Annotated in this window: 55 protein-coding genes, 2 tRNA genes and 1 pseudogene (1 of these 58 only partly in view); 18 read left to right on the forward strand and 40 right to left on the reverse strand. The window is 57.7% G+C overall.

Annotation, left to right across the window (positions count from 1 at the left end; all coding sequences use genetic code 11):
- Nucleotides 1-120 precede the first annotated feature (120 nt).
- Both CMQ96_RS21135 and CMQ96_RS21140 read left to right on the forward strand, forming a co-directional pair.
- Nucleotides 121-196, forward strand: a tRNA-Val gene (locus CMQ96_RS21135).
- Between the two features lie 4 nt (nucleotides 197-200).
- A tRNA-Lys gene (locus CMQ96_RS21140) sits at nucleotides 201-276 on the forward strand.
- Nucleotides 277-365: 89 nt separating this feature from the next.
- On the opposite strand, the gene CMQ96_RS21145 is transcribed toward CMQ96_RS21140, so the two are convergent.
- The 4 genes from CMQ96_RS21145 to CMQ96_RS21160 form a co-directional block, all read right to left on the reverse strand.
- Nucleotides 366-1,250: a LysR family transcriptional regulator gene (locus CMQ96_RS21145; RefSeq protein ID WP_098067298.1), complete on the reverse strand. Its 885-nt coding sequence runs from the start codon at nucleotides 1,248-1,250 to the stop codon at nucleotides 366-368.
- Nucleotides 1,251-1,346: 96 nt separating this feature from the next.
- Entirely contained in the window at nucleotides 1,347-2,603 is a 1,257-nt protein-coding gene (locus CMQ96_RS21150; protein ID WP_004870802.1) for a nucleoside permease, read from the reverse strand.
- 60 nt (nucleotides 2,604-2,663) lie between these two features.
- Nucleotides 2,664-3,497 carry a xanthosine phosphorylase gene (gene xapA / locus CMQ96_RS21155; RefSeq protein WP_024359305.1) on the reverse strand — a complete coding sequence of 278 codons (834 nt, stop codon included), beginning with the start codon at nucleotides 3,495-3,497 and terminating at the stop codon, nucleotides 2,664-2,666.
- 122 nt (nucleotides 3,498-3,619) lie between these two features.
- Nucleotides 3,620-4,546 carry a LysR family transcriptional regulator gene (locus tag CMQ96_RS21160; RefSeq protein ID WP_024359306.1) on the reverse strand — a complete coding sequence of 309 codons (927 nt, stop codon included), beginning with the start codon at nucleotides 4,544-4,546 and terminating at the stop codon, nucleotides 3,620-3,622.
- An 89-nt stretch (nucleotides 4,547-4,635) separates the two neighbouring features.
- Here CMQ96_RS21160 and CMQ96_RS21165 point away from each other — a divergent pair, with 89 nt between their 5' ends.
- Nucleotides 4,636-5,634, forward strand: coding sequence for a bile acid:sodium symporter family protein (locus tag CMQ96_RS21165; protein ID WP_004870798.1), 999 nt, complete (start codon nucleotides 4,636-4,638; stop codon nucleotides 5,632-5,634).
- Here CMQ96_RS21165 and CMQ96_RS21170 read toward each other — a convergent pair.
- The 3 genes from CMQ96_RS21170 to zipA form a co-directional block, all read right to left on the reverse strand.
- On the reverse strand, nucleotides 5,631-5,849 hold the full coding sequence (locus CMQ96_RS21170) for a DUF3820 family protein (protein ID WP_004870796.1): 219 nt from the start codon (nucleotides 5,847-5,849) through the stop codon (nucleotides 5,631-5,633). The two genes, CMQ96_RS21165 and CMQ96_RS21170, sit on opposite strands and share 4 nt — an antisense overlap.
- Nucleotides 5,842-7,866: an NAD-dependent DNA ligase LigA gene (gene ligA / locus CMQ96_RS21175; RefSeq protein WP_098067299.1), complete on the reverse strand. Its 2,025-nt coding sequence runs from the start codon at nucleotides 7,864-7,866 to the stop codon at nucleotides 5,842-5,844. Before ligA ends, CMQ96_RS21170 begins: the two co-directional genes overlap by 8 nt.
- A gap of 74 nt (nucleotides 7,867-7,940) precedes the next feature.
- Entirely contained in the window at nucleotides 7,941-8,936 is a 996-nt protein-coding gene (zipA, locus tag CMQ96_RS21180) for a cell division protein ZipA (protein WP_176519003.1), read from the reverse strand.
- A 230-nt stretch (nucleotides 8,937-9,166) separates the two neighbouring features.
- On the opposite strand from zipA, the gene cysZ reads away from it, so the two are divergent.
- The 5 genes from cysZ (at nucleotide 9,167) to crr (ending at nucleotide 14,022) form a co-directional block, all read left to right on the forward strand.
- Nucleotides 9,167-9,928, forward strand: coding sequence for a sulfate transporter CysZ (cysZ, locus tag CMQ96_RS21185; protein ID WP_004870791.1), 762 nt, complete (start codon nucleotides 9,167-9,169; stop codon nucleotides 9,926-9,928).
- A 159-nt stretch (nucleotides 9,929-10,087) separates the two neighbouring features.
- Nucleotides 10,088-11,059 (forward strand): cysteine synthase A, encoded by a 972-nt coding sequence (cysK, locus tag CMQ96_RS21190; protein ID WP_004870789.1) that lies wholly within the window; start codon nucleotides 10,088-10,090, stop codon nucleotides 11,057-11,059.
- Nucleotides 11,060-11,440: 381 nt separating this feature from the next.
- Nucleotides 11,441-11,698 carry a phosphocarrier protein Hpr gene (gene ptsH / locus CMQ96_RS21195; RefSeq protein WP_002913505.1) on the forward strand — a complete coding sequence of 86 codons (258 nt, stop codon included), beginning with the start codon at nucleotides 11,441-11,443 and terminating at the stop codon, nucleotides 11,696-11,698.
- Nucleotides 11,699-11,742: 44 nt separating this feature from the next.
- Nucleotides 11,743-13,470 carry a phosphoenolpyruvate-protein phosphotransferase PtsI gene (ptsI, locus tag CMQ96_RS21200; protein ID WP_004870786.1) on the forward strand — a complete coding sequence of 576 codons (1,728 nt, stop codon included), beginning with the start codon at nucleotides 11,743-11,745 and terminating at the stop codon, nucleotides 13,468-13,470.
- Between the two features lie 42 nt (nucleotides 13,471-13,512).
- Nucleotides 13,513-14,022, forward strand: coding sequence for a PTS glucose transporter subunit IIA (gene crr / locus CMQ96_RS21205; protein ID WP_000522253.1), 510 nt, complete (start codon nucleotides 13,513-13,515; stop codon nucleotides 14,020-14,022).
- 42 nt (nucleotides 14,023-14,064) lie between these two features.
- On the opposite strand, the gene CMQ96_RS21210 is transcribed toward crr, so the two are convergent.
- Together CMQ96_RS21210 and pdxK are read right to left on the reverse strand one after the other, a co-directional pair.
- Nucleotides 14,065-14,304, reverse strand: coding sequence for a hypothetical protein (locus CMQ96_RS21210; protein ID WP_004104337.1), 240 nt, complete (start codon nucleotides 14,302-14,304; stop codon nucleotides 14,065-14,067).
- Nucleotides 14,301-15,167, reverse strand: coding sequence for a pyridoxine/pyridoxal/pyridoxamine kinase (gene pdxK / locus CMQ96_RS21215; protein WP_004870781.1), 867 nt, complete (start codon nucleotides 15,165-15,167; stop codon nucleotides 14,301-14,303). Before pdxK ends, CMQ96_RS21210 begins: the two co-directional genes overlap by 4 nt.
- Before the next feature lie 82 nt (nucleotides 15,168-15,249).
- Between pdxK and ptsJ the strand changes: the two genes are divergently transcribed.
- From ptsJ to CMQ96_RS21230, 3 genes are read left to right on the forward strand one after another with little or no spacing between them, the layout of a single operon-like run.
- Entirely contained in the window at nucleotides 15,250-16,548 is a 1,299-nt protein-coding gene (ptsJ, locus tag CMQ96_RS21220) for a transcriptional regulator PtsJ (protein WP_049088206.1), read from the forward strand.
- Between the two features lie 14 nt (nucleotides 16,549-16,562).
- Entirely contained in the window at nucleotides 16,563-17,270 is a 708-nt protein-coding gene (locus tag CMQ96_RS21225) for a GMP synthase (RefSeq protein WP_004870773.1), read from the forward strand.
- 45 nt (nucleotides 17,271-17,315) lie between these two features.
- On the forward strand, nucleotides 17,316-17,720 hold the full coding sequence (locus CMQ96_RS21230; RefSeq protein WP_098067300.1) for a nuclear transport factor 2 family protein: 405 nt from the start codon (nucleotides 17,316-17,318) through the stop codon (nucleotides 17,718-17,720).
- Here CMQ96_RS21230 and cysM read toward each other — a convergent pair.
- From cysM to CMQ96_RS21275, 9 genes are all read right to left on the reverse strand, one after another.
- Nucleotides 17,717-18,628 carry a cysteine synthase CysM gene (gene cysM / locus CMQ96_RS21235; protein WP_024359313.1) on the reverse strand — a complete coding sequence of 304 codons (912 nt, stop codon included), beginning with the start codon at nucleotides 18,626-18,628 and terminating at the stop codon, nucleotides 17,717-17,719. The two genes, CMQ96_RS21230 and cysM, sit on opposite strands and share 4 nt — an antisense overlap.
- Before the next feature lie 118 nt (nucleotides 18,629-18,746).
- Nucleotides 18,747-19,841 carry a sulfate/thiosulfate ABC transporter ATP-binding protein CysA gene (gene cysA / locus CMQ96_RS21240; RefSeq protein WP_004123374.1) on the reverse strand — a complete coding sequence of 365 codons (1,095 nt, stop codon included), beginning with the start codon at nucleotides 19,839-19,841 and terminating at the stop codon, nucleotides 18,747-18,749.
- Nucleotides 19,831-20,706, reverse strand: coding sequence for a sulfate/thiosulfate ABC transporter permease CysW (cysW, locus tag CMQ96_RS21245; RefSeq protein ID WP_004870763.1), 876 nt, complete (start codon nucleotides 20,704-20,706; stop codon nucleotides 19,831-19,833). Before cysW ends, cysA begins: the two co-directional genes overlap by 11 nt.
- A complete protein-coding gene (cysT, locus tag CMQ96_RS21250) occupies nucleotides 20,706-21,539 on the reverse strand; it encodes a sulfate/thiosulfate ABC transporter permease CysT (protein WP_004123378.1) in 834 nt (277 codons plus the stop codon). The genes cysW and cysT overlap by 1 nt, the downstream gene beginning before the upstream one ends.
- Nucleotides 21,539-22,555, reverse strand: a complete 1,017-nt coding sequence (cysP, locus tag CMQ96_RS21255) for a thiosulfate/sulfate ABC transporter substrate-binding protein CysP (protein WP_004870758.1) — start codon at nucleotides 22,553-22,555, stop codon at nucleotides 21,539-21,541. The genes cysT and cysP overlap by 1 nt, the downstream gene beginning before the upstream one ends.
- A 219-nt stretch (nucleotides 22,556-22,774) precedes the next feature.
- Entirely contained in the window at nucleotides 22,775-23,674 is a 900-nt protein-coding gene (locus CMQ96_RS21260) for a Dyp-type peroxidase (protein WP_098067301.1), read from the reverse strand.
- 96 nt (nucleotides 23,675-23,770) lie between these two features.
- Complete coding sequence (locus CMQ96_RS21265; protein WP_004870754.1) at nucleotides 23,771-24,346, reverse strand: RpoE-regulated lipoprotein; 576 nt, start codon at nucleotides 24,344-24,346, stop codon at nucleotides 23,771-23,773.
- 63 nt (nucleotides 24,347-24,409) lie between these two features.
- Nucleotides 24,410-24,859 (reverse strand): DUF2919 domain-containing protein, encoded by a 450-nt coding sequence (locus tag CMQ96_RS21270; RefSeq protein WP_004870752.1) that lies wholly within the window; start codon nucleotides 24,857-24,859, stop codon nucleotides 24,410-24,412.
- Entirely contained in the window at nucleotides 24,846-25,271 is a 426-nt protein-coding gene (locus CMQ96_RS21275; RefSeq protein ID WP_004853033.1) for a GNAT family acetyltransferase, read from the reverse strand. Before CMQ96_RS21275 ends, CMQ96_RS21270 begins: the two co-directional genes overlap by 14 nt.
- A 211-nt stretch (nucleotides 25,272-25,482) precedes the next feature.
- Between CMQ96_RS21275 and amiA the strand changes: the two genes are divergently transcribed.
- A complete protein-coding gene (gene amiA / locus CMQ96_RS21285; RefSeq protein WP_098067302.1) occupies nucleotides 25,483-26,358 on the forward strand; it encodes an N-acetylmuramoyl-L-alanine amidase AmiA in 876 nt (291 codons plus the stop codon).
- Complete coding sequence (gene hemF / locus CMQ96_RS21290; protein ID WP_024359317.1) at nucleotides 26,358-27,257, forward strand: oxygen-dependent coproporphyrinogen oxidase; 900 nt, start codon at nucleotides 26,358-26,360, stop codon at nucleotides 27,255-27,257. The genes amiA and hemF overlap by 1 nt, the downstream gene beginning before the upstream one ends.
- 91 nt (nucleotides 27,258-27,348) lie before the next feature.
- Here hemF and eutR read toward each other — a convergent pair whose 3' ends face one another.
- The 18 genes from eutR to maeB form a co-directional block, all read right to left on the reverse strand.
- Nucleotides 27,349-28,401, reverse strand: coding sequence for an HTH-type transcriptional regulator EutR (gene eutR / locus CMQ96_RS21295; RefSeq protein ID WP_004870747.1), 1,053 nt, complete (start codon nucleotides 28,399-28,401; stop codon nucleotides 27,349-27,351).
- A 48-nt stretch (nucleotides 28,402-28,449) separates the two neighbouring features.
- Nucleotides 28,450-28,941 carry an ethanolamine utilization microcompartment protein EutK gene (gene eutK / locus CMQ96_RS21300; protein ID WP_049088211.1) on the reverse strand — a complete coding sequence of 164 codons (492 nt, stop codon included), beginning with the start codon at nucleotides 28,939-28,941 and terminating at the stop codon, nucleotides 28,450-28,452.
- A 10-nt stretch (nucleotides 28,942-28,951) separates the two neighbouring features.
- Complete coding sequence (gene eutL, locus CMQ96_RS21305; RefSeq protein WP_004123400.1) at nucleotides 28,952-29,611, reverse strand: ethanolamine utilization microcompartment protein EutL; 660 nt, start codon at nucleotides 29,609-29,611, stop codon at nucleotides 28,952-28,954.
- A gap of 9 nt (nucleotides 29,612-29,620) precedes the next feature.
- The gene (gene eutC, locus CMQ96_RS21310; RefSeq protein ID WP_004870743.1) at nucleotides 29,621-30,514 is read right to left on the reverse strand and encodes an ethanolamine ammonia-lyase subunit EutC; all 894 of its coding nucleotides are present in this window, start codon (nucleotides 30,512-30,514) and stop codon (nucleotides 29,621-29,623) included.
- Between the two features lie 20 nt (nucleotides 30,515-30,534).
- Nucleotides 30,535-31,896 carry an ethanolamine ammonia-lyase subunit alpha gene (gene eutB / locus CMQ96_RS21315; RefSeq protein WP_098067303.1) on the reverse strand — a complete coding sequence of 454 codons (1,362 nt, stop codon included), beginning with the start codon at nucleotides 31,894-31,896 and terminating at the stop codon, nucleotides 30,535-30,537.
- Between the two features lie 11 nt (nucleotides 31,897-31,907).
- The gene (gene eutA / locus CMQ96_RS21320; protein WP_098067304.1) at nucleotides 31,908-33,311 is read right to left on the reverse strand and encodes an ethanolamine ammonia-lyase reactivating factor EutA; all 1,404 of its coding nucleotides are present in this window, start codon (nucleotides 33,309-33,311) and stop codon (nucleotides 31,908-31,910) included.
- The gene (gene eutH, locus CMQ96_RS21325) at nucleotides 33,308-34,540 is read right to left on the reverse strand and encodes an ethanolamine utilization protein EutH (protein WP_004123412.1); all 1,233 of its coding nucleotides are present in this window, start codon (nucleotides 34,538-34,540) and stop codon (nucleotides 33,308-33,310) included. The genes eutA and eutH overlap by 4 nt, the downstream gene beginning before the upstream one ends.
- Nucleotides 34,541-34,710: 170 nt before the next feature.
- Entirely contained in the window at nucleotides 34,711-35,898 is a 1,188-nt protein-coding gene (gene eutG, locus CMQ96_RS21330; RefSeq protein WP_064343086.1) for an ethanolamine utilization ethanol dehydrogenase EutG, read from the reverse strand.
- Nucleotides 35,888-36,727 (reverse strand): ethanolamine utilization protein EutJ, encoded by an 840-nt coding sequence (gene eutJ, locus CMQ96_RS21335; protein ID WP_098067305.1) that lies wholly within the window; start codon nucleotides 36,725-36,727, stop codon nucleotides 35,888-35,890. The genes eutG and eutJ overlap by 11 nt, the downstream gene beginning before the upstream one ends.
- Nucleotides 36,728-36,737: 10 nt before the next feature.
- Nucleotides 36,738-38,141 carry an aldehyde dehydrogenase family protein gene (locus CMQ96_RS21340; protein ID WP_049088214.1) on the reverse strand — a complete coding sequence of 468 codons (1,404 nt, stop codon included), beginning with the start codon at nucleotides 38,139-38,141 and terminating at the stop codon, nucleotides 36,738-36,740.
- Nucleotides 38,142-38,152: 11 nt separating this feature from the next.
- Nucleotides 38,153-38,440 (reverse strand): ethanolamine utilization microcompartment protein EutN, encoded by a 288-nt coding sequence (eutN, locus tag CMQ96_RS21345; RefSeq protein WP_004123418.1) that lies wholly within the window; start codon nucleotides 38,438-38,440, stop codon nucleotides 38,153-38,155.
- Between the two features lie 114 nt (nucleotides 38,441-38,554).
- Complete coding sequence (gene eutM, locus CMQ96_RS21350; RefSeq protein ID WP_000387720.1) at nucleotides 38,555-38,845, reverse strand: ethanolamine utilization microcompartment protein EutM; 291 nt, start codon at nucleotides 38,843-38,845, stop codon at nucleotides 38,555-38,557.
- 36 nt (nucleotides 38,846-38,881) lie between these two features.
- Nucleotides 38,882-39,898: a phosphate acetyltransferase gene (gene pta / locus CMQ96_RS21355; protein WP_024359322.1), complete on the reverse strand. Its 1,017-nt coding sequence runs from the start codon at nucleotides 39,896-39,898 to the stop codon at nucleotides 38,882-38,884.
- On the reverse strand, nucleotides 39,895-40,698 hold the full coding sequence (gene eutT / locus CMQ96_RS21360) for an ethanolamine utilization cob(I)yrinic acid a,c-diamide adenosyltransferase EutT (RefSeq protein WP_024359323.1): 804 nt from the start codon (nucleotides 40,696-40,698) through the stop codon (nucleotides 39,895-39,897). The genes pta and eutT overlap by 4 nt, the downstream gene beginning before the upstream one ends.
- Nucleotides 40,695-41,387: an ethanolamine utilization acetate kinase EutQ gene (gene eutQ / locus CMQ96_RS21365; protein WP_024359324.1), complete on the reverse strand. Its 693-nt coding sequence runs from the start codon at nucleotides 41,385-41,387 to the stop codon at nucleotides 40,695-40,697. Before eutQ ends, eutT begins: the two co-directional genes overlap by 4 nt.
- Nucleotides 41,365-41,844, reverse strand: coding sequence for an ethanolamine utilization acetate kinase EutP (gene eutP / locus CMQ96_RS21370; RefSeq protein ID WP_024359325.1), 480 nt, complete (start codon nucleotides 41,842-41,844; stop codon nucleotides 41,365-41,367). The genes eutQ and eutP overlap by 23 nt, the downstream gene beginning before the upstream one ends.
- 12 nt (nucleotides 41,845-41,856) lie before the next feature.
- Nucleotides 41,857-42,192 carry an ethanolamine utilization microcompartment protein EutS gene (gene eutS, locus CMQ96_RS21375; protein WP_004123425.1) on the reverse strand — a complete coding sequence of 112 codons (336 nt, stop codon included), beginning with the start codon at nucleotides 42,190-42,192 and terminating at the stop codon, nucleotides 41,857-41,859.
- A 159-nt stretch (nucleotides 42,193-42,351) separates the two neighbouring features.
- Nucleotides 42,352-44,631 carry an NADP-dependent oxaloacetate-decarboxylating malate dehydrogenase gene (gene maeB, locus CMQ96_RS21380; RefSeq protein WP_004136534.1) on the reverse strand — a complete coding sequence of 760 codons (2,280 nt, stop codon included), beginning with the start codon at nucleotides 44,629-44,631 and terminating at the stop codon, nucleotides 42,352-42,354.
- Nucleotides 44,632-44,920: 289 nt separating this feature from the next.
- On the opposite strand from maeB, the gene tkt reads away from it, so the two are divergent.
- Entirely contained in the window at nucleotides 44,921-46,915 is a 1,995-nt protein-coding gene (gene tkt, locus CMQ96_RS21385) for a transketolase (protein ID WP_004136533.1), read from the forward strand.
- On the opposite strand, the gene CMQ96_RS21390 is transcribed toward tkt, so the two are convergent.
- The 3 genes and pseudogenes from CMQ96_RS21390 to aegA form a co-directional block, all read right to left on the reverse strand.
- Nucleotides 46,884-47,951, reverse strand: a complete 1,068-nt coding sequence (locus tag CMQ96_RS21390) for a DUF1176 domain-containing protein (protein WP_098067330.1) — start codon at nucleotides 47,949-47,951, stop codon at nucleotides 46,884-46,886. The two genes, tkt and CMQ96_RS21390, sit on opposite strands and share 32 nt — an antisense overlap.
- 65 nt (nucleotides 47,952-48,016) lie before the next feature.
- A pseudogene (gene nudK / locus CMQ96_RS21395) lies at nucleotides 48,017-48,614 on the reverse strand (GDP-mannose pyrophosphatase NudK).
- 58 nt (nucleotides 48,615-48,672) lie between these two features.
- Entirely contained in the window at nucleotides 48,673-50,637 is a 1,965-nt protein-coding gene (gene aegA / locus CMQ96_RS21400) for a formate-dependent uric acid utilization protein AegA (RefSeq protein WP_049131589.1), read from the reverse strand.
- Between the two features lie 372 nt (nucleotides 50,638-51,009).
- Here aegA and acrD point away from each other — a divergent pair, with 372 nt between their 5' ends.
- Nucleotides 51,010-54,123 (forward strand): multidrug efflux RND transporter permease AcrD, encoded by a 3,114-nt coding sequence (gene acrD / locus CMQ96_RS21405; protein ID WP_024359328.1) that lies wholly within the window; start codon nucleotides 51,010-51,012, stop codon nucleotides 54,121-54,123.
- A gap of 137 nt (nucleotides 54,124-54,260) precedes the next feature.
- On the opposite strand, the gene ypfM is transcribed toward acrD, so the two are convergent.
- Nucleotides 54,261-54,320, reverse strand: a complete 60-nt coding sequence (gene ypfM / locus CMQ96_RS28430; protein WP_100181659.1) for a protein YpfM — start codon at nucleotides 54,318-54,320, stop codon at nucleotides 54,261-54,263.
- A 385-nt stretch (nucleotides 54,321-54,705) separates the two neighbouring features.
- Between ypfM and CMQ96_RS21410 the strand changes: the two genes are divergently transcribed.
- The 3 genes in view from CMQ96_RS21410 to CMQ96_RS21420 are tightly spaced (at most 27 nt apart) and all read left to right on the forward strand, a layout consistent with a single transcriptional unit that may run on beyond the window.
- Nucleotides 54,706-55,059 (forward strand): ArsC family reductase, encoded by a 354-nt coding sequence (locus CMQ96_RS21410; RefSeq protein ID WP_004136525.1) that lies wholly within the window; start codon nucleotides 54,706-54,708, stop codon nucleotides 55,057-55,059.
- 3 nt (nucleotides 55,060-55,062) lie between these two features.
- A complete protein-coding gene (gene dapE, locus CMQ96_RS21415) occupies nucleotides 55,063-56,190 on the forward strand; it encodes a succinyl-diaminopimelate desuccinylase (protein ID WP_004136523.1) in 1,128 nt (375 codons plus the stop codon).
- A 27-nt stretch (nucleotides 56,191-56,217) separates the two neighbouring features.
- Nucleotides 56,218-56,397: the 5' portion of a YpfN family protein gene (locus CMQ96_RS21420; RefSeq protein ID WP_004123464.1), read on the forward strand. Its footprint extends 24 nt past the window's final position; 180 of the gene's 204 nt are visible here — the first part of the coding sequence; the start codon lies at nucleotides 56,218-56,220; its stop codon lies beyond the right edge, outside the window.

Below are 56,397 nucleotides of genomic sequence, written 5' to 3' on the forward strand. Positions count from 1 at the left end.
GTGATTAGCTCAGCTGGGAGAGCACCTCCCTTACAAGGAGGGGGTCGGCGGTTCGATCCCGTCATCACCCACCACTTTCTCGCCAGCTGGATTTCTTGCCGTAAAATGAAGTACCGAAGTGGGTGATTAGCTCAGCTGGGAGAGCACCTCCCTTACAAGGAGGGGGTCGGCGGTTCGATCCCGTCATCACCCACCACTTCGGGTCGTTAGCTCAGTTGGTAGAGCAGTTGACTTTTAATCAATTGGTCGCAGGTTCGAATCCTGCACGACCCACCAATGTAAAAAAGCGCCCTAAAGGCGCTTTTTTGCTATCTGCGATACACAAAGCCGGAGCAGCCTTTTACCTTGCCATCCGGCAATGACGCTTAATTCACTAGCGCCGCAACCAGTTTCTCCAGCGCAGGCGTCGCCTGATGCTGGTCATAGACGATATACAAATCAGCGGGTATCCGCTCTTCCAGCGGACGAAACGCAACCCCCGGCCATGCCATCTGCGCGTAGCTATCGGCGATGAGCGTAATGCCGATCCCCATACTGACCATCGCCAGCACCGTTTGCGGCTCCATTACCTCACGGATAATCATCGGCGAGAATCCGGCACTCTGGCACACGCGTTGTAAAAACGTCCAGTCGGTATGTATTGAGGGCATAGTGACAAAATATTCGTTACGCAACGTCGCAAGCGGGATCGTCTTACGCGCGGCTAGCGGATGCTCTTCCGGCATGGCCACCAGAAAAGAGGACTCATGCAAGCGCAGGCTGGTAAAGCCAGGAGAAGGCGCCGTCGCCATTCGCCAGACGCCGGCGTCCAGCTCGCGTCGTTCCAGCATCGCCATCTGCATCGCGGGCATATTCTCTCTGAAAAGCACTTCCACGTTAGGATGCTCTTTCAAAAAACGACGCATCACCGGACGCATTTTTCCCCACATTGCCGTGCCTATCACGCCCAACTCCACCCGCCCGGCCTCACCCCGCCCAATCTGTTCCACGCGCGCCAGAGCCTGATTCGCGCTGGAAAGCAGACGACGGGACTCCTCCATCAGGATTTTTCCTGCGTGGGTCAAGGCCACGCTGCGGGAGTGACGAACAAACAATAGCGTGCCGAGCTGCTGCTCCAGATCTTTGATGTGAATGCTGAGCGGAGGCTGGGACATATTCAGCCGCGCCGCCGCACGACCAAAATGCAGCTCTTCTGCGACAGCCAGAAAATAGCGCAATAACTTCAGATCGATACGATGCGTGCGTTCCATGGCTCATGCGCTCCTGGGGCGAAGGATAATGCGCAAAGTTACCACATTACATCAGAGAAAATGAAACGGCGGGACATGCCCCGCCGCTGAAGAGGATTAATGGGCCAGCTCTTTCTCCATTCGCTGCTCAGGTTCATGTTTATAGCGGAAGAACAGGGCAAAAATGACCGCCAGCATTAATGAATAGGCTGCGAACACCAGCCAGATGGTCTGCCAGTCCTTTACGCCGTCCAGAGAAAAGTAGTCCACGGCCAAGCCGCTGAGAACCGAACCAACCCACGCGCCGACACCGTTCACCATGGTCATAAACAGCCCCTGCGCGCTGGCGCGAATATTCGCTCCCACCTGTTGCTCAACGAATACCGACCCTGAAATATTAAAGAAGTCGAATGCGCAGCCGTAAACAATCATCGACATCAACAGCAGTACAAAACCGAACGGAGACGGATCGCCAAAGGCAAAAAAGCCAAAGCGCAGCGTCCACGCCAGCATACTCATCAGCATGACCGTTTTAATGCCAAAGCGTTTCAGAAAGAATGGAATAGTGAGAATAAAGGCGACTTCCGCCATCTGCGAAACAGAAAGCAAAATAGAGGGATAGCGCACGACAAAGCTGTCGGCAAACGCCGGGTTGCGGGCGAAATCATGCAGGAAGGGGTTACCGAAGACGTTGGTGATTTGCAGTACCGCCCCGAGCATCATTGCGAAGAAAAAGAAAATGGCCATCCGCGGATTTTTAAACAATACGAATGCATCCAGCCCCAGTCTCGCGGCCAATGTGGTGCTGGCTTTCTTCTCGGTCACGGGAATTTTCGGTAGCGTAAACGCGTAGAGCGCCAGCAATAACGACGCGGCAGAGGCGATATACAGCTGCGCGCTGCTCAGCTCCAGCCCCATCAGGCTCACCATCCACATGGCGACAATAAAGCCGAGCGTGCCAAACACGCGAACAGGCGGAAACGCGGTCGCCGGATCCTGACCGGACTGCGCCAGGCAGGAGTAGGAGACGCTATTAGACAAGGAGATGGTCGGCATGTAGGCCATCGCGTTAATCAGCATTACCCAGAACATGGTATCCGGGTCGGTAACGGTCGTCGCATAAAGAAGCACTCCTGCGCAGACCAGATGGCAGAGCATGTAGGCCCGTTCTGCACGTAGCCATTTATCGGCAATAATTCCCATAACGCCGGGCATGATAATAGCCGCCAGCCCTTTGGAGCTATAGACCATACCGACGTTTGCGCCGGTGAAATGCAACGTGTTTATCATGTAAGAACCCAGGGTGACCAGCCAGCTTCCCCAGATAAAATATTGCAAAAACGACATGAGCTTTAAGCGAGAGGCGATACCCATTTTTCCGTTCCTTGCCATTAAAGTAAAACCCCGCAAGCGGGGTCATATTTATTATTTTTTTCAGGCCAGTTTGCGCAAGAAGCCGCAGATCAGGTTGATAAAGTTCTGCCGGGAGAGTTCGGCCGCCGCCAGGGTTTGCGCGTGAGATAATTTCACATCGCCCAGCCCTTCAGCCAGATTGGTAATCGCTGAGACTGCCACCACTTTTAACCCGCAATGACGGGCGGTAATCACTTCCGGCACCACGGACATCCCCACCACATCGCCGCCGATAATCTGCATCATGCGAATCTCTGCCGCCGTCTCAAAATTCGGCCCGGGATAGGAAACAAATACGCCTTCGGTCAGCGGAAACCCTTCTTCCGCCGCCACGCTCTGCAGAACGGCGCGATAATCCGCATCATAGGCGTTGGCCAGAGAGAAAAAGCGCTCGCCGAAACGTTCATCATTCGGGCCAACCATTGGCGTGCCCGGCATCGTATTAATGTGATCGCTGAGCGCCACCAGGCTACCCGGCCCGACCTCCGGGCGCAACGAACCGGCCGCGTTAGTACAAAACAGTAGTTCACACCCCAGCAGCTTTAGCGTGCGGATAGCATCAGTCATCACCGGCATGCCCCGTCCTTCATAGAAGTGCCCGCGCCCTTTCATGCAGGCAACAGGTACGCCGGCCAGATTTCCCAGCACCAGCTCGCCGGCATGGCCGTGAACCGTACTCACCGGGAAGCCGGGCAGCTTCTCGTAAGATATCGCCACCGCATCTTCAATTTGTTCCGCCAGCGCCCCTAGACCAGAACCAAGAATAAAAGCCACGCGCGGCGTAAAATCCGGCTTATATCCGCGAATAATATCGGCGCTATACCAGGGGTTCTGTGAGAAAAGCGTGTCGCTCATAAGCTGTCCTTAAAAACTGAAGAATGGATAAAATGATTGGCTACCATCTTGTTATAACGATGCGACGCAATCGATTACCAATACAGTTTTCCCGGACGTTTGATATCAAAAAGCTATTGATTTCATTTCTGATACAAGGGATCGTTTTCGCGTAAGGCGGTAAGCCGGGCCGCCTGCAGCCGCACCACCTCCCACAGCGCCTCTGCGGCTGTCGATAGGGAGCGGTTTTTACGCCGCGCCAGCATCAGCTGGCGTTCCACTACCGGCGTCAGCCGCTTCACCTGCAAACGGCTCCCCTGCGGGAGCGGCAGCGCTAATGCGGGTAATATACTGATGCCTATCCCCGACTCAACCATCGGAAATAGCGTGGCCGGATGCCCGATTTCCTGCACGATGTTCGCGGTAACGGCGAATCCTGAAAGCGCAGCATCAATCAGCGGACGGCTGCCAGAAGCATAATCCTGCAAAACCAGCCGCTGGTGCTGTAGGTCCTGCCAGCTCACCGCGTCCCGTCCGGCAAAAGGGTGATCGCTGCGGCAAAGCAGCAGGAATGGTTCAGCGAGAACCGTCTCGCACTGTAAATCGGTCGCGGCGCCGGGATCGATAACGATACCAAAATCCACTTCTCCCTGCCGAATGCTCTCCAGCACCCACTGCTGGGGGCGATCGTGCAGAACGAAATCTATCTCCGGATAGCGCCGGTTGCTGTAGGCAATGCACTGCGGGATCAGATGGGCGGAAATGGTCTGACTGGCCGCCACCCGGACGGTGCCCATCAGCTGCTGCCCGACGCGACCGGCCTCACGCAGCGTGCTATTGAGTTCATCCAGCAAGCGCTCAAGCCGGGCCGCCAGCTGCTGTCCTGCCTCCGTGAGCACCACTTCACGCGTCGTTCGGTCAAGCAGGCGTACGCCGGTCTGGTGCTCCAGCTCTTTTACGCTATGGCTGACCGCAGACTGGCTAAGACCAATACTCTCCCCTGCCCGGCTAAAGCTTTTAACGCGGGCAACGGTCACAAAAACTTTTAACTGACGCAGCGAATAATTCATCTCTTTTTTTCATGAATAGATGCAATAAATCGATTTTATTTCTCAAACTAAAGAAAGCACAATAGCGACATCGATTTTCAGGAGCGTTTATGAAATTTTTCCGCATTCTTGATCCATTCACCCTAACGTTAGTCACCGTCGTCCTGCTGGCCTCCTTTTTTCCTGCGCGCGGCGGATTTGTCCCCTTCTTTGAACATTTAACCACCGCCGCCATCGCGCTGCTGTTCTTTATGCACGGCGCCAAGCTCTCGCGTGAGGCGATCGTTGCCGGGGGCAGCCACTGGCGTCTGCATCTCTGGGTTATGTGCAGCACGTTTATCGTTTTTCCCGTGCTTGGCGTGCTGTTCGCCTGGTGGGCGCCCGTTAACGTCGATCCGGCGCTCTATACCGGGTTTATTTATCTCTGCATTCTTCCCGCCACCGTCCAGTCGGCCATTGCGTTTACCTCTCTGGCGGGCGGCAACGTGGCGGCTGCGGTATGCTCGGCTTCGGCCTCAAGCCTGCTGGGGATCTTCATTTCGCCACTGCTGGTCGGCCTGTTGATGAACCTGCACGGCGCGGGCGGGAGTCTGGAGCAGGTCGGCAAGATTATGCTGCAGCTGTTGCTGCCGTTTGTGCTGGGACATCTCTCGCGTCCATGGATTGGCAACTGGGTGGCAAAACATAAAAAGTGGATCTCGAAAACCGACCAGACCTCCATCCTGCTGGTGGTCTATTCGGCGTTCAGCGAGGCGGTGGTTAACGGTATCTGGCACAAAGTCGGCGTTGGTTCGCTGCTGTTTATCGTTATTGTCAGCATCGTGCTGCTGGCGATTGTCATTGCTATCAACGTGTTTGTGGCGCGCCGGTGCGGGTTCAATAAAGCGGATGAAATTACGATTGTCTTCTGCGGGTCGAAGAAGAGCCTGGCGAACGGCATTCCGATGGCCAATATTCTCTTCCCGACCTCAATTCTGGGAATAATGGTGCTGCCGCTGATGATCTTCCATCAGATTCAGCTTATGGTCTGTGCGGTGCTGGCGCGGCGCTATAAGCGCCAGGCCGAAGCGTTACAGGCGCAGGAGAAAAATCGCGCCTCCGAAGCCTAACGCGGACGCTTAAGGGGCTCGACCAGGCTGGTCAGCCCCTCCGTTTTAATCAATAGCGTTAATGCCATCAGCTCGCCAAGATGCCCGGCGGGAAATTGATCCTTACGGGCAAACCACAGCAAATACTCTTCCGGCACATCGATTAAGCGCCGCCCTTTGTATTTACCAAACGGCATTTCCGTATTGGCAATCTCAATAAGCTGCTCTTTATCCACGCGACTCTCCGAGCAGACGCAGCATTTCGTCTTCATCGATCACCGCAATCCCTAGCTCCTGCGCTTTGGCGAGCTTAGAGCCCGCCGCCTCCCCGGCGATAACCAGGTCGGTCTTCTTCGACACGCTGCCCGCCACCTTCGCGCCGAGCTCAACCAGCCGGGCTTTCGCATCATCACGGGAGAGCTGACTCAGGCTACCGGTCAGAACCACCGTTTTGCCGGCAAAGGGGCTATCGATCTCTTCCGCATTGACCACCACCGGCGCCGGCCAGCGGACGCCTTCTTTACGCAGCTGAGCAATCACTTCGCGATTGCTCTCTTCGGCAAAGAAATTACGCACGTGCGTGGCGACCACAATCCCGACATCGGGCACTTTTTGCAGATCGTCAATTGAGGCCTGCTCCAGCGCCTCAATGGTGCCAAAGTGAGCCGCTAAACCGGCTGCCGTCGCCTCACCCACTTCGCGGATCCCCAGCGCGTAAAGGAAACGGGCAAAGGTGGTCTCTTTTGACTTCTCCAGCGCATCCACCACGTTTTGCGCTGATTTTGGCCCCATGCGATCGAGCCCGGTAAGCTTACCCGGCGTCAGTTGAAAGAGATCGGCAGGCGTATGCACGTACTCTTTTTCAACCAGCTGATCGATGATTTTATCGCCCATTCCCTCCACGTCCAGGGCGCGACGGGAGACAAAATGCTTGAGCGCTTCTTTACGCTGGGCGCCGCAGATCAGACCGCCGGTACAGCGGGTCACCACTTCGCCTTCTACGCGTTCAACGTCGGAATGACATACCGGGCAATGGGTGGGAAACACGATTTCACGCGTCTCCTCCGGGCGTTCTGAGAGAACGACGTTCACGACCTGAGGGATAACATCACCGGCGCGGCGAATAACCACCTTATCGCCGATGCGCAGCCCCAGACGCTCGATTTCATCAGCATTATGCAGCGTCGCGTTGCTGACCAGGACGCCGGCGACCTGTACCGGCTCCAGACGCGCTACCGGCGTGATGGCGCCGGTACGCCCGACCTGAAACTCGACATCGCGCACGAAAGTCATCTGCTCCTGGGCCGGAAACTTAAACGCCACCGCCCAGCGCGGCGCGCGGGCCACGAAGCCAAGCTGTTCCTGAAGCGCAAGCGAATCCACTTTGATAACCACACCGTCAATATCAAACCCCAGATTCGGCCGATCTTCTTCAACCTTGCGATAGTAAGTAAGCACTTCCTCTGGAGAATGGCAGAGCTTTACGCGCTCGCTGACCGGCAGCCCCCAGAACTTAAACTGCTGCAAGCGCGCTGAGTGGCTTCGCGGCAGCTCGCCGCCTTCCAGCACGCCCACGCCGTAGCAAAAGAAAGTGAGTGGACGCTTCGCGGTAATCCGCGGATCGAGCTGGCGTAAAGAACCTGCAGCGGCGTTTCGCGGGTTAGCAAATACCTTCCCGCCGGTTCGCCGCGCCTCTTCATTGATTTTTTCGAACCCCGCCCGCGGCAGGAAAACCTCTCCACGAACCTCAAGCCGCTGCGGAATATTGTCGCCGCGAAGCTTCAGAGGGATAGCGCGAATGGTGCGTACGTTGGAGGTGATATCTTCACCGGTCGTTCCATCGCCGCGGGTCGCCGCCTGTACCAGCAAGCCGTTTTCATACAGGATACTGACCGCCAGGCCATCCAGCTTGAGCTCACAGCAGTAGGTCAGATCATCGGTATTTTTCAACCGATCCTGAACGCGCTTATTAAACGCAAGGAAGCTCTCTTCATCGAAAACGTTATCCAGCGACAGCATCGGCACTTCATGGCGAATCTGGCTGAATGCGGCTAGCGGTGCGGCGCCGACGCGCTGGGTAGGTGAATCGGGCGTAATCAATTCAGGATGTTGAGCTTCCAGTTCACGTAGTTCACGCATCAGCCGATCGTATTCAGCATCAGGAATTTCCGGCGTATCCATGACGTGGTACAGGTATTCATGATGGCGAAGCGTGGTTCGCAGTTCAGTCAGTTTTTGTTCGTTCGATTCCATATCACACCATCAATGATAAAAAACCCCCGACGGGCGGGGGTTCAGGATGAGTAGATGAAACGCAAGAAGATGAATCAGGCGTTAGCCTCTTTCACTTCACGAATACGGTCTTGATATTCGCGCAGTTTTTGCGGCGTCATCATCCGACGCTGATCGTCCAGCACTACGCCGCCGACTTCATCGGCAATGTACTGCGCGGACTGCAACATCAGCTTAAAGTTTTGCAGTTCATCGCCAAAGGACGGAACCTGCATAAAGATAGTTACCCCAGGCGTCATCATATCCGCCATGCTGTCCGGATTGAAGGTGCCGGGCTTAACCATATTGGCCAGGCTGAAGAGCACCTGACCGCTGCCGTCCGGGCTGAGGTGACGATGGAAGATATTCATATCGCCAAATTTGAAACCCGCCTGCTGGATGCTGTTGATTAACAGCTCGCCGTTAAGCTGCGAACCGTGGTGCGCGGCGACGTTCATCACGATAACCGTCTCCTTACGCTCTTTAGGCTGCGGCGCGGCCTGCTGCGGCTCAGGGGCCTGAGGTTCTGGCGTCGGCTGAGGCTCTGGAGCGACAGCGGGTTGTTGAACCGGCTGCTGCACATGCTGAACGGGTTGCTGTGGCTGCGGAGGCTGTACCGGCTGCATTACCGGCTGCTGAGGCGGCACGGCGTGATGCGGTTGCTGAACCGGGGCCTGCGGGCGAACAGGCTGTTGTTGCGGCGGCTGCGCTGCACGGACAGGCTCTTCCGGGCGCACAGGTGGCTGCTGCGCCTGACGCTCATAAGGAGGCTGATACTGGTGCTGCGGCTGACGAGGTGCTTCATGCTCCCCATGAACGCCATTCGGCGCATGACTGGCCCGATGAACCCGGACTTCACCAACGCCTTCAACATCGTCATTAAAGTCGTCGCCTTCCGACTCTTCATCGTCGCGTGACTTCATACGTTTCAGTGGGCGATCGCGAAACATCGAGGAGCGCTCTTTACGGCTGGTCCAAAAACCGTGCACCAGTAAAGCGATTATGGCGATCGCGCCAACAATGATTAATATCAGACGCAAATCCTGCATCATTATATTCTCTGTTGTTCTAACACCTTGCCACCACGGCAAACATTTACTCACTAAGAGTATTTGCCGATTACATCAAGTGCAAGTGCGTCTGGGGCTTTCACTACATAAAGATGAACTAAATCGTGCTTTTTGCTGTTTTTTCGAACATTTCCTAACTGGTTATTGTCTGCTAACCCGATAAAATAGCCCGGCATTCAGCCTGGATGTCAAAAAAGGAGCATTACCTGACTATGGTTTCATCATCCGTAACGACCCCGCGCAGTGGCGTCTACTACTTTTCGCAGGGTTGGAAGCTGATCGGGCTGCCGGGGATCCGTCGATACGTATTCCTCCCTTTGCTCGTCAACATTATTCTGATGGGCGGCGCATTCTGGTGGTTGTTCACGCGTCTGGGCAGCTGGATCCCCTCTTTGATGAGCCATGTTCCTGAATGGCTGCAATGGCTTAACTATCTGCTGTGGCCCATGGTGGTCATTTCTATACTGCTTGTCTTCGGCTACTTCTTCTCGACAATCGCCAACTGGATTGCCGCCCCCTTTAGCGGCCTGCTGGCCGAGCAGCTTGAAGCGCGCCTGACGGGCGCGACGCCGCCGGACGTCGGGATTTTCGGCATCATGAAAGATGTGCCGCGCATCATGAAGCGTGAGTGGCAGAAGTTCGCCTGGTATCTCCCGCGGGCCATCGTTCTGCTGATCCTTTACTTCATTCCCGGTATCGGCCAGACCATAGCTCCCGTGCTGTGGTTCCTGTTCAGCGCCTGGATGCTGGCGATTCAGTACTGCGATTATCCTTTTGATAACCATAAGGTGCCGTTTAAAACGATGCGCCAGGCGCTGCGCACGCGTAAAGTGACCAATATGCAGTTTGGCGCCTTAACCAGCCTGTTTACCATGATCCCGATACTGAACCTGGTGATCCTGCCCGTCGCTATTTGCGGCGCGACGGCAATGTGGGTCGACTGCTACCGCGACAAACACGCGATGTGGAAGTAGCGCTATCGCTTTCGGAGCGGCTTATGCCGCTCCTTATTACTTCTGGCTTGTCATTATTTCTCTTCCGAATATAGATATGCTAAATCCTTACTTCCGCATATTCTTTAAGCGGGTATGCTGAAGCCGTACTCCCAAATTTCATACAGTTAAGGACGGGCCATGAGTAAGATTTTTGAAGACAACTCCCTGACTATCGGCCATACGCCGCTGGTACGACTGAACCGCATCGGTAACGGGCGCATCCTGGCAAAGGTAGAATCTCGTAACCCGAGCTTTAGCGTAAAATGCCGTATCGGTGCCAATATGATTTGGGATGCCGAAAAACGCGGCGTGCTGAAACCCGGCGTTGAGCTGGTGGAACCGACCAGCGGTAATACCGGTATCGCTCTGGCCTACGTGGCTGCGGCGCGCGGTTATAAACTGACGCTGACGATGCCGGAGACCATGAGCATCGAACGCCGCAAGCTGCTGAAGGCCCTGGGCGCCAATCTGGTGCTGACCGAAGGCGCTAAAGGCATGAAAGGCGCCATCCAGAAAGCCGAAGAGATTGTCGCCAGCAATCCGGAGAAATTCCTGCTGCTGCAGCAGTTCAGCAACCCGGCCAACCCGGAAATTCATGAAAAAACCACCGGCCCGGAAATCTGGGAAGATACCGATGGTCAGGTTGACGTCTTCATCTCCGGCGTCGGTACTGGCGGTACGCTGACCGGCGTGAGCCGCTATATCAAAGGCACCAAGGGTAAAAAAGATCTGATTACCGTTGCCGTTGAACCCACCGATTCCCCGGTTATCGCCCAGGCGCTGGCAGGCGTTGAGCTGAAGCCCGGCCCGCATAAAATTCAGGGTATTGGCGCAGGCTTTATCCCAGGCAACCTGGATTTGAAGCTGGTGGATAAAGTGGTTGCGATCACCAACGAAGAAGCCATTTCCACCGCGCGCCGCCTGATGGAAGAGGAAGGCATTCTGGCCGGGATCTCTTCTGGCGCCGCCGTTGCCGCTGCGCTGAAGCTGCAGCAGGATGAATCCTTTACCAATAAGAATATTGTGGTTATCCTACCTTCTTCAGGTGAGCGCTATTTAAGCACCGCATTGTTTGCCGATCTTTTCACTGAGAAAGAACTGCAACAGTAATGCCAGCTTGTTAACATCGTGTAAAAAAGCACCTTTTCAGGTGCTTTTTTGTGGCGCACATCAAACTTTTACCCCTCCTGGCATTGATTCACTTCGTTGGGTCTGGTATTTAACCAGCACATTTATTTCGATGCGCGAAATTATTCCGATTTGGATTTCCATAAGCTGAATCGATTTTATGATTTGGTTCAAGTCTTCCTTTAGCGGCATAATGTTTAATGACGTGGTAGACGTTAACGGCCTGAAGGTTTCCACAGCGATTCGCTGCTGCTGGTGCCGGAGCCGGATACGTGATGCCGGCGCTAACGATACAGGCTAAAGTTTGGCCGTTAGGCTAAACTTTAGGTCCACAACACTAAACCTATAAGTTGGGGAAATATAATGTTCCAGCAAGAAGTTACTATTACCGCTCCGAACGGTCTGCACACCCGCCCTGCTGCTCAGTTTGTTAAAGAAGCAAAAGGCTTCACTTCTGAGATCACTGTAACCTCCAACGGCAAAAGCGCCAGCGCCAAAAGCCTGTTCAAACTGCAGACTCTGGGCCTGACCCAGGGCACCGTTGTGACTCTCTCTGCCGAAGGCGAAGATGAGCAGAAAGCAGTTGAGCATCTGGTTAAACTGATGGCTGAACTCGAGTAAGTTCACGGGTTCTTTTTAATATCAGTCACAAGTAAGGTAGGGTTATGATTTCAGGCATTTTAGCATCCCCGGGTATCGCTTTCGGCAAAGCTCTTCTGCTGAAAGAAGACGAAATTGTCATCGACCGGAAGAAAATTTCTGCCGATAAGGTTGATCAGGAAGTTGAACGTTTTCTGAACGGCCGCACCAAGGCCTCCGCCCAGCTGGAGGTCATCAAAACCAAAGCTGGTGAAACTTTCGGTGAAGAAAAAGAAGCCATCTTCGAAGGGCACATCATGCTGCTGGAAGATGAGGAGCTTGAGCAGGAAATCATAGCCCTGATTAAAGATAAGCATATGACTGCCGATGCGGCAGCCAATGAAGTTATCGAAGGTCAGGCTACTGCCCTGGAAGAACTGGATGACGAATACCTGAAAGAGCGTGCGGCTGACGTACGCGACATCGGTAAGCGCCTGCTGCGCAACATCCTCGGTCTGGCCATCATCGATCTGAGCGCGATTCAGGATGAAGTTATTCTGGTTGCCGCTGACCTCACTCCGTCTGAAACCGCGCAGCTGAACCTGAACAAGGTGCTGGGTTTCATTACCGACGCGGGCGGTCGTACTTCCCACACCTCCATCATGGCGCGTTCCCTTGAACTGCCGGCCATCGTGGGCACCGGCAGCGTGACCAGCCAGGTGAAAAACGGCGACTATCTGGTTCTCGACGCGGTGAATAATCAGGTTCTGGTTAACCCGAGCGACCAACAAATCGAAGAACTGCGCAACCTGCAGGCTCAGGTCGCTGAAGAAAAAGCGGAACTGGCTAAGCTGAAAGACCTGCCGGCCATCACGCTGGACGGCCATCAGGTTGAAGTCTGCGCCAACATCGGTACCGTACGCGACGTTGAAGGTGCCGAGCGTAACGGTGCAGAAGGCGTTGGCTTATATCGTACAGAATTCCTGTTCATGGACCGCGACTCGCTGCCAACTGAAGAAGAACAGTTCGCCGCTTACAAAGCCGTTGCCGAAGCGTGCGGCTCGCAGGCGGTTATCGTTCGCACCATGGACATCGGCGGCGACAAAGAGCTGCCGTACATGAACTTCCCGAAAGAAGAGAACCCGTTCCTCGGCTGGCGCGCGGTGCGCATCGCCATGGATCGCAAAGAGATTCTGCGCGACCAGGTTCGTGCAATCCTGCGTGCTTCCGCTTTCGGTAAACTGCGCATCATGTTCCCGATGATCATCTCTGTTGAAGAAGTGCGTGCACTGAAAAAAGAGATCGAAATCTACAAACAGGAACTGCGCGACGAAGGTAAAGCTTTTGATGAGTCCATTGAGATTGGCGTGATGGTGGAAACCCCAGCCGCTGCGACAATTGCTCGTCACTTAGCCAAAGAAGTTGATTTCTTTAGTATCGGTACCAATGATTTAACGCAGTATACTCTGGCAGTTGACCGTGGTAATGATATGATTTCACATCTTTACCAGCCAATGTCCCCGTCCGTGCTGACGCTGATTAAGCAAGTTATTGATGCTTCTCATGCTGAAGGCAAATGGACTGGCATGTGCGGTGAGCTTGCGGGCGATGAACGTGCTACACTTCTGTTGCTGGGTATGGGTCTGGACGAGTTCTCTATGAGCGCCATTTCCATCCCGCGCATCAAGAAGATTATCCGTAACACGAACTTCGAAGATGCGAAAGTATTAGCAGAGCAGGCTCTTGCTCAACCGACAACGGACGAGTTAATGACGCTGGTTAACAAGTTCATTGAAGAAAAAACAATCTGCTAATTCACGAGATGCGCGGCCCAAATTACTGCTTAGGAGAAGATCATGGGTTTGTTCGATAAATTGAAATCTCTGGTTTCTGATGACAAAAAAGACACCGGAACTATTGAGATTGTTGCCCCGCTCTCTGGCGAGATCGTCAACATTGAAGACGTGCCGGATGTAGTTTTCGCGGAAAAAATTGTGGGTGATGGCATTGCTATCAAACCTACTGGCAACAAAATGGTTGCGCCGGTAGATGGTACCATCGGTAAAATTTTTGAAACCAACCATGCTTTTTCAATCGAATCTGATAGCGGCATCGAGCTGTTCGTTCACTTCGGTATTGATACCGTTGAACTGAAAGGCGAAGGCTTCAAACGTATCGCTGAAGAAGGCCAGCGTGTGAAAGTCGGCGACCCGGTTATCGAATTCGATCTGCCGCTGCTGGAAGAGAAAGCCAAGTCTACCCTGACTCCGGTTGTTATCTCCAACATGGACGAGATCAAAGAGCTGATCAAACTGTCCGGTAGCGTAACCGTGGGTGAAACGCCGGTTATCCGCATCAAGAAGTAATTCTTGCCGCAGAATAATGGCGCCTCTCAGGGCGCCATTATTTTATCTCGCCGCTTTAAACGGCCGATAGCACTTCTCCCGCGAAAGTATTTTCATCCCCTCAGGGCCGCTTTCCAGAATCCGCTTCTCGCTGTCAGAAACCTGTAAATCACACTGATATCCGCCCACGGCGCCAAATAGCGACCCCACTTCGCAAACATCTTCCAGCGCTTCGCTGCCGGTCGTCTCAAAATGACCGACGACTCTTCCCTGCTGGCGCACCACTAAGCGATAGCTCTTCATACTCCCTCCCCTCGCGGCGGCAGAATGAGCTCATCGCAGCCCTGTTCCTCGGTCCATGTCATGACCGCCAGCACCCGCTGCGCGGCGGCTTTAGCGGCATCGCCCAGCGGTATCCCGCAAACCAGGCCGCTCGCCAGTTCGGCGCAAAAAAGGTCGCCCGTTCCCTTGAGGTCGGTTTCTACACGCGGATGTTCGATCACCTCGACCGACTCTGCGCTAACCACCAGCACGTTGATCGTGGCGCTATCCGCTCCCGGCGCGCTGGTAATAACCACCCATTGCAGTGAATCAGAGAGCAGACTACGGGCGGCAATAATCGCCTCCTGCTGATGATGACAAGGCAGGCCGCTTAGCGTCTCCAGCTCAAACAGATTGGGCGTGATCCCCTGAGCCAGCGGGAGCAAATGCGTACGATAGGCTTCAGGGATCTCGGCCTTGACGTAGATACCGCTATCCACATCGCCAATGACGGGATCAACGAGAATACACAGTTCAGGACGCTGCTCACGAATGCGCTGCAGCCATTGCGCCAAACGCTTAATCTGCACGGCGCTGCCCATATAGCCGGTCGTTACCGCCCGCAGCTCGCGGAGCGCGTCACGCTCCTCCAGCGCCTTTAAATAACCGGCAAACCACTCTTCCGGGATCACCCCGCCGTAGTAGGTATCGTAATGCGGCGTATTGCTAAACAGCACCGTCGGCACCGCCATCACCCGCAGGCCGTGCTGCTTTATCGCCGGTATCGCAATACTGTTGCCTACGCTGCCGTAAACCACCTGCGACTGCACGGCCACAATATCGACCTGCAGCGCACGGCTTTTATCGCTAAAGAGCACCGATTGTATTTCATCTTGCTGATCCATCCTTTCTCCTCCTGCTGGACAGCGAGTCAGACTCTGATTATCATTCGTCCTATGCTAAAATTCATTTTGTCATAGGTCAATAATGATCGTTGGAAAAACTGCCAGTGAGATCTTCGATAATATCCGCCATCTGGTACAAAGCGGCGCGCTCAAGCCTGGCGATATTTTGCCGCCGGTCCGCGAGCTGGCGGGCAAGCTGGCGGTTAACCGCAATACCGTCGCTGCCGCCTATAAGCGCCTGGTAACCTCCGGTCTGGCCGTCAGTCAGGGGCGTAATGGCACCGCCATTAAAACGCATAATACTCTTCCCGCCCTTGAAGGGGGCGATCCCTCTTCCCCGCTGAAGGATATTTCCAGCGGCAATCCCGATCCCGCTCGCCTGGCGAACCTCAAGCACTCCCTCGGCGCGATTGCTTTAGCGCCACGTCTGTACGGCGATGCGGCGGTTGAGCCCCGGCTGGTCGCGTGGGCCAGTCGCTGGGTTAACCCGGATCTGGAGATGGACGCCGAGATTAACCTCGCCAGCGGCGCCGTCGATGCGCTTGAGCGCCTGCTATGCGCCCTGTTGCTGCCCGGCGATAGCGTGGCCATTGAAGATCCCTGCTTTCTCAGCAGCATCAATATGCTGCGCTATGCCGGTTTTCACCCTTCGCCGGTGCCGGTCGACGGGGAAGGCATGCAGCCTGAGCCCCTTGAAGAGGCGCTGCGCAACGGCGCCCGGGCGGTCATTATCACCCCGCGCGCGCACAATCCGACCGGCTGTAGCCTCAGCGAATCCCGCGCCCGGGCAATACGCGAAATACTGGCCCGCTATCCGCAGGTTCTGGTAATTGTTGACGATCATTTCGCGCTGCTCTCCGCCACGCCCTGGTACTCCCCTATCGCCGCGGAAAGCCAGCGTTGGGCGCTGGTACGCTCCCTGTCAAAAACCCTGGGGCCGGATATACGTCTGGCCATCGTCGCCAGCGACGCCGACACGTCGGCGGCGCTGCGCCTCAGGCTTAATTCCGGTAGCCAATGGGTCAGCCATCTGTTGCAGGATCTGGTCATCGCCTGCCTTAACGACAACGCCTTTATGGCCTCTCTGGCGGAAACCCGGCGCCACTATCGTCAACAGCATGAAAAGCTGATTGCCGCCCTCGCCAGCCGCGGAATCACCCACCTGACGCCAGGAGACGGGCTTAATTTTTGGTTCCCGCTGGAGGAGCCGAGTCAGCCGGTGGCGCTTCGTCTGGCGCACGCCGGCTGGCTGGTTCGCGAAGGCGAAACGTTCGGTATCCGCGAACCAGCGCACGGGCTACGGCTGTCGCTTGCGACGCTAAGCGAGAATGAAATTAATAAGCTCGCCAATGACTTATACCAGATATTACAACAACAGTGACGGGAGTTAACGCTATGCAGATCCACTTTATCGTCCATGAAGTCTTTGAAGCGCCGGGAGCTTACCTGCGCTGGGCGCAGGCGCGCGGCTACGGTATCAGCTGGTCTCGGGTATATGCGGGAGATGCGCTCCCGGAAAACGCCAACGCCTTTGATATGCTGGTTGTGCTCGGCGGCCCGCAGTCGCCGCGCACCACATTAACTGAGTGCCCTTGGTTTGATAGCCACGCCGAGCAGCGTTTGATTGCGCAGGCCATTGCCGCAGGACGGATCGTGGTGGGGATTTGCCTCGGCTCGCAGCTTATCGGTGAAGCGCTGGGCGCGCCGGTCATGCAGAGCCCGGAAAAAGAGGTCGGCCACTATCCCATCACGCTCACCACTGCGGGCCTGCAGGATGACAAACTGGCCCATTTTGGCCCCTCGCTGGTCGTCGGCCACTGGCATAACGATATGCCGGGCCTGACGCCAGAGGCGGAAGTGATGGCCTCCAGCGAAGGCTGCCCGCGGCAAATTGTGAAATACAGCGACCGGGTCTATGGCTTCCAGTGCCACATGGAGTTTGACGCTGAGGTCATCGAGCTGCTTATCGCCCATTCACAGCAGGAGCTTAGCGCCGCCCGAGGCAGGCGTTTCATTCGTAGTGAACAGGAGATGCGCGCCTGGGATTATCGCGAAATGAATGAGAAGCTATGGGTGTTCCTTGATAAGCTGACGGCAAAGTAAGCAAAACGCTTTTATTCAAGCCCGACAATGCGAGGATCGCCACAAATGCACAATCCCAACCCACAGCTTAAAGCCGCCATCGAAGCCTGCGATCGCGCGATCTCCCAGGAAGATTACGCGACACTGATGGAGTATTACGCTGAAGACGCCGCGCTGGTCGTCAAACCAGGCATGGTGGTCAGAGGCAAAGAAAATATCCGCAACGCGTTTATCGCCATTGCCGACTATTTTCAGCACCGGCTGGTGGTGACGCAGGGAAAAATGGAGATCATCGAAGGCGGCGGCAATGCGCTGGTGATTATGGAGACCCGGCTGGATATCCCGACGGAAGCCGGGATAACACAGGTCACGCGGCGCGCAACCTATGTCTTTCGTCAGCAGGGCGAACGCTGGCTCAGCACCGTGGATAACTCCTACGGTACCGACCTGCTCGACGCGCCCGAGGTTTAAATTCCCGCGCCCTGGGTAAAATGCTCTTCGCCAAATACACCGGTAGAAAGGTAGCGATCGCCGCGATCGCAAACGATCGCCACCACTACCGCGCCGGGATTTTCGCGGGCAACGCGCAACGCGCCCGCCACCGCGCCGCCGGAACTGACGCCGCAGAAAATCCCTTCCTTCACCGCCAGCATCCGCATGGTGTTTTCGGCATCCTGTTGATGGATATCGAGCACCACGTCCACCAGCTGCGCGTTAAAAATGCCCGGCATATATTCGGCAGGCCAGCGGCGAATGCCGGGAATACTGCTCCCCTCTTCCGGCTGCAGTCCGACGATGCTCACCGCTTTATCCTGCTCGCGCAGAAAACGCGATACGCCGGTAATGGTGCCGGTGGTGCCCATGCTGGAGACAAAATGGGTGATCCGCCCGTCGGTCTGCCGCCAGATTTCCGGCCCGGTGGTGGTGTAGTGCGCGTACGGGTTATCAGGATTGTTGAACTGATCCAATAGCTTGCCTTCGCCGCGCTGGGCCATTGCTAACGCTAAGTCACGCGCGCCTTCCATTCCCTGCTCTTTCGTCACCAGAATCAGCTCCGCGCCGTAGGCGCGCATGGCGGCACGGCGCTCCTGGCTCATGTTGTCCGGCATCAGCAGCTTCATCTGATAGCCTTTAAGCGCGGCGATCATCGCCAGCGCAATGCCGGTGTTGCCGCTGGTCGCTTCAATCAGCACATCACCGGGCTTAATCTCTCCGCGCTTTTCAGCCTCGACAATCATCGACAGCGCCGCTCTGTCTTTCACCGAGCCCGCGGGATTGTTGCCTTCGAGTTTGACCCATATTTCGCTGCCGTTGTCCGGCCCCATGCGCTGCAGTTTGACCAGAGGAGTATTGCCGATGGTGTATTCGAGTGTATTCACGATTTCTACTCAATAAAAAAGCCGGGTGGCGCTTCGCTTACCCGGCCTACAAGACGCTGTGATAACTGTAGGCCCGGTAAGCGCAGCGCCACCGGGCGATAAACTACGCAATAAGCTATCAGGCCGATTCAGCCAGAGCAAGCTCCTCGCGCGGCTCAATACGTTCATTGCCGTTGTACAGACGCGCGTTCTGCAGGCCAACAAACAGGCGTTCCCCGCGATGCGGCGCGTCTTCACCCTGATGCACCACGGTTAGCGGTTCGTCATACCACCCGAGAGGCTGCACAACTAATTGGGTGTAGTGGCCTTTCGGGCTCGCTTCCAGCACCTGTACCGGCAGCGGCGAATCCAGGCTGGTGCGACGGCTGATGTCCACTTCCCACGGACGCAGGAACAAATCGACCGGCCCCTGGTACGCCGGGGTATAGCCCAACGGCCAGCGATGCGCGCCGACGTGGAACTGACCGCCGCGAAGGGTTCCCTTCAGGCGGTTAACTTCGCCCATGAACTCCAGCACAAAACGCGTGGCCGGCTCGCGCCATACCCGATCGGGCGCATCGGCCTGTTCAATATTGCCCTGGCTCATGACCACCACGCGATCGGCCACTTCGGTCGCCTCTTCCTGATCGTGCGTGACAAATACGCTGGTAAACTTCAGCTCTTCGTGCAGCTGACGCAGCCAGCGTCTCAGTTCTTTACGGACCTGGGCGTCCAGCGCGCCAAAAGGTTCATCCAGCAGCAGAATCTGCGGTTCAACCGCCAGCGCGCGCGCTAACGCGACGCGCTGCTTCTGCCCGCCGGAAAGCTGGGCCGGATAGCGATCCGCCAGATGCGCCAGTTGGACCATCTCCAGCAGCTTGGTGACTTTTGCCTTGATGCCGGCAGCATTCGGTCGTTCACGACGCGGCAGTACCGTCAGGCCGAAGGCGATATTGTCGAACACCGTCATATGGCGAAACAGCGCGTAGTGCTGGAACACGAAGCCGACTTTACGGTCACGCGCATGCACGCGGCTGACGTCGGTACCGTGAAAACGGATATGGCCGCTGGACTGATTTTCCAGCCCGGCGATGATACGCAGCAGCGTGGTTTTCCCGGAGCCTGACGGCCCCAGCAGCGCGACCATCTGTCCGGAGGGGATATCCAGCGAGATATCATTCAGCACCTGCGTGCGACCAAAAGACTTCTTAATATTGGCAATCTCAATGCTCATGATTTCCCTCCAGTTGCGCGCGTTTTTCCTGATTGGCCAAACGCCATTGCACCATACTCTTCAAAAACAGGGTCAAAATAGCCATTAACGTCAGCAGTGCGGCGGCGGTAAACGAACCGACGGAATTGTAATCCTGCTCCAGTAGCTCAATTTGTAGCGGCAGCGATAAGGTTTCGCCGCGGATTGAGCCGGAAACCACCGACACGGCGCCGAATTCACCGATCGCGCGGGCGTTAGTCAGCACCACGCCGTAGAGCAGCGCCCAGCGAATATTGGGCAGCGTAACCCGGCGGAACATCTGCCAGCCCGACGCGCCGAGCAGAATCGCCGCCTCATCTTCATTGCTGCCCTGGCTCATCATCACCGGCACCAGTTCGCGGACCACAAACGGACAGGTCACAAAAATGGTCGCCAGGACCATGCCCGGCCAGGCAAACATAATCTGCAGGTTATGCTCATCGAGCCAGCCGCCCAGCGGACCGTTAGAACCGTAAAACAGCAAATAAACCAGGCCCGCCACCACCGGTGAGACGGCAAACGGTATATCCAACAGCGTCAGCAGCAGCTGACGGCCTGGAAAGGTAAAGCGCGTCACCAGCCACGCCAGCAGCGTACCGAAAACCAGGTTTACCGGTACGGTAATCAAGGCAATCATGACCGTTAGCCAAATGGCGTGAAGCATGTCCGGGTCTGCAAGGTTTTGCAGCACCGGCATCAGGCCTTTGCTAAAGGCCTGCACGAAGATATAGACCATCGGCACAATCAGGATGAAGGCAGAAACCAGCACCCCAACACCTATCAGAAACCATTTTCCCCAGTTAATGCGGGGAGCGTCATAACGCTTCAATTGAGCAACGATCGCCATTAATGACCTACCACGCGTCGACCAAAGCGACTTTGCAGAGTGTTAATCGAGTACAGCAGCAGCAGCGAGGCCGCGAGGATCACCGAAGCAATCGCGCTCGCCGCCGGGTAATCAAACTCCTGCAAACGGATAAAAATCATCAGCGAGGTCACTTCCGTTTTCCACGCAATGTTGCCGGCGATAAAAATCACCGCGCCAAACTCACCGAGGCTGCGGGTAAAGGACAGCGCAACGCCCGCCATCAGCGCCGGGGAGAGCTCCGGCAGCACCACCTTGCGAAAGCTCTGCCAGCGCGTGGCGCCCAGGGTTTCCGCCGCTTCTTCATATTCCGGGCCCAACTCTTCCAGCACCGGCTGCACGGTACGCACCACAAACGGGATGCTGGTAAAGGCCATCGCCACCGCGATACCGAGCCACGTATAGGTGACTTTAATATCAAATTTCGCCAGCCACTCGCCGTACAGCCCGTTCACGGAGAAGAGCGACGCGAGGGTTAAGCCGGCAACGGCCGTCGGCAGCGCAAACGGCAAATCCATCAGAGCATCCAGCAGCGTGCGGCCCGGGAAGCGGTAGCGGGTTAAGATCCACGCCATCAGCAGGCCGAAGACGCCGTTAAAAATCGACGCCACAAACGCCGAGAGCAGCGTCACTTTATAGGCCGCCACCACCTGCGGGTTGGTGACCACATCCCAGTACTGCGCCCAGCTCATCTGGGCAAGCTGCATCACCAGCGCGCTGAGCGGCAACAACAGGATCAGGCAGACGAACAGCAGGCTGGTCCCGAGGCTTAAGGTAAAGCCCGGCAGCACGCGTTTAGTCGATACTGCAAACATTACTTACGCCCCGCCGCCAGCAGTTTGTCCAGCTCGCCGCCGCTGGTAAAGTGGGTTTTCATCACTTCCGGCCAGGAACCAAATTTATCTTCCACGCGGAACAGATCGGTCTGCGGGAATTTATCTTTCAGTTTGTTCATCACGTCCGGGTTATTCACGCGATAGGAGTAATCGGTGATGATGGTCTGCGCCTGCGGGCTATAGAGCCAGTTCAGGTAGGCTTTCGCCGCTTTCTCTGTTCCGTTGGCCTGCACGTTTTTATCCACCCAGGCGACCGGGAATTCCGCGAGGATATTGGTTTTAGGAATGACCACCTCAAAGCCCTGATCTTCGTACTGTTTCCGAATGTTATTTACTTCAGATTCAAAGCTAATCAGCACATCGCCAAGCCCACGCTCGGCAAAGGTGGTGGTTGCGCCGCGCCCGCCGGTATCAAACACTTCGACGTTTTTCAGAAACTGGGTCATAAACTGCTCGGTTTTCGCTTTATCACCGCCGTCAGCTTTGTCCGCCGCGCCCCACGCCGCCAGGTAGGTGTAACGGGCATTGCCGGAGGTTTTCGGGTTCGGGAAAATGAGCTTCACATCGGAACGCACTAAATCATTCCAGTCGTGGATATTTTTCGGGTTACCTTTACGCACCAGGAATCCCATCGTCGAGTAAAACGGCGAGCTGTTATTCGGCAGACGGCTTTGCCAGTCCGCCGGGATCAGTTTGCCTTTGTCGTGCAGAATCTGGACGTCGGTCACCTGATTGTAGGTCACCACGTCGGCCTTAAGCCCCTGCAGAATCGCCAGCGCCTGTTTTGATGACCCGGCATGAGATTGTTTAATCGTCAGCTTATCGCCGCCGTTATCTTTCGCCCACTGCTGTTCAAACTGCGGGTTAAGGGCGGCAAACAGCTCGCGGGAAACATCGTAAGAACTGTTCAGCAGTTCCGTCGCCTGCGCCTGCGCGACCAGCAGCACAGAAGCAGCCAGCGCCAGATATCCTTTTGTTAATGATTTAACGGCCATTGCGCACCCTTATCAATATGATGATTTTCTGCTGATCATCATATTTATAACGGCTATGAAAGGAGTAACGGTTTTATATACCGTTTGGCGATTTGGAAGTCGAAAAGAGAATAAGGAAATGGCAAAGCTTATCTGAATCACGCATCCAGAACCGGAAACCGTTCGACGCTTGCCTGCCGCGCCGAACGGTTTCCTCCCCTTGTGGGGAGAGGGGAAATCTTACAGCGCCAGCAGTTTATCCAGCGAAGGCGCGAAGTAGTATCCGCCGGTCACCGGTTTGGTAAAACGCAGCATCGCATCGCGCTTACCGTCGGTATCGCCGAACATGCTCAGCAGCTGCTGCTCAATGTTGTACAGACGGGCGCAGTAGGCGCAAAAGTAGAGGCCGTGGGTACCGCTGGCGGTGCCGTACGGCAGGCTCTGACGGACAATCTTCAGCCCTTTTCCCTCTTCTTTCAGATCCACGCGGCTCAGGTGAGAGGTGTCCGGACGATCGTCGCCGTCAATCTCTTCGTTGGCTTCTTTGGTGCGGCCAATCATCATCTCCTGGTCAGGAACGCTCATGCGATTAAGCTGCTTGAGGTTGTGCTCCCAGCGCTGCACGAATACGTAGCTGCCGCCCGCATCGACGCCATCCTGAATCACCGCCACTTCACGGCGCGTCTCTTCGCCGGCCGGGTTTTCAGTACCGTCGACAAAGCCGCTCAGATCGCGCTCTTCAATCCAGCGAAAACCATGAATCTCTTCTTTAACATCAACTGCTGCGCCAAAAGCGGACATAGCCGCCTGCGCCACAGAGAAGTTCAGTTCATGCTGCGCGGAGAGAATGTGGATCAGCACATCGTACTGGGTCGACGGCGCCAGACCTTTGCCGTAGGCCGGAAAGTCTTTTAGCTCTTCGGCTCCAACGCCGCCGCTCAGCTGACGCCAGACGTTATGACCAAAAGCCACCACCGCCCCCAGCTTCGCTTGCGGGTATTTCGCCTGAAAGGTGGCTAACTTATCGGCAAACACTTTGCTGGCTTCACGCAGGGCGTCAACATCGCCTTTGACATTTGCTTCAATCCAAATCGCCGCACGGCAATGTTCCGGCAAAATGCCGCTCTGAACCTGAGACATCGCTCCTCCTGAAAAATAGGACAGCCACAACGCTGTGGCTTTTTTAAGGCGCTATTGTACCCGCTTTTTCAGGACCTCGAATCACTTCAGATCAAATTAGCGGCGCCAGATAATCTTGCTCACTTTCCAGTTCTTCAGCGTGTCGTCGGAAGGCATTAACTCTTCAGGACCGTTCCAGTTGCCGGTAAAAGCATAGCTAATATGCTGGCTGCCCTCGGCCTTGCATTCCACCACGGCACCGTTGTCATTGCTGCCTTTTTGGCAGTTGCCAAACGCCTTGCTGTAGATATCGCTGAACGGGGTACCGATTTTCACGCCGCTGGCGGCTTTGATATTGCTATCGCGCACGTCGATGCGGCTGATAGTCCCGCTCTCGCCGTTGATGGTCAGCGCGACCTTGTCATCTTTTAACGCTTCGAAATAGCGCACAATATTACCGTTAGCCGTTTTCATGCCGCTGCGCAGGCGGTAGCTGCTGCCGAGCGCATCGCCGATCGCCTGTTCGCTCAGCGGCGTTGACGCCGTCAGGTTGCCTACGCCCTGTTCGGTCACTTCCGTGGAGGAGCCAAACCAGTTCCACGGATAGGCCGCCGACCAGTTCACCGAGCTCATCGTCGAGCAGCCGGTTAAAGCCAGCGGTAGTGCGCAGAGAAGTAAACGTAGCGATTTCATGACTGAGTGTCCTTTCTGATTTATTCAACGCATGTTGGAGTGCGCGATCGGCAAAAAGTGCCGTTAAACCTGTTCTTCGCGAAAACAGGCCTTCAGCCGACGGCTGCTCAACAGCCACCAGAGCGCGTAAAGATCCGCCGCCAGCAGGCCGATGGTCACCGCCGAGGGCGATTCGCCGCTCATCCACAGCAGCGGTTGCCAGACCAACAGCAATAGCTGGGAAAGCGCCAGCAGCCAGCGCATCAGGGGCCAGAGCCGGGGAAAGCGCTGACGATGCCCGCTAATGATAAACGCCAGCACCGCCGGGATGCCGGGAAGCAACCCCAGCCAAAAATTATCGTGGTCCGGATAAAACAGATTCAGCAGCGCGTCGCCCTGCTGGCGCGACGCGCCGGCCATCAGAAATAGCACCCACGTCCGCGCCTGAAGCAGCAGCACGCACCAAAAAAGAAACGGTAAACGCAGGCGGCCGTGGGTATCAAAATCGGCGGGGATAAACTCAGTATTCTTCATCTTCAATTAGGCGCTTGCCGAGGCACAGCACGTCTGAATGCTCATAGCCAAGGCGTTCGTACATTCCCTGCACCACATCATTATCTTCGCGTACCATAATGTTTATTTTCGGGCAGCCGCGGGCAATCAGCTTTTTCTCCAGCCGATTAAGCAGCGCGTTAGCAATACCGCGTCCGCGATATTCAGGATGCACCCCCAGATAATAAGCAGACCCGCGATGACCGTCATAACCGCCCATCACCGTGCCGACCACTTCCCCGTTAACCTCGGCGACCAGGAACAGGCTGGCATCGTGATTCAGCTTACGTTCAATATCCATTTCCGGATCGTTCCATGGGCGCAGGAGATCGCAACGCTCCCACAGGGTAATGACCTCTTCGAAATCTTGCTGGCGAAAAACGCGTATCTCCATGGTATTCCCCACCATTGACGGTTAAAAACAGAGATTATGGCGCGATTGTGCCCGATAGCCAATATCAGGCGCAATGAGCCGCAAAAAATGGCATAATATGACTTTGTCATGTATTGAAATGAAAAGTAAAACAATTCTTATTTTGAATGGTCGTATCAGAAAACACGATACGATATAACATTGGTTACCACTTGTTTGCAATTCAGGCCGAATGAGCACTTTTAAACTTTTAAAAATACTTGCTTCGCGCCGCCAGGTGCTGAAAGCCGGGCTGGCAGCAATCACGCTTTCAGGGATCGCCTCACAGGCCAGCGCGAAAGAACAACAGCCATTGAAGACATCCAATGGGCACAGCAAACCCGCAGCGAAGAAAAAAGGCGCCAAACGCGTCGTGATGCTCGACCCGGGCCATGGCGGTATTGACACCGGTGCTATCGGCCATAACGGTTCAAAAGAGAAGCACGTGGTGCTGGCGATCGCCAAAAACGTACGCAGCATCCTGCGCAGCAACGGTATCGATGCGCGCCTGACGCGCAGCGGCGACACCTTTATTCCGCTCTATGACCGCGTGGAGATCGCCCACCAGCACGGCGCCGATCTCTTTATGTCAATTCACGCTGACGGCTTCACCAACCCGAGCGCGGCCGGCGCCTCCGTTTTCGCCCTTTCCAACCGCGGCGCCAGTAGCGCCATGGCAAAATATCTCTCGGATCGAGAAAACCGGGCGGATGAAGTGGCCGGCAAGAAAACGACGGATAAAGACCATCTATTGCAGCAAGTGCTGTTCGACCTGGTACAAACTGATACCATCAAAAACAGCCTGACGCTCGGCTCGCATATCCTGAAAAAGATTAAGCCGGTGCATAAGCTGCACAGCCGCAATACCGAACAGGCGGCGTTCGTGGTGCTGAAATCGCCGTCGATTCCGTCGGTACTGGTGGAGACATCGTTTATTACCAATCCGAACGAAGAAAAACTGCTCGGCACCACCGCGTTCCGGCAAAAAATCGCCACGGCGATTGCCAACGGCATTATCAGCTATTTCCACTGGTTCGATAACCAGAAAGCCCACTCGAAGAGACGTTAATGAGACCCGATGCGCACCAGGTAAAAGCTTTCCTTCTTCAGCTCCAGGATGCTATCTGCCAACAGCTCAGCGCCGTTGACGGCAGCGAATTCATCGAAGATAGCTGGCAGCGGGAAGGCGGCGGCGGCGGACGCAGCCGGGTGCTGCGCGATGGCGGGATCTTTGAGCAGGCTGGCGTGAATTTTTCGCACGTGCACGGCGATGCGATGCCGGCTTCCGCTACCGCTCACCGTCCTGAGCTGGCTGGCCGCAGCTTTGAAGCGATGGGCGTATCGCTGGTCGTGCATCCGCGCAGCCCCTATATCCCCACCAGCCATGCCAACGTGCGTTTCTTTATCGCGGAAAAACCGGGCGCCGATCCAGTATGGTGGTTCGGCGGCGGCTTCGATTTAACCCCCTACTACGGCTTTGAAGAAGATGCCGTTCACTGGCATCGTACCGCCCGCGATCTGTGCCAGCCCTTTGGCGAAGACGTTTATCCGCGTTATAAAAAGTGGTGCGATGACTACTTCTTTCTCAAACACCGTAACGAGCAGCGCGGCATCGGCGGCCTGTTTTTCGATGATTTGAATGCCCCCAGCTTCGACCATTGCTTCAACTTTATGCAGGCGGTGGGTAACGGCTATACCGAGGCGTATTTGCCGATTGTCGAGCGACGCAGGGAAATAGCCTGGGGTGAACGCGAGCGGGATTTTCAGCTCTACCGTCGCGGGCGCTACGTGGAGTTTAACCTGGTATGGGATCGCGGCACCCTGTTCGGCCTGCAAACCGGCGGCCGCACCGAATCCATCCTGATGTCGATGCCGCCGCTGGTACGCTGGGAATATAACTACCAGCCGGCAGCGGATAGCCCGGAAGCGGCGCTAGGCGAGTTCATTCAGGTGCGCGACTGGGTATAAAATTGCCTGATGGCGCTGTTTTTCCCGATGGCGCTACGCTTATCAGGCCTACGATAACGGCACGAAACGCCATCCGGTAAATCAATCGCCATCACGCCCACTGCCGCATCCGCTGATGCAGCGTCAGCGACGGTTTCTCGGCGAACAGCTGCTGATAATCGGTGGCGAACTGGCCCAGATGCCAGAATCCCCACTGCATTGCGGCATCCTTAACCGTGGCGCTCTGCGACCACGGGCTGATCAGCTCCCGGCGCACCGCGTTTAACCGTATACGCTTCAGCCACGCGTTCGGCCCTATTCCGAGAATCGCGTGAAACGCGTTTTGCAGCGTGCGGCGGCTAACGTACAGCTGATTACACAGGTCGAGAACGGTCAGCGGCTCCGACATATTCTCCAGTACATACTCCCGCGCCCGGGACAGCAGCCGCCGGTAGCTCTGATGGCTGATGCTCTCGGCGGTGACGATCGGTTGGGCCTCCTCCAGCATCGCCCCCATCGCCAGCAGCAGATTATCGCCCAACACTTTGCGCACCGCGGGCTGATGCAGGTTTTCCGGATTCTCGCTGAACGTCGCCAGCGCCTGCTGCACGAAGCCCCACAGCGCCGCTTTATGCTGCTCTTTAACTTCCAGCGCCGACTGATTACGCAGCATATGCAGCACTCTTTCCGGGTGATGCAGGAAGCCCGCGTGGCGGGTAATCACGTCCTCTGAAATGACCACCCCAAGTATGGTGTAATCGTCCGGCGTACTGAGTTCGAACTCCGTGCCGCCGGGCCGGGTAGCGATTTCGGCGCTGCCGAGGCACTGCGAGCCAATAAATCCCTGCTCGCCGCGGGTGGCCGGAATACCGAACCAGAACGAGTTAGGCCACACCAGGCAGGACTGGCGCAGCGCCAGACCGGTATATTCACGAAAGACCTGAATATCATCGAGCAGGATTTCAGTAAATTCACCGTGGAATTTCCCCGGATGAAGCTGATCGTAAATCTGCTGCCAGGCGGTAATCGTCAGGGCATGTTCATAGACATCGGTGGTTCGCCGCTGGTGGACGTTGTCCACCTCGACCATCGGCGTTAGCTTAACGTCTTCGGGTAATGCTTCATGATAAAGATGGTGCAGGTTGACCGGTGTTTTCTTTTTCATGATCTTTTAAACCGGGAGCGTTTTCACGCTCCCGGCACCTCCGACAGGTTAATTTTTTAAGCGATAGCGGCTACTGCGTTTACGCAACGCTCCGGTAGAAAACAGCTGCTCCAGCGCCTTCCTGGCTTCCTCAAGCGACCAGTCGAAATGCGCGGCCACTTCCCCGGCCGTCATTCCCTGACGCGCCGACGCCAGCAGCGTCAGTAAGGGCGCGGAGGATTCCGCTTCCTCGGACCGCTCAGGCGGCTCGGGCGCTTTCGGCGGCCGTTGAAAGCCGCCGATCAGCCACTGGGTATCCTCTTCCGGGCGACCGATCTCCCGACGGCTAATAACGCGCCCCGTACGCTGCGCCGCAGCGCTGCCGGCATCCAACGCCGCCCGGCATGCCGCCAGGTCGCCTTCCACCACCAGCGTCAGCCTGCCGGGGTCGAGAACCTCATGGCTGAGCAGCCGCACGTTGGCCGCCTTCAGCATCGCATCCGCCGCGTCAACGGCGGCGACCATACCGTCCACTTCCAGTAATCCCAGGGCGTTGATCATCGCTTCCCCCTTACGCGCGCTGGATTGGATGACGGGCAATATCCAGAACGGCATCGGTAAAGGCATTGCAGGCGGCTTTACAGGCGGCCTGGCTACCCGTCAAAAACGCGGCGGAATAGTTGGTTTCCGACGGCGGCGGCACGTAGGTCACCAGCTGAACGTCGGCCGATTTCATTGCCGCATCGATGCCGAAGGTCGCCTCCAGCGGCGGCGCTACCAGGTAAGCGATCGGATCGCCCAGCGCGATACCGGAGGTAGACGAGAGATAAGAGCCGGTTCGCGACACCACGTGCGCCAGAAACGCCGTATCTTCGGCATCGTTGGCCCACTGGAACGCGGCCCCATTTTCGATATGCGCCACCATCGCATCCAGACCGGCGCGAACTTCCGCCGGGTTCGGGCCGCCCAGCATAATCAGCACTTCACCTGCGGTTGGCGAAGGACCGTGAGCCGCGCCGGCGTAGAGCGAGCGGCCATATACCACTTCGACCATCGCCTGTTTTGTCGCTTCGTCAGCGGCAATATAAGTCACATCATCTGAATCCGCCGTGATGAGTCCGAGGCTACGTATATGCGGCGGTAATTTTAGCTCGCGGGCAAAGCCGTCATTCACTGAAGCAATCACGCGCATGGCCGTCACCGAAGGGCGAATTAAATCTAATGCAGGCATGATGCCTCCTTACCGAGTCATGTTGATGCCGGAAGCCTTCTGCTCCAGCATGCGTTTGGCCAAATCGACGATCACCGCGGCGGCTTCTACCGGCGGCGTGCCGCCCTGGTGGATATTTGAAATACAGGTCCGGTCCGCTTCGACGGTGGTGGCCACGCGCGGTGAATAAACGGCGTAACAGGAGAGGCTTTCCGACTGCCCCAGCCCCGGACGTTCGCCCACCAGCAGGATCACCACTTTCGCGCCGAGGATTTCGCCAATCTGATCTTCAATTTTGACCCGCCCGTAGCGGACGAAGAACGGCGTACCGACCTTCAGCCCGGCCTGCTTCAGCCCCGACAGCAGCGGCGGTAGGATCTCTTCATAGTTGACGGTGATCGCGTCGGTAGAGAGGCCATCGGACACCACCACCTGAACGTCAGGATTCGCCACACACTGCGCCTTCAGCGCCTCAATCGCCTCCGGACTCAGCCGACGGCCCATATCCGGGCGCGTCAGGTAGAGGTTTTTGTCGCTAATTTCGGAGCGTACCTCCAGCAATCCCTGGGTTTTCACCCACTCTTCCGGAACCTCTTTCAGCACCGTATCCTTGGAGCGCGAGTGGTCGGCGAGAAAGCGCAGCAGCGCGAGGGTGCGCGGACGCGGGCCGGCGCGGCCGGTACACACGCGCGCCGCGGTGCTGCGCTTCAGTTCGGCCAGCACTTCCGCGCGATGCGGCTGCTGCACGCCAATCCAGCCTTTCGCCTCCGGCGAACCTAAATCCAGCGTGCAGCTCTCCGCCGCCACCTCACACTGGCTGGCGCATTTCGCCACCGTCGCCTCAGGCGCTTGCGTAGCCGTTTGCGGTTGTCCCATTGACGCCATCACGCTACGTACAATTTCTTCAATCTGCTTTTGATCCATCATGTGTCATCCCCGCGTCATCAAAAGAACAGTGACGGATCGCCCGCCCGTTTGGTCAGACGACCGTTTGCCATAATGCCCATGGTTTCCAGCCAGCGTTCGAACTCCGGCGACGGCCGTAAATTCAGCAGCTGACGGACGGTGGCGGTATCGTGAAACGCGGTGGTCTGATAGTTGAGCATGATGTCGTCGCCGAGCGGCATGCCCATGATGTAGTTGCAGCCGGCGGTGGCGAGCAGAATCATCAGGTTTTCATTGAGGTTCTGGTCGGCGTCGGCATGGTTGGTGTAGCAGCAGTCGCAGCCCATCGAGATGCCGCTCAGCTTGCCCATAAAGTGGTCTTCCAGACCGGCGCGAATAATCTGCCGATCGTTATAGAGATATTCCGGCCCGATAAAGCCCACCACGGTATTGACGAGGAACGGATCGTAGTACCGCGCCAGGCCGTAGTTACGCGCCTCCATCGTCACCTGATCGGCGCCGAAGTTGGCGCCAGCCGACAGCGCCGAGCCCTGCCCGGTTTCAAAGTACAGGCAGTTCTCCCCGGCGATACGGTTGAACTCGGCGCCGACCGCCCGCGCCTCATCGAGCATCGCCAGCTCCACGCCAAACTCTTTTAGCCCCTTTTCGCTGCCGCAGATGCTCTGGAAGATCAGGCCGCCCGGGGCGCCGCGGCGAATGGCTTCAATCTGAGTGGTGACGTGCGCCAGCACGCAGCCCTGGGTGGGGATATTAAATTTATCGATAACGCCGTAAACGGTATCGAGGACGCGGGTCAGGTTCTCCACGTCATCGGTCACCGGGTTGACGCCGATCACCGCATCGCCCGCACCGAAAGAGAGCCCTTCGTAGATTTGCGCGGCAATGCTCTGCACGTCATCGCGGGTATCGTTCGGCTGCAGGCGGCAGCTAAAGGTGCCCGGCAGGCCGATGGTGGTGTTGGCTTTTTTAATCACCGGCATTTTCTTCGCGCCGTAGATCAGGTCGGCGTTGGAGCAAACCTTCGCCACCGCCGCCACCACTTCCGAGGTCAGCCCTTTGCGCACAAACGCAATATCGTCGCTGGTGACTTCATCGTTGAGTACGTATTCGCGCAGGTCGCTGATGGTCCAGTTTTTAATCCGCTGATAGGCGGTTTCGTTGACGTCGTCCTGGATCAGGCGCGTCACGCAATCCTCTTCATACGGAATCACCGGGTTGTTACGAATATCGGCGACCGTCATATCGGAGAGCACCTGCTTCGCCGCCACGCGCTGCTGCGAACTTTCCGCCGCCACGCCCGCCAGCACATCCCCCGAACGCAATTCGTTGGCTTTAGCCAGCACCTCTTTTACATCCTTAAACTGATAAACATTGCCGAACAATGTGGTCTTTAGTTTCATAAGTCGTTCCCTCAGGAAGGAAATGCGAGTGATTTCACCGTCACCGGCACAACCGATCCGCCAAAAAGAGGCGTACCAATGTCGATATAGTCCCCCGCCCGGACGCTCACCTCATCGATGACCGCCAGCGGGAGTTGTTGTAATTGCGGGCGCAGCAGCATGCCCAGCGCTTTGCCAAAGTCCTGTTCCGCCACCACCAGCAGTGGATGCGGGTTGGGAAAGCGCGCGACAAAAGCCAGTAGCGCGTCAATCACCACCAGCAGGGTGGCGTAGCGCACCGGTAGCGATGCGGGAAGCGCCAGCACGTAAGCATCCGTTTTAGGATCCAGATCGAGCTGCATCAGCGCCTGCTGCCAGGCGCTCAGCAGATCGGCGTCATCAAGCGGGATCGCCACCGGCAGGTTGCGCAGCGGTAGCTGAACCCCCTCCAGCCAGATGGTGCTACCAGAGAGCGAAAGCGTGTGCGCGCCGGCGCCAATCACCGTGGCGCGCACGGTTTGCGCCGGGAACTGCACGTTCATCTCACGCAGGCGCGGATGCTCGTGCAGCGCCGTGGCCAGCAGCGGTCCAATGTCAGAAAAACAGAACGGGTCGGCGGGCTGGTGGCGATAGCACTCGCCCACTCCACCGGAAAGGGTAATCACCTCAGGCTTAACGCCTGCGGGCAGCAGGCCGGTTTGCATCAGCCGTTGCGCCAGCGGGGAGAGCGCGCCGTCGATGACTTCGACGATCAGCTCCGCCATCCGCCGCGCCACCTGGGTAAGCTGCCCGGCGCTCAGCGAGCGGGCGCAGGTTCCGGGGCCGAAAACCGCATCGGCAATCATCTGTCCAGGCTGATGCGCATGGACCACGCGCCCCTGGCCGTCGGTCTCCAGCAGGCGACCGCCGACGTTGAGGCAGGCGGTGCCGCTGACTTTGCCGGCGTCAAACAGGGCATAGTTTGACGTGCCGCCGCCGATATCGATGTTGAGAACCCGGCACAGGCGCAGTGCCGACAGGGCTTGCGCCCCGGCGCCGTGACCGGCAATCACCGACTCCAGGTGCGGCCCGGCGCTGGCCACCACGAAATCGCCCAGCGACTGCGAGAGCGCCATCACCGCCGGCCTGGCGTTACGGGTTTTCGCGCTTTCGCCGGTAATAATGATCGCCCCGGAATCCACCGATTCGGGGGCAATGCCGGCGGCCTGATACTGCGCCAGAATCAGCGTCTTGAGTTCGGCCTCCTTCAGACCGCCCTGCTTATCGACAGGCGTGAAGAAGACCGGGCTTTGCCAGCTAATTTCGCGTTTGATGAATTCGTAGCGCGGCACCTGCGACACCGCCGCACGGTTAACCAGCTCAAGGCGGGAGAAGATCACCTGAGTGGTGGTGGTGCCGATATCGATACCTACGCTCAGCAGCTGGCGAGTTTTCACGATTGCGCCTCCGCTTCGGTTTTCGCTGCCGCGGGTACGTTTTCATCTTTTGGCACCAGCAGCATCGCCACGCCGATAGCGGTAACGCCGCCGATCAGCTTGCCGACGATCATCGGGAAGATCATGGCGTTCATGTTAGCGGCGGCGAAGCCCAGGTGGTCGCCCAGCGCGAATGCGGCGGAGACGGAGAACGCGCAGTTGATCACTTTGCCGCGGGTATCCATCTGCTTCATCATGCCGAACATCGGGATGTTGTTAGCCAGCGTCGCCACCATCCCGCCAGCGGCCATATTATTGATTTTCAGCAGATTACCGACGCGCATCAGCGGCTTTTCAAACCAGCGGGTCAGCAACAACACCATCGGGTAAGCGCCGAGCAGCACGCAAGAGATCGAACCAATAACTTCGATAGCGCGCATCACCTCGCCGGGCTGGTCGCCGGGAGCCATAAAGATCGGGTCAAGCCCTGGGATCAGATCCCAGCCAAGCAGGAACTTGATGACCGCCGCCGCCAGGCCGATGGTGATCAGCGCCACCAGAAATTTGGCGAAGATCTGGAAGCCGTTGATCATTTTTTCCGGAATAAACTTCAGCCCCAGCGCGACCAGCACCGCGACGATAAGCACCGGGATCATATTCATCAGGATCAGCGCGAAGGTGAACTCTACCGGCTGTCCGTTAATCTCCACGCCGGAGTACATGGCCACCAGACCGCCGGCGATACAGCCGATCGGAATCGTGACGATCCCGGCCAGCACGCCCAGCGCCAGGTAGCGGCGATCGGAGGGTTCGATGATGCCGAGCGCGACCGGAATGGAGAACACCAGCGTCGGCCCCATCATCGCCCCGAGGATCAGGCCGGAATAGAGCCACGCCGCCACGTCACCGCCCGCCAGCTCTTTGGCGAGGAAGAAGCCGCCCATATCGCAGGCCAGCAGCGTTCCGGCGAACATCGACGGGTTGGCGCCGAGCATTTCATACAGCGGAATAATCACCGGACCGAGCAGGTGCGCCAGTACCGGCGCCAGCGCGGTCATCCCGACCATCGCCAGGCCCAGCGCGCCCATCGCCATAAAGCCCTCTTCGAACTGGCCGCCGGATCCCTCGATGCTTTTGCCAAACTTGCCGAGAAAGCGCGCCGAACCGCCAAACTGCGACAGGATCCTGTCCACGGCGGCAATCAGCATAAAGAACATCATGATGTACATGATGATTTCGTTAATTCCCATAGCCTTTACTCCCTGTCATTTAAGATTTGTATTAACACTCTGCGGTCTTCCCCCGGGGGCGGCGCAAAGCGCCTTGCCCGGGCTACCGGTTCAGCGCGGCTTGCCAGGCTTGTAGCCCGGACAGATGCGCAGCATCGCCTCCGGGAAAATTCGCCGGTGTTAAGGCCGCATCAGTGCGCCGCCGCGTACAGATCGATAATCTGCTCCCGGGTGGCGGTGCGTGGATTGGCGCGCAGACAAATGTCTTCCTGCGCCGCCTGCGCCCATGCGCTGAAATGTTCGGGCTTCGCCCCGGCATCAGAGAGTCGTTTGCTCAGGCCGACTTCAGCGATCAGCGCCTCAACGGCGGCGATTGCCTCGTGGTCATCGGTTTTTTTAGCGATGAGCGCCCGGCCGATTTGCCTGAACCGCTCGCGGCATACCATGCGGTTAAACGCCATCACCGTTGGCAGCAGCATGGCGTTAGCCTGCCCGTGTGGAATATGCAGCGCCGCGCCGGGCTGATGCGCCATCGCATGGCATAAGCCCAGACCGGCGCTGGAAAAAGCCATTCCCGCCATGCAGGAAGCCAGCAGCATACTTTCGCGGGCGGCGAGGTCGTGGCCGTAGCCCACGGATTTCGGCAGTGCCTGGCCGATCATCGCTATCGCGCCAAGCGCCAGACTATCGGTGAAGGGCGTCGCGTTGAGCGCGCTGTACGCCTCAACGGCGTGGGTCAGCGCGTCTATCCCGGTCATCGCCGTCACCTGGGGCGGAACGCCTTCGGTCAGGGCGGCGTCGAGAATCGCCACGTCCGGCATGAGCGAGGCGTGGGCCAGCACCTGCTTGCGCCCGCTGACCGCATCGATGATCACCGTCACGTTGGTGGTTTCTGAGCCGGTTCCGGCGGTGGTCGGCACCGCAATCAGCGGCAGACGCGGGCGCAGTACGCTGCTTTCCGTCATCTCACTTAGCGTCTGCTCTGGGTTGGTGACCAACAGCGCCACCGCTTTCGCCGCGTCCAGCACCGAACCGCCGCCAAAGGCCACCACGCCGTCGCACTTCGCTTCGCGCAGCTGCGCCACTGCCGCGCAGACGTCGGTAACGCACGGCTCCCCTGGCGGACAGGGCCAGACGGTCATCGCCACGCCTTTCACCGCCAGGCTGCGCGCAAGCCCCGCGGTCAGTCCCGCCTGATGCAGGAAGCTGTCGACCATCACAAACAGATGGTTTACGCCTCGCGCTTGCGCTTCCTGGCCACAGGCGCTGAGCGCGCCGAGGCCGCACAGCGTCACCGGCGGCACGCTGAAGGTTTTCACCCGCTGCAAATTCAGGGTGTCGAATGCCTGAAAGAGCGCCGTCTGCAGTTCAGCTTGCATTGATTCCCTCCGCTTTCTCTCTCCCGCTGCTGGCTATCGCCAGCGGGGTCATAAACAGGCTGTGCTGCGGTAAATGCACCTGTAATTCCGGGAAGCGCTTACGAAACAGCGCATCCACGCCCGGCTGCATGCAGGAGCCGCCCGCCAGCCACAAATCGGCTATTCCCTGACCGTCAATATGACGAGCGACGATCTCCGCCATCTTTTCGTACACCGGCTTCACCACCGGCCAAATCTCCTGCGCGTTGCTGCGCTTGTACTGCTCCGCCTCTTCCAGCGGGATGCGGCGGTTACCGGCAAGGGTCAGGGAGATATGGTGGCCGCCGGTCGCTTCATCGGCGGAGTAGGTCACCTTGCCGCGCTTCACGATGGCGATCCCGGTGGTGCCGCCGCCGATATCCACCACGCCGGCGTTATCGAGCTGCAGCAGGTCCGCCACCGCGGTCGGTTCATCGAGTACGTGACTCACCTCTAACCCTGCGGACTCCAACACGTTGATCGAAATACGCGGGTCGGTGCCCGGCGGAAATGAGGTCGCCGCATGAGTGAAGCGGCAGCCAAGCTGCCGTTCCAGCGCGTCGAGATGGCGGCGCACGATGGTGACGGCGCCGAAGAAATCCCAGACGATGCCGTCGCGCACCACGTCCGCCCAGTCGAGGCACACCGCAACCGGCTGCCTGTCGCCGTCGACCACCATCGACACCACATCGCAGGTGCCTAAATCCACGCCCAGCCACAGCGGCGAACCGCTGAGCGCAGGCGTCTGGTTACACAGGACCGCCGCTTTTTGCAGCCGGGGCGTGAGCCAACGTTGTTCGTCGTGTGCCATCGGTCATCCCTTATACAATTCGGAAGGCGTCTACCAGCACGCAGCGGCGCAGGCGGACAAAGGTGCGCGCGCTGGTCACCCCCTCCCCGGTTGGCGTGGTGATGGTCATGGTGGTCCAGCCCTCCCCGCCCAGGCCGAGTCCGGCGATGCACGGCCCGTTTTTGACGAAAATGCTGGTATCAATGGCGTTCGCCATCTGGTTCATGTTGTCGATATTGCGCGAGTGCATCGCCGCCGTATGGTGGCAGCCGCCTTCCAGCTGAACCGCCAGCGCGATGGCTTCGTCGACGTTGGCCACCCGTACCACCGGGAGCACCGGCATCATCAGTTCAGTGACGGCAAACGGATGGCTGGCCGGGGTTTCAACGAACAGCAGACGCGTCTGCGGCGGAACGTTCAGGCCGATGGCTGCGGCAATCTTGCCGGCGTCGCGGCCAACCCAGTCGCGGCTGACGGTGCCTTTGCCGCGCTCGTCGATATTTTTGAGCAGCACCGGCTGAAGCTGCTCGGCCTGAGCGGCGGTGAGCTTCACCGCCTGCTGGCCTTCCATCAGGCGCATCAATTCGTCGGCAACGCTATCGACAACAATCAGCACCTTTTCGTCGGCGCAGATGATGTTGTTATCAAACGAGGCGCCTTTGACGATGGACTGCGCGGCGCGCGCCAGGTCGGCGGTTTCGTCGACCACCACCGGCGGGTTACCGGCCCCGGCGGCGATCAGACGTTTATTGGTATGTTTTCGCGCGGACTCCACCACCGCTTCGCCGCCGGTGACCACCAGCAGACCAATGCCGGGGTACTTAAACAGCCGCTGGGCCGTTTCAATATCCGGGTTCGCCACGGTGACCAGCAGATTGGCCGGGCCGCCCGCGGCAATCACCGCCTGGTTGAGCAGCATAATCGCCCGCTGAGAGACCTTTTTCGCCGCCGGATGCGGGGCGAACACCACGCTGTTGCCCGCGGCAATCAGGCTGATGGCGTTATTAATCACCGTCGCCGCCGGGTTGGTGGATGGGGTGACCGAGGCCACCACGCCCCACGGCGCGTTTTCAATCAGCGTCAGGCCGTTATCGCCGGTCAGCACCTGCGGAGAGAGGCACTCCACGCCCGGCGTACCGCGCGCCTGCGCCACGTTTTTGGCAAATTTATCCTCCACGCGGCCCATGCCGGTTTCGCTCACCGCCAGCTCCGCTAATTCCCTGGCGTATTTTTCGCCCGCCTCGCGAATGGCGTGAATCGCCAGCTGACGCATCGCCACGCTTTTCAGCCCCTGCTGAGCCACTTTTGCTGCCGCGACGGCGTCATCAAGGGAGGCGAAGACGCCCATTTCATGAACGGTGCTGTCCGGCTTGCTGCTGTCCGTCATTTTCAGCAGTACCGCTTTCACCACCTGTTCAATATCCTGTTGATTCATGATGTTCAGTCCTATTTATGGAAAATCACCTGACCGCCGGCCACCGCTTCATCGACGATACCGATGACGCACAAATCGACAGGAGACGCCTCGCTGCGGTGCGCCTGTCGCGCCGAGCTGCCGCTCACCAGCAGTACCCATTCCCCGGCCCCCGCGCCGATGCTATCGGTGGCGACGGCGCACTGCCCGTCAGGCTTCCCTGCGGCATCAATCATCTCCACCATCAGCAGCTTGTCGTGCGCCAGCCCCTGATGGCGGACGGTGCAGACAATGTGTCCCGTGACGACTGCCAGTTTCATACCCGCCTCCCTGGATTACGTGGTGAGTCGTAGGCCTGATAAGCGCAGCGCCATCAGGCAATAGCGCGCGTTAATGCCGGATAGCGGCGCTTGCGCGGCTTATCCGGCCGTGAGTCAAATGTTGCTGTCGCCTTTGAAACTGATGGGGAACACCTCTTCCAGATCGCCATGCGGGCGCGGAATAACGTGCACTGAGACCAGCTCGCCAATGCGCTGCGCCGCCGCGGCACCCGCATCCGTCGCCGCTTTGCACGCCGCCACATCGCCGCGCACCATCGCGGTCACCAGACCGCCGCCAATCTGCTTGACGCCAACCAGCTTCACGCGCGCGGCTTTTACCATCGCGTCAGAGGCCTCAATCAGCGCAACCAGGCCCCGGGTTTCAATCATTCCTAATGCTTCCATTGTGTTTTCCTCTCATGGGGTCCAGAACGGGACCGTTTATACAACCCGTGTTTGCGAGCGGTTTACCCGGCTCGCGTCAGTCTGGCGCGGCACCGCTGCCACTAACGCCAGTTCGATAATTTCCTGCACGCTACAGCCTCGGGAGAGGTCGTGAAGCGGCGCGGCAAGTCCCTGAATCAGCGGCCCGACCGCGCGGTAGCCGCCCAGGCGCTGGGCGATTTTGTAGCCAATGTTGCCCGCCTCCAGCGAGGGAAAAACCATCACGTTGGCCCGGCCCTGTAGCGGACTGGCGGGCGCTTTTTGCGCGGCGACCTCCGGAACGAAGGCGGCGTCAAACTGCAGTTCGCCATCAACCATCAGCTGCGGGGCGCGCTGGCGTACGATCCCGGTGGCCTGCTGTACGTTGGCGACGTTGGGATGACGGGCGCTGCCGTTGCTGGAAAACGACAGCATCGCCACGCGCGGCTCTTCGCCGGTGATGGCCTGCCATGTCTCCGCGCTGGCGATGGCGATATCCGCCAGCTGCGCCGCCGTCGGCTGCGGCACCACGCTGCAGTCGGCGAACCCTAATGCCGGTCCGGCGTACTGCGGAAGCATCAGAAAAATCGACGACAGCGTTTTGCAGCCAGGCTGAAGGCCAATAATGCGTAATCCGGCGCGCAGCACGTTCGCCGTTGAGGAGAGATTACCGGCAATACACACGTCGGCCTGACCGGCGCCGACCATGGCGGCGGCGAACATCAGCGGGTCGTTGAGTTTTTCCTCGGCGTCCGGCGGCGTTTTTTCCCCGGCGCGGTCCAGCCAGCGCCGGGCAAACGCTGCGCGTATTTGCCGGTTGCTGAGCGGGTCGACGATCTGCATACCGTCCATCGGCAGGCGATGGTTGAGGGCGAACTGGCGCAGGGCAAAAGGGCTGGCGATCAAAATCGGCTTTGCCAGCCCCTGCTGCTGGAGATAGTGCGCCGCTTTGAGGACGCGAATATCCAGCGCGTCCGCAAACACCACCCGGGCGGGTGAACGCAAAGCGAGCTGACGGGCGCGTTCAATAATCATTGCTCCCCTCCCAGACGCTGTTGGATTTGGCTGACGGTCAGCGGATGTTTCGCCACGCTTAAAATCATCATCACGTAGACGGTGCTGGAGAGGCGGTTCAGCGCCTGCAGAAGGTCCGGGCGCAATACCTCAAAACTGCGGGTAATAAAGACCTGCGCGGCGACCGTTTCCGTTTCACGAATTTTACAGCGCAGCAGATTGAGCAGCGCGGCATCGCGGCCGTGGCTGGCTTCCGGCACCAGATGATCGTGGTCGAGATAGCGCAGCGGCTGGTGGGAAAGCCGGTGCAGCGCATCCTCGTTCAGCCCGACGATGGACTGCGCCGCCAGCGGTTCATCCAGGGCGTCGGCGCGCATAATGTTGCCGAGGCGCGAGCGGATATCCGCCAGCCACGGCTGCCAGGGCTCCGCCAGTTCGATTTGCAGCCAGACTGCCAGGGCGATAGTGGCGTCGAGGGCGGCGCGAAAGCCCAGCCGCGGGTCGCTTTTGGCGACCATTTTTTCCGCCGTCAGGTGGGTCAGGGTGTCCGGCTTTTTCTTCACCGGCTGGCGGCACAGTTCGCAACAGGCCTGCGGGTGCGTGTCGCTGCTGGTCAAACCGTGTACCGGCTGCGGCTGCTGCGCGTCGTCATCAACGAACAGGCTGCCCTGCTCGTCGATAAACTTGATGCGCAGACGGCGGCTTTCCAGCAGCTCCCGGGCCGATGGCGTCAGGCGGGCGTCGGCGGGCAGATGAATTTCTGCCCCTTCGCTGAGCGTATGATTCGCTCTGAGCCAGGCTTCGGTGATGAAATCTTTCATAGCGATTGCCAGTTCGCAGGCCAGGCGACGTACAGGAAGCGCACCGTCGACGGCGTGCCGAATTCAATGCTGGAGCCTTTCGGGATAAACATCACGTCCCCGGCTTTGGCCACCATGGTTTCGCCTTCATGGCGCACGTGGAGTTCGCCCTCCAGCACCATATCGACCTCGTCATAGTTCAGCGTCCACGGGAAAAAGGCGTTTTCCCACTGCATAAACCCGGCGGCCATGCTGCTGCCGTCCTGCTCGGTAATTAAATCCGTCAGGCCGACCCGGTGCGGCTCCGCGCCGTCGAAGCGGCCGAACTTCACGCTGCCGCCGTCAATAACCTTCACGCCGCCTTTACCGGTAACCGCCTTAAAGCTGGGCTGCATCGCGTCCATCCCCAGCGACTGCTTCTCCTTCATCACTTTTTCCATTAGCTGCGCCACCAGGCTTTCGGTAAACTGCCCTTCCGGCAGCTGCGCGATAATGGTTTCGCGAATGCGCTGGCTTTCGGTTTTATCCTCTGCCGCCGGTGCCGCCGGCTCTGGCGCAGATTCATCGCACTCCCGGATGGCGACGCCCAGCAGCTCCGCGACTTCGCGGGCTTCCGGGGTGATGATGCTGGCGCGCAGCACAACCGATATTTCCGCTTCGCCTCGTGCGTGGGCCGCACGAATATCGTTAGCTGTGATAAGTTTCTTCACCTGCCCCTTCCTCCTTTTGGCTGAGCTCACTCAGGTAATTCACCAGATGCTTTACGCTTTGCGGATCGTGACCGTTGAGTTCGAAAATCGGTTCCTGAAACCCCATCTCGTAGAGCAGTTGCCGCACCGCGGCGACGTCGGCGTCCGGCACGTCCGTTTTGCTAATCGCGGCGATGTGTCGTTTATTCGCGCCAATATCCAGTAGCCCAGCGGGTAAGCGACTTTCGGTATCGTTGGCCGCGTGGACATAAATCAGCGTATCGACATCCTGCAGCGTGGTAATTAATGCGTGGTACCAGCGCGGATGGCTGAAATATTCTCCCGGGGTGTCGATATCGCCTTCTTCATTAAATTCCACGGCCTGCGTTTTTCTCGCGAGGGAATAATTTCCCTGCAGCGCATTAAATAGCGTTGTTTTTCCCGCGCCCACCGTACCGACAAATGCAATACGTTTCATCGCCGCACCTAATTAGCTTTTGGTTAACTCGCAGAGGGTATAATTTAATAATCGACCGAGCCCGCTTACCGTCTGTAGCAGCGCCTCTTCTACCGCGCCGACCGAGCCGTAGATCACCAGCGCGCCGCTAAACCGGTCGAGAAAACCGATATGCACATCGGCGGCCTTCATCGCTAAATCACCGGCGATCATCGCGGTTTCTCCAGGGGTTAAGGTCATAATGCCGATAGCGCCGGATTCGGGAACGCCGATCTTTTTCGCCAGTTCTGCCCCCGGATGCGCGATCAGATGCGCCAGCGTCACCTGCTTACCGGGTACAAATTCCTGAATGATGCGTTCTTTATCCATGGCTCACCGCTCCGCTAAAACTTGCGCTTATCGTGACAAGTTTCCGCGGGAGTAAATAACAAAATTCGGCAAGTTGATTTGAAAGGTGAGATAGATCACTTATAAACAGAAATAAAAAAGCGCGGGAGAATTCCCGCGCCTGAAATAATTAAATGAAAATTACAGTGGCTGAGTTTGCGCTTCGACAACGGCCAGCGCGACCATATTTACGATACGCCGTACCGAAGCAATTGGCGTCAGAATATGCACCGGCTTCGCGACGCCCATCAGCACCGGTCCGACGGTGACGCCTTCGGAGCTGGAGACGCGAAGTAAGTTGTAACTAATACGCGCCGCTTCCATATTCGGCATCACCAGAATATTAGCCGAGCCTTTCAGCGGGCTATCCGGCATCCGCTCATTACGAATGCTTTCCACCAGCGCGGCATCACCGTGCATTTCGCCATCGATCATCAGCTCCGGCGCCTGCGCCTTCACCAGCTCCAGCGCCTGGCGCATTTTGCTGGCGGACGGGCAGTCCGAGGAGCCAAAGTTCGAGTGCGACAGCAGCGCCACCCGCGGTTCAATACCGAAACGACGAACGGTTTCCGCCGCCATCAGGGTGATTTCGGCAATTTGCTCCGGCGACGGATCGTGATTGACATAGGTGTCGGCGATAAAGGTGTTGCCGCTCGGCAGCAGCAGCGCGTTCATCGCCCCGGCCGCATGAACCCCTTCGCGGTAGCCGAACAGCGGCTGTATGACGCTGTAATGCTCGTGATAGTCACCGATGGTGCCGCAGATCATCGCATCGGCTTCGCCGCGCTGCACCATGATCGCGCCGATCACCGTGGTATTGCTGATCACCGCCCGCTGCGCCTGCTCCTGAGTGATCCCGCGGCGCTTCATCAGGCTGTAATATTCGTTCCAGTACTCTTTAAAGCGCGGGTCGGATTCGTTATTCACGATCTCAAAGTCAACCCCGGCTTTAATCTGCAGCCCTAGCTTCTGGATTCGCATCTCAATGACGCCCGGGCGACCGATTAAAATCGGTTTCGCCAGCCCAAGAGAGACCAGTTCCTGGGTCGCGTGCAGGACGCGGGAATCTTCCCCTTCCGCCAGCACTACCCGCTTCGGCTCTTTACGCGCCTGGGAGAAAATCGGCTTCATAAACAGGTTCGTTTTGTAGACGAACTCGCTGAGCTTCTCGATGTAGGCGTCAAAATCGGCGATCGGGCGGGTCGCCACGCCGGAGTCCATCGCCGCTTTCGCCACTGCCGGGGCGATCTTAACGATCAGCCGCGGGTCGAACGGTTTCGGAATGATATATTCCGCGCCGAAGCTCAGGTCCTGATCGCCGTAGGCGGAGGCCACCACTTCGCTCTGTTCGGCGTGCGCCAGCTCTGCAATCGCGTGTACTGCCGCCAGCTTCATCTCTTCGTTAATCGCCGTTGCGCCGACGTCCAGCGCCCCGCGGAAGATGAACGGGAAGCACAGAACGTTGTTTACCTGGTTCGGATAGTCAGAACGTCCGGTACAGATAATGGCGTCGGAGCGTACCTCCTTCGCCAGCGGCGGCAGAATCTCCGGCTCCGGGTTGGCCAGCGCCAGAATCATCGGCGCGCGGGCCATTTTTTTCACCATCTCCGGAGTCAGCACTTTCGGGCCTGAGCAGCCAAGGAAAATGTCCGCCCCGTCAATCACGTCATCCAGCGTGCGTTTGCCGCTGTCTTCTACCGCATAGGCCGCCTTCGTCTCCGCCATATTCGGCTCACGGCCCTTATAGATAACGCCTTTCGAGTCGCAGACCACGATGTTGTGTTTCTGCATTCCCAGCGCCACCAGCAGGTTCATACAGGCGATCGCCGCCGCGCCCGCGCCGGAGACCACCATCCGCACGTCGGAAATGTTTTTCTCCACCACCCGCAGCCCGTTGAGAATCGCCGCGGTACTGATAATCGCCGTCCCGTGCTGATCGTCATGGAAGACCGGAATATTCATGCGCTCGCGCAGCTTTTGCTCGATGTAGAAGCACTCCGGCGCTTTGATATCTTCGAGGTTGATACCGCCGAAGGTCGGCTCCAGCGCCGCAACGACGTTGATAAATTTGTCCGGGTCCAGCTCATCGACTTCAATATCGAACACATCGATGCCGGCGAACTTTTTAAACAGAACGCCTTTGCCTTCCATCACCGGCTTACCGGCCAGCGCGCCGATATTGCCCAGCCCCAGTACGGCCGTGCCGTTGGAGACCACCGCGACGAGGTTGCCGCGCGCGGTATATTTATAGGCTGCCAGCGGGTCCTTCTCGATTTCCAGACAGGGCGCGGCGACGCCCGGCGAGTAGGCCAGGGCCAGATCGCGTTGGGTAGCCAGCGGTTTTGTCGGGGAGACCTGGATTTTTCCGGGGACCGGGAATTCGTGGAAATCAAGGGCGCTTTGTTTTAACTGCTCATCCATTTTATCGTTCCTTTCACGTATCGATCGTAGGGGGTGAAGCGTAATGGCCTACCTGGTGTTCACCCTAAAGGGTCACCTAGTATCTCGCCTGACGGCTTCGTAAACTTTGAACACCGCCAAACTCTCGCCATAACAAAGTTATATTTGTTATCGATTTATAATGTTTATGTAACTTAGTTTCAGAAGCAATGATAGCCCCGTCTGCTATGCTTTTTAGTTATGCAACTCATCATCCTCTCTATCCTAAACCAATAAAAACTCATACAACCTATTGTTTCAGGAGCACATTATGTCCCGTAGAGAACTCGCTAACGCCATCCGCGCCCTGAGTATGGATGCAGTCCAGAAAGCCAACTCCGGCCACCCCGGCGCGCCGATGGGCATGGCCGATATCGCAGAGGTGCTGTGGAACGATTTCCTTAAGCACAATCCTGAAAACCCGCAATGGTACGATCGCGACCGCTTTATTCTCTCCAACGGCCACGCGTCGATGCTGCTCTACAGCCTGCTGCATCTGACGGGCTATGATTTGCCCATCGAAGAGATAAAAAACTTCCGTCAGCTGCATTCCAAAACGCCGGGCCACCCGGAAATCGGCTATACCCCGGGGGTTGAAACCACCACCGGGCCGCTGGGGCAAGGGCTGGCGAACGCGGTGGGGCTGGCTATCGCCGAGCGCACGCTGGCGGCGCAGTTTAATCAGCCAGACCATGAGATCGTCGACCACTTTACCTACGTGTTTATGGGCGATGGTTGTCTGATGGAGGGGATTTCTCACGAAGTCTGCTCTCTGGCGGGTACGCTAGGACTGGGCAAGCTGATCGGCTTCTACGACCACAACGGCATTTCCATTGATGGCGAAACCAAAGGCTGGTTTACCGATGACACGGCAAAACGCTTTGAGGCCTATCACTGGCATGTGGTGCATGAAATTGACGGCCACGATCCCGAAGCCGTGAAGAAAGCGATTCTGGAAGCCCAGAGCGTGAAGGACAAACCCTCGCTAATTATCTGCCGTACGGTGATAGGCTTTGGTTCACCGAATAAAGCCGGCAAAGAAGAGGCTCACGGCGCCGCGCTGGGAGAACAGGAAGTAGCGCTGGCGCGCCAGCAGCTGGGCTGGCATCACCCGGCGTTTGAGATCCCAAAAGAGATTTACCGGGCCTGGGACGCGCGTGAAAAGGGACAAAAAGCGCAGAAAAGCTGGGAGGAGAAGTTTGCCGCCTATCAGCAGGCCCATCCTCAGCTGGCAGCGGAGTTTACGCGGCGTATGAGCGGCGGACTGCCTGAGTCGTGGGATGAAACGACGCGGAAATATATCGCTGAACTGCAGGCCAATCCGGCGAAAATCGCCACTCGTAAGGCTTCGCAAAATGCCCTTGATGCCTACGGCCCACATCTACCGGAACTGTTGGGCGGCTCCGCGGATCTCGCGCCGAGTAACCTGACCATCTGGAAAGGTTCGACTTCGCTGAAAGACGATCCGGCGGGTAACTATATTCACTACGGCGTACGTGAATTCGGGATGACGGCCATCGCCAACGGCATCGCCCACCACGGCGGGTTTGTACCTTATACCGCCACCTTCCTGATGTTCGTCGAATATGCCCGCAACGCGGCGCGTATGGCGGCGCTGATGAAAGCGCGGCAAATAATGGTCTATACCCACGACTCCATCGGTCTCGGCGAAGACGGCCCGACGCACCAGGCGGTAGAACAGCTGGCCAGCCTGCGCCTGACGCCAAACTTCAGCACCTGGCGACCGTGCGATCAGGTCGAGGCCGCGGTGGCGTGGAAACTGGCGGTAGAGCGTCATAGCGGGCCGACGGCGCTGATCCTCTCCCGGCAAAATCTGACCCAGATGGCGCGCACGCCGGAGCAGGTACAGAATATCGCCCGCGGCGGCTATGTACTGAAGGACGCCGGCGGCAAGCCGGACCTGATCCTGATAGCCACCGGTTCAGAGGTCGAGATCACCGTTCTGGCCGCGGAGAAGCTGCTGGCCAAAGGGGTGAACGTGCGCGTAGTCTCCCTGCCATCGACCGACGTGTTTGATGCCCAGGATGAAGCCTATCGGGAGTCCGTGCTGCCATCGGACGTCAGCGCCCGCGTCGCCGTGGAGGCCGGGATCGCCGACTACTGGTATAAATATGTGGGACTAAAAGGAAAAATTGTCGGCATGACCGGCTACGGTGAATCGGCCCCGGCCGATAAGCTCTTCCCTTACTTCGGCTTTACCGTTGAGCATATCGTCAGCGTAGGGGACGAGGTACAGAACGGGTAACCCATAGCGTGGGCCAGGCGTCTGGCCCCTGCCAGTTATCACACTGCGGCTGCTGCGCGTAGCGTACCAGGCTAAAGCGCTGGCCGTCATAGCGCCAGCGCGTTTGCGTCCCGCAGTCGCCGGGCGCGCGCCCTTTATCCAGCGTCACCAGCTCCTGGCGTCGATCGTCGTAGCGGGCGTTCACCAGCTCGACGTCACGCGGCACATCGCCGGGCGGCTGGAAAGGCAGCGTGAGCCGTAGCGGATGAGCAATATACGGTTGCTGACGCGACACCAGCCAGGCCAGCCAAATCGTGTTGTAGGCGCCCGCTTCGCAGCTGGTCATCAGCAAAACCTTATCGTCGGTTAGCGCGGCAACCCGCACCTCGCGGCGAAACGGATCCAGCGAACAGGCGCTGCTGTTCATGCGCTCGTTGCCGTAATCCATTAAATCGTTGAGTTCATCGCGGCTGAGGGGCGATTGCGCGACGTCGATTCTCGCTACCGACCGCAGCGCCGGCGCAGGCGGAACGCTGAGCGGCGGCTCTTCCCCCTTCCCCACCCACGCGGTTTCGCTCCCCACGCGCTTCTGCCGGTTATCGATAAACAGCAGAGCGGCTTTCAGCCCCTGTAGAGAGATACTCTGTAGGCCATTTTCAAGCGTCATCGTCTGCGCGTCCTGCACCTGCTGCAGGAAAGCATCAATGGTGACGCTATCGTCGGTTTTAAGCAGTTTGTCGGCGATCTGCCAATGTTTATCGCCCAGGGACAGGGGTTTACCATCGAGGCGAAGGCGCGGCGCAATGGGCGCCAGCGCCGCGACCGGGTTGCCCACGCCGCCGAGCTCAATACGCAGGCTGGCGCTGGTGGCCGCCCCGGCGCTGCGGGTGAGGGTCATGACCAGGCCGTGATGCAGCCCGACGTTGCGGGCCACGCAGAAGTTCTGATTGTTGCAGGTTACCTGCCAGTCATTGAAGAGCTGTTGCGCCGGCGCCGCCCGCACCAGCGACGTCGGCAGTAAACCGAAAAGCAGAAATAAAATAACCCGATGCAACATGAGCGGCACAACCCCGGAAAAAACGCCATACACAGCGGCTATGTTCACCAGCGGCGAGGTTTTACTCAATCGGATTTATCAGAGATCCCCGTTCATCAGCCCGGAGGTTTGCAAATACTGCAGCAGGATCACCGCTTTGCCATCGCGGATCTCCCCGTTCGCCATCATCTCCAGCGCCCGATGATAAGGGAGCTCCAGCACCTCAATATCTTCATCATCAACGCCGCCGCCATCGTTGGCCCGCTGAGTATCGTCATATTCGGCAATAAAGAAATAGATAAGCTCGGTGACGCCGCCGGGCGACATAAACAGTTCAAACAGTTTGCGCACTTCACCGACTTCGAAGCCGGTCTCTTCAATGGCTTCTTTACGCACGCACTCCTCCGGCTCGTCGCTGTCCAGCAGCCCGGCGCAGGTTTCGATCAGCATCCCGTCTTCGTTGCCGTTTATCCAGGTCGCGATGCGGAACTGGCGAACCAGCACGACGGTCTGCTTATGGCGGTTATACAGCAAGATGGTAGCGCCGTTGCCGCGATCGTAGACTTCGCGTCTATGGCGAACCACGCTGCCGTCGCTGCGCGTCAGTTCATAGGTCATGTTGCGCAGAACGAACCAGTTTTCGGAGAGGATTTTATCTTTGATAACGTTGATATTGAGTGACATACGGGCCCCACAGCGTGAAATAACGATATCATACTACGCTGCGGAACCCGCTTTGTCGTCAGTGAAGCGGAATCGATTTAACGCCGAGGAAATCCATGATCCCCTGCGCCGCGTGGCGGCCTTCCGCCATGGCGGTCACCACCAGATCGGCGCCGCGCACCGCATCGCCGCCGGCAAACACTTTACGATGGGTGGTCTGATAGCGATAGCGGCTTTCCACATTGGCTTTAATCCGCCCGCGGCTGTCGAGCTTAACGCCGACGGATTCCAGCCACGGCATACCGTGCGGATGGAAACCGAAGGCCATGATCACCGCGTCGGCGGGCATGACAAACTCGCTTCCGGGGATCGGCGACGGGCTGCGGCGCCCCTGAGCGTCAGGCGCGCCCAGCCGGGTGCGCAGAAAGCGTACGCCGTTGACGTGCCCCTCTTCGTTCAGCTCCAGGGTCACCGGTTGGACGTTAAATTCAAACTGCGCCCCCTCTTCGCGCGCGTTTTTCACCTCTTTCTTCGAACCGGGCATGTTGGCTTCATCGCGACGATAGGCGCAGGTCACCTGCTTCGCGCCGTGGCGCAGCGCGGTGCGCACGCAGTCCATCGCCGTATCGCCGCCGCCGAGCACCACGACGTTCAGCCCTTCGGTGTTGACGTAAGGCTCTTCCGGCAGCTCCAGCAGCCCCATCACCTGTTTGGTGTTAGCGATCAGGAACGGCAGCGCGTCATATACGCCGGGCGCGTCTTCATTCGGCAGATCCGCTTTCATCGAGCGATAGGTTCCGGCGCCAATAAATACCGCGTCATAGTCATCAAGCAGCGTCGTCAGCGGGATATCTTTGCCTATCTCACAGTTCAGCTCAAAGCGCACGCCCATCTGGGTAAAGATTTCCCGCCGCCGGGCCAGCAGAGATTTATCCAGCTTAAAGGCCGGAATACCAAAGGTCAGCAGGCCGCCGATTTCCGGATGGCGGTCAAAGACCACCGGACTCACGCCATTGCGCACCAGCCGGTCGGCGCAGGCAAGCCCGGCAGGACCGGCGCCGATAATCGCCACCCGCTTGCCGCTTTCAACGACCTGAGAAAGATCCGGCCGCCAGCCGTTGGCCAGCGCCTGGTCGGAGATATAGCGTTCAATATTGCCGATGGTCACCGAACCATGCTCATCGCGCAGCGTGCAGGCCCCTTCGCACAGGCGATCCTGCGGGCAGACGCGGCCGGTAATTTCCGGCAGGCAGTTAGTCTGGTGAGAGAGCTCAACGGCGGCGGAGATATCCCCTTCTTTTACGCGCTCGATCCACTGGGGGATGTGGTTATGCAGCGGGCAGGTCCATTCACAAATGCTGTGCTCGCCGCACTTCAGGCAGCGTTCCGCCTCGCGGTTGGCCTGACCAGCGCTGAATGGCAGATAAATTTCGTCAAAGTTCGCCTTACGGGTCTCGGCGGATAGCTTGTCGGGCTCGCCGCGCGGCGGCGTCGCGGCCATCTGCGCGACTTTTCCGGCGGAACACGCCAATACCGCCGCGCCGGGATGACCCAGACGCGCCGCGCGCTGACGCCGCTGCTTCGCCAGATTCAGCAGCGTGCTGTCCGTCGCCAGCTGCAGCGCCTCGGCCGGACAGTTTTGCACGCAGGCGGGCCCCTCTTCGCGACCATCGCACAAATCGCATTTATGCGCCGTCGCTTTGACTCTGCCCTCCTCTACCGGCGTCAGGACGATCTGCATCACGCCAAACGGGCAGGCAACCATACAGGATTTACAGCCGATACATTTCTCCTGATTCACCAGGACGCTGTCGTTAAACTGGCTGATAGCGCCATTCGGACAACTGCGGGCGCACGGTGCCCCTTCACAATGGTGACAGGTTACGGCGTTACGTTTTTGCTCGCGCTTGATAACCGTAATACGCGGCAGAAAACGCTGCGGGGTCAATACATGCTGCTCATCGTTATGCGCCATGACGCAGGCAACCTCACAAGCCTTGCATCCGATGCACTTATGACTATCGCTTAAAATAAAGTGGTTCATGACATCCTTCAGTCTTCGTGGTGAATAACCCCTCAATTCGCATGACTATCTATTACCCGACAAAACGGTGCCGGAACAATGTGCATTTGCACAGGTTGCCGATTTTTTGGTAATAACCCGAGGTGGATCAATTTTTTTGACTTAAATGAAATTACGTTTTATTTAGCTAAGTAATAATGGTCACGTTTGCGGCGGCGCGCAGAGAAGCAGGCGCTGATAGAGATAGAAGGAGAGTTCTTTACGCTGCCATAAAAGGCACACGATAAATTACACTATCTCCTTATTTTCTCCACGATTGCCTGAGGGCTTGCCGCTAGAGTGTCACAGGCTGTGCAATAACAAAAAAATGTGCAAAATGAGGTCCTAATTCTGATGGCGAATTTTTTTATCGATCGCCCCATTTTTGCGTGGGTTCTGGCAATCCTTTTATGCCTGACCGGTACCCTCGCAATTTTGTCGCTTCCCGTTGAGCAATATCCTGAACTTGCCCCACCCAACGTGCGGATCACAGCAAACTATCCCGGCGCTTCGGCACAGACGCTGGAAAATACCGTCACTCAGGTTATCGAGCAGAATATGACCGGTCTCGACAACCTGATGTATATGTCATCCCAGAGCAGCGGCACCGGACAGGCCACCGTGACGCTGAGCTTTACCGCCGGAACCGACCCGGATGAAGCCGTCCAGCAGGTGCAGAACCAGCTGCAATCGGCGATGCGTAAGCTCCCACAGGCCGTCCAGAACCAGGGCGTAACGGTACGCAAAACCGGGGATACCAATATCCTGACGATCGCCTTCGTCTCCACCGACGGCAGCATGGATAAACAGGATATCGCCGACTACGTCGCCAGTAATATTCAGGACCCGCTCAGCCGGGTGAATGGCGTCGGCGACATTGACGCTTATGGTTCCCAGTATTCGATGCGCATCTGGCTCGATCCGGCCAAGCTCAACAGCTTTCAAATGACGGCAAAAGACGTCACCGATGCCATCTCTTCGCAGAACGCGCAGATCGCCGTCGGCCAGTTGGGCGGCACGCCATCGGTGGACAAACAGGCGCTCAACGCGACGATTAATTCACAATCGCTGTTACAAACGCCGGAACAGTTCCGTGATATTACCCTGCGGGTTAATCAGGACGGTTCGGAGGTCACCCTCGGTGACGTCGCCACCGTCGAGATGGGAGCGGAAAAATACGATTACCTCAGCCGCTACAACCGCCAGGCGGCGTCCGGGCTGGGGGTTAAGCTGGCCTCTGGCGCAAACGAAATGGCGACCGCCGAACGCGTGATCGACCGCCTGAACGAACTCTCCCAGTACTTCCCGCACGGCCTGGAATATAAAGTCGCTTACGAAACTACCTCATTCGTGAAGGCATCGATTACCGACGTGGTGAAAACGCTGCTTGAGGCCATCGCGCTGGTGTTCCTCGTGATGTATCTGTTCCTGCAAAATTTCCGCGCCACGCTGATCCCGACCATCGCCGTTCCGGTAGTGCTGATGGGGACCTTTGCCGTCCTCTACGCCTGCGGCTACAGCATTAACACTTTAACCATGTTCGCGGTGGTGCTGGCGATAGGCCTGCTGGTGGACGATGCCATCGTAGTGGTGGAGAACGTCGAGCGTATCATGAGCGAGGAGGGCCTCTCGCCGCGGGAAGCGACGCGAAAATCCATGGGTCAGATCCAGGGCGCGCTGGTCGGTATCGCCATGGTGCTATCGGCGGTATTTGTGCCGATGGCCTTCTTCGGCGGCACCACCGGCGCGATCTACCGCCAGTTCTCGATTACCATTGTCTCGGCGATGGTGCTGTCGGTTCTGGTGGCGATGATCCTGACGCCAGCGCTGTGCGCCACGCTGTTAAAACCGGTTCACAAAGGCGAAACCCACGGACAGCGGGGCTTCTTCGGCTGGTTTAACCGCACCTTTAACCGTAACGCCAGCCGCTACGAAACCGCGGTCGGCAAAATTCTTCATCGTTCGCTACGCTGGATAATGATCTACGTCCTGCTGCTGGGCGGAATGGTCTTTCTGTTTCTGCATCTGCCTACGTCGTTCCTGCCGCTGGAAGACCGCGGCATGTTTACCACCTCGGTGCAGTTGCCAAGCGGTTCGACCCAGCAGCAAACCCTGAAGGTGGTGCAGCAGGCGGAAGACTACTTCCTGAACAATGAGAAGCAAAATGTTGAATCGGTGTTCGCAACCATCGGTTCCGGCCCCGGCGGCAACGGCCAGAACGTGGCGCGTATGTTCGTACGCCTGAAAGACTGGGACCAACGCGATCCCACCACCGGCTCCTCTTTCGCCATCATCGAACGCGCAACCAAAGCGTTTAACAAAATTAAAGAAGCCCGCGTCTTTGCCAGCAGCCCGCCGGCCATCAGCGGTCTGGGCAGCTCCGCCGGTTTCGATATGGAACTGGAGGATCACGCGGGCAACGGGCACGAAGCGCTGATGGCCGCCCGCGATACCCTGCTGGAGCTGGCCGCTAAAAATAACCAGCTCACCCGCGTGCGCCACAACGGCCTCGACGATAGCCCGCAGCTGCAGGTGGATATCGATCAACGTAAAGCGCAGGCGCTGGGCGTCTCTATTGACGATATCAACGACACGCTGCAGACCGCGTGGGGATCAAGCTACGTCAACGATTTTATGGACCGCGGCCGCGTGAAGAAGGTCTACGTTCAGGCGGCGGCGCCGTATCGCATGCTGCCGGACGATATCAATCTGTGGTACGTACGCAACAGCAGCGGCACGATGGTGCCCTTCTCCGCCTTCGCCACCTCGCGCTGGGAGACCGGTTCACCGCGTCTGGAGCGCTACAACGGCTACTCGGCGGTAGAAATCGTCGGTGAAGCCGCGCCGGGCGTCAGTACCGGTACCGCCATGACGCTTATGGAGGAGCTGGCCCAGCAGCTGCCGAACGGCTTTGGCCTCGAATGGACGGCGATGTCCTATCAGGAACGCCTCTCCGGGGCGCAGGCGCCAGCGCTTTACGCCATCTCGCTACTGGTGGTGTTCTTGTGCCTGGCGGCGCTGTACGAAAGCTGGTCGGTGCCGTTCTCGGTGATGCTGGTGGTGCCGCTGGGGGTTATCGGCGCGCTGCTGGCGACCTGGATGCGCGGTCTGGAAAACGATGTCTATTTCCAGGTGGGCCTGCTGACGGTAATCGGCCTGTCGGCGAAAAACGCCATTCTGATCGTCGAATTTGCCAATGAACTGAATCAGAAAGGCGAAGATCTGCTTACCGCCACGCTCTCCGCCTGCCGCCAGCGTCTGCGGCCAATCCTGATGACCTCGCTGGCGTTTATCTTCGGCGTACTGCCAATGGCCACCAGTACCGGGGCGGGCTCCGGCAGCCAGCATGCCGTCGGCACCGGGGTAATGGGCGGGATGATCTCCGCCACGGTGCTGGCTATCTTCTTCGTGCCGCTGTTCTTCGTGCTGGTGCGCCGCCGCTTCCCGCTCAAGGAGCGGCCGCAATAATCGGGACGCGCCCTGACGATATTTTCGCCGGGGCCAAATAACAGAAAAGGCGACCGGACAGGTCGCCTTTTTCATGTGGTCGCTTCAACTGCATTATTATTCTGCCTGTGAAATCGCCATGCTTTTATTGCGGAAAACTATTTACGAAGCATGCCTTCGATAAAGTCTTTCCAGTTCCCCAGTTCGTGTTCAATCATAATAGCCTCTCTTATTATTATGGGTGATTTTATGCAAATTCATTGATGGTTAAAAGATGGTTTGCGCTATCGCTCTGATGACTATCATTACCCCCCTGCTGAATACCCCTTTCATTCGTAAGTACTATGAGCCTAATTTGAGCAATTTAATGTGACCAACAGCAACATTTAGCAACATTTGCACATCAGCCTATCGTGCCAGGATCGCCCTGCCGCTAGCAGTAGCCGCCGTTCGGCGCGCAAAAAATGTTCAGAGTGTAAACCTGGATATATATCAGGGGGAAAAAATGATATTTATTAAAACAATTCACGTATTATTTATTGAAGGCTTATATATTCGGAAGAATCTTAGCTAATCATTTAATTCAACGGGAAAGGTTTAATCATGCTCACCATGTACGGGATAAAAAACTGCGACACCATAAAAAAGGCCCGCCGCTGGCTGGAAGCCCAGCAGATAGAATATCGTTTTCATGATTATCGTGTCGACGGTCTGGATCGCAGTTTATTAGACACCTTTATCGCTGAACTCGGCTGGGAAGCGCTGCTTAACACCCGAGGGACAACGTGGCGCAAGCTGGACGAAACGGTCCGCGCCGGTATCAATAACGCCGACGCAGCGGCGAAACTGATGCTGGAAATGCCGGCAATCATTAAACGCCCATTGCTCTGCGCGCCCGGTCAGCCTATGCTGCTGGGTTTCAGTGAATCAAGTTATCAGCAGTTTAACGAGGTGTAGTCTATGTCTTGCCCGGTCATTGAGCTGGCTCAGCAGCTTATTCGCCGCCCTTCCCTCAGCCCCGATGATGCGGGATGCCAGGCGTTAATGATTGAACGTCTGCGTGCGATTGGCTTTACCGTTGAACCGATGGATTTCGGCGATACCCAAAACTTCTGGGCCTGGCGCGGGCGCGGGGAAACGCTGGCGTTCGCCGGTCATACCGATGTCGTCCCGTCGGGCGATGCCGATCGCTGGATTAACCCCCCTTTTGAGCCGACTATTCGCGACGGCATGCTGTTTGGCCGCGGCGCGGCCGATATGAAAGGCTCGCTTGCGGCGATGGTGGTTGCCGCCGAGCGCTTTGTCGCCCAGTATCCGGACCATAAAGGCCGTCTGGCCTTTCTGATCACCTCGGATGAAGAGGCCAGCGCCAAAAACGGCACCGTTAAGGTTGTGGAAGCGCTGATGGCGCGCAACGAGCGTCTGGACTACTGCCTGGTCGGTGAACCCTCAAGCACCGAAGTCGTCGGCGATGTGGTGAAAAACGGCCGTCGCGGCTCGCTGACCTGCAACCTGACCATTCACGGCGTGCAGGGGCACGTGGCCTATCCGCACCTCGCCGATAACCCGGTTCACCGCGCCGCGCCGATGCTGGCGGAGCTGGTGACTATCGAGTGGGATAAGGGCAACGAATTTTTTCCGCCGACCAGTATGCAAATCGCCAACGTGCAGTCCGGGACCGGCAGCAACAACGTGATTCCCGGCGATATGTTCGTCCAGTTCAACTTCCGCTTTAGTACCGAGCTGACCGACGAAATGATTAAAGCGCGCGTCGTGGCGCTGCTGGAGAAATACGCGCTGCGCTACAGCGTTGACTGGTGGCTCTCGGGTCAGCCGTTCCTGACCAGCCGCGGTAAGCTGGTTGATGCGGTGGTTAACGCCATTGAGCACTATAATGAAATAAAACCGCAGCTGCTGACTAACGGCGGCACCTCCGATGGGCGTTTTATCGCGCGTATGGGGGCGCAGGTGGTTGAACTGGGGCCAGTGAACGCCACCATTCATAAAATAAACGAGTGTGTGAATGCCGCCGACCTCCAGCTGCTAGCGCGGATGTACCAGCGCATCATGGAACAGCTGGTCGCCTGACGGCATCAATAGAGAAGAGGTAAGCGCATGGATTGGCTAACGAAATACTGGTGGGTTCTGGTGTTGGTATTTTTGGTGGGCGTGATGATTAACGTGATTAAAGATCTGACCCGCGTTGACCACAAAAAATTCCTCAACAATAAGCCGGACCTGCCGCCGCATCGCGACTTCAACGACAAGTGGGACGATGACGACGACTGGCCGAAG

This window comes from Klebsiella sp. MBT K-1, assembly GCF_002556465.1.
Taxonomy (GTDB): domain Bacteria; phylum Pseudomonadota; class Gammaproteobacteria; order Enterobacterales; family Enterobacteriaceae; genus Klebsiella; species Klebsiella grimontii.

Coding starts and splice junctions, on each gene's coding strand:
- CMQ96_RS21145 (WP_098067298.1), bottom strand. CDS start 1,250: ATGGAACGCACGCATCGTATCGATCTGAAGTTATTGCGCTATTTTCTG.
- CMQ96_RS21150 (WP_004870802.1), bottom strand. CDS start 2,603: ATGGGTATCGCCTCTCGCTTAAAGCTCATGTCGTTTTTGCAATATTTT.
- xapA (WP_024359305.1), bottom strand. CDS start 3,497: ATGAGCGACACGCTTTTCTCACAGAACCCCTGGTATAGCGCCGATATT.
- CMQ96_RS21160 (WP_024359306.1), bottom strand. CDS start 4,546: ATGAATTATTCGCTGCGTCAGTTAAAAGTTTTTGTGACCGTTGCCCGC.
- CMQ96_RS21165 (WP_004870798.1), top strand. CDS start 4,636: ATGAAATTTTTCCGCATTCTTGATCCATTCACCCTAACGTTAGTCACC.
- ligA (WP_098067299.1), bottom strand. CDS start 7,866: ATGGAATCGAACGAACAAAAACTGACTGAACTGCGAACCACGCTTCGC.
- zipA (WP_176519003.1), bottom strand. CDS start 8,936: ATGATGCAGGATTTGCGTCTGATATTAATCATTGTTGGCGCGATCGCC.
- cysZ (WP_004870791.1), top strand. CDS start 9,167: ATGGTTTCATCATCCGTAACGACCCCGCGCAGTGGCGTCTACTACTTT.
- cysK (WP_004870789.1), top strand. CDS start 10,088: ATGAGTAAGATTTTTGAAGACAACTCCCTGACTATCGGCCATACGCCG.
- ptsH (WP_002913505.1), top strand. CDS start 11,441: ATGTTCCAGCAAGAAGTTACTATTACCGCTCCGAACGGTCTGCACACC.
- ptsI (WP_004870786.1), top strand. CDS start 11,743: ATGATTTCAGGCATTTTAGCATCCCCGGGTATCGCTTTCGGCAAAGCT.
- crr (WP_000522253.1), top strand. CDS start 13,513: ATGGGTTTGTTCGATAAATTGAAATCTCTGGTTTCTGATGACAAAAAA.
- CMQ96_RS21210 (WP_004104337.1), bottom strand. CDS start 14,304: ATGAAGAGCTATCGCTTAGTGGTGCGCCAGCAGGGAAGAGTCGTCGGT.
- pdxK (WP_004870781.1), bottom strand. CDS start 15,167: ATGGATCAGCAAGATGAAATACAATCGGTGCTCTTTAGCGATAAAAGC.
- ptsJ (WP_049088206.1), top strand. CDS start 15,250: ATGATCGTTGGAAAAACTGCCAGTGAGATCTTCGATAATATCCGCCAT.
- CMQ96_RS21225 (WP_004870773.1), top strand. CDS start 16,563: ATGCAGATCCACTTTATCGTCCATGAAGTCTTTGAAGCGCCGGGAGCT.
- CMQ96_RS21230 (WP_098067300.1), top strand. CDS start 17,316: ATGCACAATCCCAACCCACAGCTTAAAGCCGCCATCGAAGCCTGCGAT.
- cysA (WP_004123374.1), bottom strand. CDS start 19,841: ATGAGCATTGAGATTGCCAATATTAAGAAGTCTTTTGGTCGCACGCAG.
- cysW (WP_004870763.1), bottom strand. CDS start 20,706: ATGGCGATCGTTGCTCAATTGAAGCGTTATGACGCTCCCCGCATTAAC.
- cysT (WP_004123378.1), bottom strand. CDS start 21,539: ATGTTTGCAGTATCGACTAAACGCGTGCTGCCGGGCTTTACCTTAAGC.
- cysP (WP_004870758.1), bottom strand. CDS start 22,555: ATGGCCGTTAAATCATTAACAAAAGGATATCTGGCGCTGGCTGCTTCT.
- CMQ96_RS21260 (WP_098067301.1), bottom strand. CDS start 23,674: ATGTCTCAGGTTCAGAGCGGCATTTTGCCGGAACATTGCCGTGCGGCG.
- CMQ96_RS21265 (WP_004870754.1), bottom strand. CDS start 24,346: ATGAAATCGCTACGTTTACTTCTCTGCGCACTACCGCTGGCTTTAACC.
- CMQ96_RS21270 (WP_004870752.1), bottom strand. CDS start 24,859: ATGAAGAATACTGAGTTTATCCCCGCCGATTTTGATACCCACGGCCGC.
- CMQ96_RS21275 (WP_004853033.1), bottom strand. CDS start 25,271: ATGGAGATACGCGTTTTTCGCCAGCAAGATTTCGAAGAGGTCATTACC.
- amiA (WP_098067302.1), top strand. CDS start 25,483: ATGAGCACTTTTAAACTTTTAAAAATACTTGCTTCGCGCCGCCAGGTG.
- hemF (WP_024359317.1), top strand. CDS start 26,358: ATGAGACCCGATGCGCACCAGGTAAAAGCTTTCCTTCTTCAGCTCCAG.
- eutR (WP_004870747.1), bottom strand. CDS start 28,401: ATGAAAAAGAAAACACCGGTCAACCTGCACCATCTTTATCATGAAGCA.
- eutK (WP_049088211.1), bottom strand. CDS start 28,941: ATGATCAACGCCCTGGGATTACTGGAAGTGGACGGTATGGTCGCCGCC.
- eutL (WP_004123400.1), bottom strand. CDS start 29,611: ATGCCTGCATTAGATTTAATTCGCCCTTCGGTGACGGCCATGCGCGTG.
- eutC (WP_004870743.1), bottom strand. CDS start 30,514: ATGGATCAAAAGCAGATTGAAGAAATTGTACGTAGCGTGATGGCGTCA.
- eutB (WP_098067303.1), bottom strand. CDS start 31,896: ATGAAACTAAAGACCACATTGTTCGGCAATGTTTATCAGTTTAAGGAT.
- eutH (WP_004123412.1), bottom strand. CDS start 34,540: ATGGGAATTAACGAAATCATCATGTACATCATGATGTTCTTTATGCTG.
- eutG (WP_064343086.1), bottom strand. CDS start 35,898: ATGCAAGCTGAACTGCAGACGGCGCTCTTTCAGGCATTCGACACCCTG.
- eutJ (WP_098067305.1), bottom strand. CDS start 36,727: ATGGCACACGACGAACAACGTTGGCTCACGCCCCGGCTGCAAAAAGCG.
- CMQ96_RS21340 (WP_049088214.1), bottom strand. CDS start 38,141: ATGAATCAACAGGATATTGAACAGGTGGTGAAAGCGGTACTGCTGAAA.
- eutN (WP_004123418.1), bottom strand. CDS start 38,440: ATGAAACTGGCAGTCGTCACGGGACACATTGTCTGCACCGTCCGCCAT.
- eutM (WP_000387720.1), bottom strand. CDS start 38,845: ATGGAAGCATTAGGAATGATTGAAACCCGGGGCCTGGTTGCGCTGATT.
- pta (WP_024359322.1), bottom strand. CDS start 39,898: ATGATTATTGAACGCGCCCGTCAGCTCGCTTTGCGTTCACCCGCCCGG.
- eutT (WP_024359323.1), bottom strand. CDS start 40,698: ATGAAAGATTTCATCACCGAAGCCTGGCTCAGAGCGAATCATACGCTC.
- eutP (WP_024359325.1), bottom strand. CDS start 41,844: ATGAAACGTATTGCATTTGTCGGTACGGTGGGCGCGGGAAAAACAACG.
- eutS (WP_004123425.1), bottom strand. CDS start 42,192: ATGGATAAAGAACGCATCATTCAGGAATTTGTACCCGGTAAGCAGGTG.
- maeB (WP_004136534.1), bottom strand. CDS start 44,631: ATGGATGAGCAGTTAAAACAAAGCGCCCTTGATTTCCACGAATTCCCG.
- tkt (WP_004136533.1), top strand. CDS start 44,921: ATGTCCCGTAGAGAACTCGCTAACGCCATCCGCGCCCTGAGTATGGAT.
- CMQ96_RS21390 (WP_098067330.1), bottom strand. CDS start 47,951: ATGTTGCATCGGGTTATTTTATTTCTGCTTTTCGGTTTACTGCCGACG.
- aegA (WP_049131589.1), bottom strand. CDS start 50,637: ATGAACCACTTTATTTTAAGCGATAGTCATAAGTGCATCGGATGCAAG.
- acrD (WP_024359328.1), top strand. CDS start 51,010: ATGGCGAATTTTTTTATCGATCGCCCCATTTTTGCGTGGGTTCTGGCA.
- CMQ96_RS21410 (WP_004136525.1), top strand. CDS start 54,706: ATGCTCACCATGTACGGGATAAAAAACTGCGACACCATAAAAAAGGCC.
- dapE (WP_004136523.1), top strand. CDS start 55,063: ATGTCTTGCCCGGTCATTGAGCTGGCTCAGCAGCTTATTCGCCGCCCT.